This window comes from Chryseobacterium sp., from assembly GCF_022712095.1.
Lineage (GTDB): Bacteria > Bacteroidota > Bacteroidia > Flavobacteriales > Weeksellaceae > Chryseobacterium.
Window position 1 is genome coordinate 1 of the sequence record NZ_JALAHD010000208.1, and the last position, 45,085, is coordinate 45,085.

A 45,085-nucleotide genomic window follows, 5' to 3' on the forward strand; every position below is an offset into this window, starting at 1 on the left:
ATCATACTCAAATCCTTTACCAATCATAAATTTTATGGCTCTAGATTTTTTCTGATATTCTTTTAATTCTTTTTGTTTAGAAAAATAATCATCATATATCTTTCTTATTACTTTCCGATAATCCTCCTCATCAATTTCATCAAAACATCTGGCAATTAATTTTTCAGCAACCTGCTTTTGCTTAAGATTTCCTTTTATTTTATTTCTTCCCCAGTTTTTAATATAGAACTTTCCTCTTATATAACTTCTGACAAAGCGTTCTTCATTTAAAAAATTCTCTTTTAAAAGGTACAAAATGATTTCTTCCTTAGCCTCCGGAATTAACATGAATTCTCTCATCTTTTGTTCTACTTCCGCATGACAACGGTCCTGATAAACACAATAGCTGACAAGTTTCTGTTTGATTTCATCAAAAGTGAAAGATTTTTTTTCCATAATCCTATAATGAAAAAAGAATGGACAGGTCTGTCCATTCTTTATATTTTCAATTTAAATTGTTATTAATAATTAAACAAAGCCTTACCCTCCATTAATTCATTTACCTTTTTTCTAACTCCTGTAAGGATATCTTCATTTTTAATATTATCTACCACCTCAGAGATCAATTCTGCTATAGAATCCATGTCCTGCTCTTTTAATCCACGTGTTGTAATCGCTGCTGTCCCCAATCTGATTCCAGAAGTGGTAAATGGAGATTTATCATCAAAAGGAACCATATTCTTATTACAGGTAATATCTGCCTTTACCAAAGCTTTTTCTGTTTCCTTTCCGTTTACCCCTTTATTTCTAAGATCTACAAGCATTAAATGGTTATCTGTTCCTCCACTTACAATATCAAAACCTCTGTCGATCATCGCCTTTGATAATGCCTGTGCATTGGATTTAACTTGTTTAGCATAAGTTTCAAATTTCCCATCTAAAGCTTCCCCAAACGCTACAGCTTTACCTGCTATAACATGTTCAAGAGGACCTCCCTGAATTCCCGGGAAAACAGCACCATCCAAAACCTGACTCATCATTTTGATTTCTCCTTTTGGAGTTTTATGCCCATAGGTATTTTCAAAGTCTTTCCCCATCATAATCATTCCTCCTCTTGGGCCTCTCAATGTTTTATGAGTAGTGGTAGTTACTACATGACAATGTTCAAATGGAGAGTTCAATAAACCTTTAGCTACTAATCCTGCAGGATGAGCAATATCTGCCCAAAGGGTAGCTCCTATTTCATCAGCAATTTCTCTGAATTTAGCATAGTCAAGATCCCTTGAGTACGCAGAAAATCCAGCAATCAGCATCTTAGGCTTTTCTCTAAGTGCAACTTCTCTCATCTGATTATAATCGATAAGTCCTGATTCTTTTTCTACGCCATAAGAAACCACTTCATACTGAATTCCTGAAAAGTTTACGGCTGAACCATGAGTCAAGTGACCTCCCATTGAAAGATCCATTCCCATGATTTTATCACCAGGCTTTAAAACTGCAAGATAAATAGCTGCATTAGCCTGAGAGCCTGAGTGTGGCTGAACATTTACATAATCAACACCAAAAAGCTCTTTTGCTCTGTCAATTGCTAACGTTTCGACCTCATCTACTATTTCACAACCTCCATAGTATCTTTTACCCGGATATCCTTCAGCATACTTATTGGTCAACACACTTCCCATTGCCTTCATTACATTTTCAGAAACAAAATTTTCTGAAGCAATAAGTTCTACCCCATGGGTTTGTCTTTGTCTTTCTTTTTCAATCAGGTCGAAAATTATATCCATTTTTCTTTTAGTTTTTCAAATTTATCCCCCCAAATGTACGGAATTTCCCTATAGTTTTAAATATGGATAATCAGGATTTTTTGAATTCAGAATATGTAAACCGTTGAGATTTTAAAACTTTTCCTCTACAAGTTCTTTATTCACTACAGCTCCTGTAAAATTTCCCTGAGCGACAGCATTGGCAACAGATCTCATCATAGTTGTATTATCACCACAAGCAAATACTCCCGGAATATTGGTTTTCTGCATTCCATCAATTTTAAGATGACCATAATCCGTCAATTCACAGCCTAAATCTTCTGTATTTACATTTTGCTCAAAAGGAATTTTTGCATAAAGTACTTTAAGAGAAACTTCTTTTCCGTTTTTAAAAATCAATTTTTGAATCTGCCCGTTTTTATGTTCCATCTTTTCAATTTCATCTTCAATAATCTTAATGCTTCTTTTATTTAATTTTTCAAACTGTTCTCTGCTTAAGGTGGATTTACCATTAGTAAATAAAGTCAAATCTTCGGTTAAATTGAAAACCAATTTTGAAAAATCAAAAGCCATATCACCATTGGATAGAATTCCCGTCACTTCATTTTTCACTTCATAGCCATGACAATATGGACAGTGTAAAACAGAAATACCCCAACATTCGGCAAATCCATGAATATCAGGCATAATATCTTTAATTCCAGATGCCAATATTAATTTTCCAGCAAAAAACTTCCTGCCAGCTTTTGTCTCTACTTCAAAATCTTCAGAAGTTTTTTTCATTTTGAGCACTTCCTCATTGATAATTTTTATTGTAGGATACTTTTCCACTTGTTCTCTTGCCAAGTCTGAAATTTCTTTCGGAGTTTTTCCGTCGTGTGTAATAAAATTGTGAGAATGTGGAGTCTGTCTGTTACAAGGCTTTTCACCATCAATGATCAACACTTCCCTTAATGATCTCCCTAAGGACATTCCAGCAGATAATCCTGCATAACTTCCTCCTATAATGATAACTTCAAAATTACTTTCCATTACACGTTATTTTAATAATGGGTAAAGTTAATATAAATATTCATTAATGCAATAATGTTGCAATAATATCATTAAGTTTTATTGGCTCTCCTTTGGAAAATTTCGCCTGTCCTATTTCGTCTTTCAATTTTCCCAGCCTTTCACTCCTGTTCAATCTTTATCGAGACCATTGTTTTGATCCTAAAATATATTTTTATTATACTGATCATTCTATATAATATCTCTTACTTTGAGTTCAACAGTTGATTAATAGTATTTCTGAGCATACTCTTTACTACTATGAAATGAAACGGCATAATAGTATAAAAATATACATACCCAAGCCAATTATGAAAATGAACAACTGTCGTTAATGTAATTCGTTTCAGATTATTTTCTTCATTTGAAATTCTCATAGATAAATAGGCTTTCAAATGACTATCATTTAATAATAATACTGTTTCATTGGGTGTTTTATCTACTACAGAGACTATATTATAGCTTCCACCTTGCTTTATACACTCTATAAAACCATAGATACTTTCGTTATCAGCAGACTTTAGACCAAACGGACTTACAAGTATATTACGGATTTTAAACAGATTTCTAACCCATCCGTTTTCCATTCCCCAAAATGCAATTTGTAAATCATCTGGTGTGATGGTATCCATAAGAGGAACCTTACACTCAAACACATCTGAATAGTTAGCCGGAAGATATTTACTAACTACAGATTCTTTATCTATAATTGTCTTTCTTATTTTCATTGATCAATAGAATGATGTTTATAAAAAGTTTCTAAATCTTCCTTTGGAAGAGTAGGTAATAAATATTGTAAACCTATCAATGTTCCATACCTTAGCAGAGCACTGTGTTTACTTTCTTCCACTCCACAACCTAATTGAATATTTAAATTGAAAAGATATTCCAGACGCATTGCATCTACCTTGGCTAAATAGTGCTTAACAGTCAAATTAGAAAAACTCCATGCACGGATGACAGATTCCATTCCATATGAAGCAGAATATGCCAAGTAATTTAATAGATTTTGTTTCTCATTAGCATCGGCTAATTGTTCTGTCTTTTTGATGAAATCAGTAGTATTTATTTCTTGCCAGTATTTCATCAGGGCATCAATATACATTTCTATATTTTTGAAATGATGATAAAATGAGCCTTTGGTAATTTTCAATAAAGAACAAAGATGATCAATAGTAATCCGCTGATACCCGTCGTTTATTAATACTTCCAATCCTTTTTCCAGCCAATCTGTTTTTTCCGTTTTTTTCATTTTTTATTTTTCTTTTACATACCATACAATATGGTATGTAAATATAAGTATATTTATTGAAATGAATTTAATCAAAAAAATCCCGGAATTTCTTCCGGGATTACACTGAATTTATAGTGTTAGTTTATTATTTCTGTTTTGCTTTAAGCTCTTCTTTATCTTTATCCGAAGGATTCCAAACTTTCACTTCCGAATCTTTTGTAATCCCGGAAAGAATCTGAACGTTGATCCCGTCACTAGCACCCAGCTTTACATAAACCTTTTTAAATTTTCCATCAGGCTGTTTTACCTCAACAAATGGAACATCTTTTCCTTTATTTTTCTCATACTGTACCAATGATTCATCCAATAACAGGGCATTTTTCTGAGAACTTAAAACAATTTCTCCATTCGCAGAGAAACCTGCTCTGATATATTCGTTGTTTGGATTATAAACATCTCCTTCTACCGGGAACTTAATCGTTCCATTGTTATCTTTTCCTTTTGGCGCAATCATAGTCAATCTTCCGGAGAACTTCTTGTTCTGTAAGGCTCCGATAACGATATTCATATCCATTCCCTGCTGTAGCTTTCCTGCCTGAGCTTCATCAATTTCTCCTTCAAAGATCAATGAATTAAGATCTGCAATAGAACAAATTGTAGTTCCGGCATTAAAAGAATTAGCTTCAATCACCTGACTTCCTACCTTTACAGGTACTTCTAAAACAGTTCCGGCAGCTTTAGAACGAATCTGTGTTGTAGCCAGATTCTGTAATTCAGGAATCACACCCGTTTTCACAATCTGCAAGTTCTTCTGGGCAGTTGCCAATTGCTGATATGCATTTTTAAGAGCCTGATCCATTGAATATAGCTGTTGTTGAGAGTTAAGATACTCCTGCTTAGAGATTACTCCTTGATTATATAATTTCTGCTGCATAGCAAACTGCTTCTGCATATTATCCACATTCATTTTTGCATTATTAATCTGCAACTGGGAATTCTGAACATTTTGCTGGGCATTATTCACTTCTGCTACATTGGGAATGATCCTCACAGTAGCAATAAGTTGTCCTGCCGCCACCTTATCTCCTTCATCCACTAAAATCTTATCGATAATTCCGGCGATATTAGGTTTGATTTCAATTTCTTCTTTGGGAACAATTTTTCCTGTGGCCATCACTTTATCATCCATATTCTGAACGGTAGGTTTTCTGGTTAGGAAAGCTTCACTTTCTTTAGAATTGGATTTGATAAGATAACTTATACCGGAAAACAATGCCAGTAACAACAAAAGTCCTAAAAATATATAAATGACTTTTTTCCAGCTAAACTTCTTTTTCATGTATCTAGTTTATTTATTTTAATATTGATTATTTTAAATAATTATTCTGTTCTCAGCGCTTCAATCGGACGGATCTTAACGGCTCTCTGTGCCGGGATCATTCCTATGATTAATCCAAGAATTACCATTACAGCCATTGCTCCAAATACGTTTCCATAATTAACGGTAGGATTATAAAAAGGAAAGGCATCCTGATTCTGAGTTACCGTATTCAGAATCATAAGAAGGAAGATTCCGGAAATAAATCCAATTAATCCAGATGAAAGCGTAATAACAACACTTTCCAACAGTATCTGATTCCTCACTTCGGAGGGCTTGGCTCCTAATGCTCTTCGGATCCCTATTTCTTTCGTTCTTTCTTTTACAGTAATTAATAAGATATTGGAAATAGCAATTACTCCCGCAAGAATGGTTAAAGTTCCTACAACAATGGTAAGAAGCTGCATTCCGCTTAAGAACCCTGTTAGCTTTCCAAATTCTTTTCCAAGATTGAAACTTCCGAAGGCATTCGTATCTTCAGGAGAAACCTTATTTTTAAGCTTAAGAGTCTGTTTTATTTTCTCTTCTACGACATTCAGATCAGCATTAGGTTTACTTACAATAGCAAACATATCGATCTCATCTCCGGCATTATACATTTTAGTATAAGTAGAAAGTGGAATAAACACTGTACGGTCATTCTCAAAACCACCCCCTTTCTTTACCCTGAAAACTCCGACAATATTGAAGAAAATACCTTTTATATTAATGGATTTCCCTACCGGGTTTTCTTTCTTTTTAGCATCAAAAAAGTTGTTATATACCTCTTCCCCTATTACTGCTACATTTTTATTTCCCGAAACATCAGCATCATTGATATAGCGTCCGAAAATAAGTTTCTTTTCTGATATCTTATTTCCCACAGGATAATCTCCCGTAAGAGAATAGGTAGCATTTTTACCATTTCTTGACATAGATTCTCCTGCTGTCCCTGTAAAACTCCCTCTCGCATTTTGTGGAGATATATAATCTATTTCCGGAATTTTATTCTTCAGCATTTCAATATCCGGCAGATTAAGGTGCAGATTTCTTCCTTTTGGAAAACCATCATAGGGAATAGAAGTATTCTGTGCCCATAAAAAAATAGAATTGGTAGCAAATCCTGAAAATAATTTATTAAAACCATTTTCCATTCCTTTTGCGGCGCCTAACAATGTCACATATAAAAACATTCCCCATCCTACTCCAATCATGGTAAGGAAAGTACGGAGTTTATTATTTTTCAGTGAATAATAAATTTCCTGCCAGGTATCTTTTTTAAATAAGATGTTCACTTCTAGTTTGGGTTATAAGTTATTTAATCAATTTTATCTCACCTCAGGTTAATCCTGTTATTCTGTTCTTAAAGCTTCGATAGGTTTAATTTTGGAAGCTCTGTATGCAGGTACGAATCCGGCTATAAGACCTGAAAATACCAAAGCGATAAATGCCATAAAAATTTCGCCTCCACCTACACTCGGGTTGACAATAAAGAACTCTTCGAGCCTGTTTCCTATCAGGTTTAAGGCAAGTACACCCAATCCTACTCCTATCAATCCGGAAACTACTGTAATCACAACACTTTCCTGAACAATCAGTGCTACAATACTCTTAGGTTTAGCCCCGATTGCTTTTCGGACTCCTATTTCTTTGGTTCTTTCTTTTACAATATACACCATGATATTACTGATACCAATAATTCCTGCTAATAGAGTTCCCAACCCAATGAAAGTAACAATCCCTGTAAGAACTGCCATAAACACGAAAGTATCATTCATATTCTGGGCATTATTCCATATACGAACAGCATTTTCATCATCGGGAGATACATTCTTTCTTGCCTTTAATTGATCTTTAAGCTCATCCCCATATTTAATAGCCTCCTGAGGACTAAGGTTTTCATTATAAGCAATATATACTGTACTTACTGTATCAGATCCCTTTTTCATTTGTTGCAAAGTGGTGATAGGAACAGTAATATGCCTTTCGTCCCAGTCTCCTCCATCATCAGAAAAGACTCCGACCACTTTAAACATGGTTCCGTTTATATCAAGATCTTTTCCTACAGGACTCCCGTTTTTAATAAGGTCCCTCTGTACCATTCTCCCGATCACTGCAACATTTTGCTTACGTTCAAGATCATTGGGAGTAAGATATCTTCCTTCCAATATTTTACGGTTTTCTATATATTGTTCTCCCGTATCTGCTCCGTTAATTTGATAACTTCCACTTTCTTTCCCATATTTAACCATTAAATTGGAAGTGTATCTTGGAGTAGAATATCCTACTTTTTCTTTATCTGAGCCAATGAGGAAATCATAATCGTCATTATTCATGGTAACCGTTCTGTCAGATTGAAGTCCGTTATAAGCAACAGTTGTCTTCCCTGTAAAAATTGAAATAAGATTTTGGGCATCTCTTGCAAAACCTTGTGTAAATGCATTTTGAAGACCTTTTCCAATTCCAAATAAAACGATAAAAATAAATAACCCTAAAGCCACTGTAAAACCTGACAGGACAGTCCGCAATACATTACTGCGAATAGAACTGAATATTTCCTGCCAACGATCTAAGTCAAACATGTTATTAATTTAAGTATTAAAATCTGGCTTCTATAAAACAATTTGCTTTATGAATTCATCACTTTCTATAATTCCGTCTTTAAGCACCACATTTCTTTTAGTCTGGGCAGCAACATCAGGTTCATGAGTAACTACTATAATGGTTTTTCCATCATTATTAATCTCCTGAAGTAGTTTCATAATATCAAACGTTGTTTTGGAATCCAATGCTCCGGTAGGTTCATCGGCAAGAATTACTTTAGGATCTGTAATAAGAGCACGGGCAATAGCAACCCTCTGCTTCTGTCCTCCTGATAATTCATTCGGAAGGTGATTCGCCCATTGTCCTAAACCTACTTTTTCAAGATATTCCAGTGCTTTCTGATTTCTTTCTTTCCGGGGAACGTTCTGATAGTACAAAGGTAATGCTACATTATCCAATGCCGTTTTATATCCTATAAGATTAAAAGACTGGAAAATAAAACCTAAAAACTTACTTCTGTATTCAGCAGCTTTCACCTCTGATAAATGCTCAATAGGAACATTATCCAGTTCGTAAGTTCCTGAATCCTTTTCATCAAGTATTCCTATGATATTAAGCAACGTAGACTTCCCTGATCCCGAACTTCCCATAATGGAGACAAATTCCCCTTCGGAAATATTTAGGTTTATACCTTTGAGAACATGCAACTTACTTTTGCCTGTATCATATGATTTATGTAAATTCTGAATTACTAACATTAAGTGATTTCGATTTTAATACTCAATAAGTAGTAGATAATTCCAATTTGTTACAAGAATAATAATTTCTGTCAGTAAATCATTGTTTAACATAAAACTAACTAATTAACAGAATTTTACAAAATATTGTTTAATCTACAACCTTGAATTTTGAGTATTTATTTTCTTAAGTACCGTCTATCTCCATATCAGAGCAAGATTCGTGTAAATGTGGAAAACTTTTAGACTTAAAACTCAGTTAATTAGTATTTCTCCCTTTCAGAATCAGATCTAGTTTTCTAACTTTGTGGTTCACGTATGATAAAAAATACATTAGTATTCTGTTAATAAATCTAAAGCCTAAACAGCTAAAAACCAGAAAATTAGAATTGTATAAACCTTTATCCACAGTGATCTGATTTTTAATAATAAAAAGACATTTAATATGGGAATTTTTGATAAAAGAATAAGCTATAAGCCGTTTGAATACCCTGAAGTTCTTCAATTCATTGAAGCAATTAATAAAGCATACTGGGTACATTCGGAAGTGGATTTTACTGCAGATGTTCAGGATTTTCATTCGCAGCTGGAGCCTCATGAGAAAAATGCTGTTAAAAATGCACTTTTAGCCATTGCTCAGATTGAAGTATCGGTGAAATCGTTTTGGGGAAATTTATATCACCATCTTCCTAAACCGGAACTAAACGGATTGGGAGCGACTTTTGCAGAATGTGAATTCCGTCACTCTGAAGCTTATTCGCGTTTATTGGAAGTCCTGGGTTATAATGAAGAGTTCACCCGCGTGATTGAAGTTCCTGCAGTTAAAAAAAGAATTGAATTCCTTTCCAATGTTCTTAAACATGCGAATTCTACGACTCCAAAAGAATATGTCTCTTCTTTATTATTATTCAGTATTCTTATTGAAAATGTATCTTTATTCTCTCAGTTTGCTATTATTCTGTCCTTTACACGATTCAAAGGGTTTATGAAGAATGTTTCCAACATTATTGCATGGACATCAGTAGATGAGCAGATTCATGCAAACGGGGGCATTTACTTAATCAATAAAATCCGCGAGGAGCAACCTAACCTATTAACAGATTCTGATATTGAAGATATTTATACTTTAGTTGATCAGTCTGTAGAGCTAGAAGGTGAAATTTTAGACTGGATCTTTGAATTAGGAGAATTAAGCAACTTCTCAAAAGAAGATCTTATTAACTTCATGAAGTATCGAGTGGATGACAGTTTGAAAAAGATCAATATGGGAACACGTTACAATATTTCTCCGGAACAATACCGCCCTTTAATGTGGTTTGAGGAAGAAGTATTCGCTAACAGTTTAGATGATTTCTTTGCAAAAAGACCGGTAGACTATACTAAGCATGATAAAAGTATTACTGCAAACGATTTATTCTAAAAGTTATGGATTTTAAAGTAGGTGATGTTGTACAATTGAAATCAGGTAGTCCTTCTATGACTATCGTGGAGATTTTCAACAACCACAGTATGGCAAGCTGTACATGGTATGATTTTGCAACCAATAGCTGGAACAGAGAAAATGCTTTTCCCTTAATCGCTTTACAATTGGTAAATCCTAAGGATTAAAAACTTATTCACTAAGCTGAATTCAATGAAGAAGGATATGAAGTTTTGACAATTATCTCTCCATTACAGAAGTGATAATGGGTGGATTGTAATCATTCCCTTGACTATTTAAATTAAAAAAATACACAAAATTCCTGAACATTTTTCTACAATAAAATATGTTTGGGAATTTGAAAATATAGAAACTATGGAAGAACAAGAGACAAATATATGGTGGCTTAATGAAGAGTCCGAGCAAATGCTCAACAGAGGATATCTACTGAAGGGAGAAACAGTAGAAGGAGCAATCGACAGAATTACTTCAGCCGCTGCCAAAAAACTATATAAGCCGGAATTACAACCTGCTTTTAAAGAGATGATCACAAAGGGATGGATCAGCTTTTCTTCTCCGGTTTGGGCTAATATGGGAACCCAGAGAGGGTTACCTATTTCCTGTTTTAACGTTCACATTCCGGACAGCATTGAAGGCATTACCCACAAAATGGGTGAAGTGATCATGCAGACCAAAATCGGAGGGGGTACATCCGGATATTTCGGAGAACTTCGTAACAGAGGTACTGCCGTCACAGACAATGGTAAGTCTTCAGGAGCTGTATCTTTTATGAAACTATTCGATACTGCAATGGATGTGGTTTCCCAAGGTGGTGTAAGAAGAGGAGCATTTGCAGCTTATCTGGATATTGATCACGGAGATATTGAAGAGTTCTTATCCATTAAAGATATCGGAAGTCCTATTCAGAACCTATTCTCTGGAGTATGCGTACCAGACTACTGGATGCAGGATATGGTGAATGGAGATATGGAAAAGCGTAAAATCTGGGCAAGAGTATTGGAAAGCCGCCAGCAAAAAGGGCTTCCATATATTTTCTTTACCGATAACGTTAACAGAAATAAGCCTCAAGTATATAAGGATCTTGGACTGCCTATTAACGCAAGTAATCTTTGTTCTGAAATTATGCTTCCTTCTTCAAGGGAAGAATCATTTATCTGTTGCTTATCTTCTATGAATTTAGAATTATATGATGAGTGGAAAGATACCGATGCAGTGAAACTAGCCGTTTATTTCCTTGATGCAGTATTATCAGAATTTATTGAAAAAACTGAAGGAAACTATTATCTTCACGGGGCAAGAAATTTCGCAATGCGTCACCGTGCTCTTGGATTAGGTGCATTGGGTTACCATTCTTACTTACAAAAAAATATGATCCCGTTTGAAAGTTTCGAGGCGACACAGTTTAACGCAAGAGCTTTCAGACATATTAAAGAGCAGGCAGAACAGGCATCAAGAGAATTAGCCAACATATATGGTGAACCTGAATTATTAAAAGGATACGGGATGAGAAATGCCACTTTATTGGCAATTGCTCCTACTACATCCAGTTCAGCCATTTTAGGACAAACTTCCCCGGGAATCGAACCTTTCTCTTCTAATTACTATAAGGCCGGATTAGCAAAAGGGAATTTTATGCGTAAAAATAAATACCTTGCCAAACTTCTTGAAGAAAAAGGAATTGATAATGAGGAAACATGGAGAACTATCATGTTGAATCACGGATCTGTACAGCACCTTAATGAATTTACCGACGAGGAAAAAGCAGTATTCAAGACCTTTAAAGAAATTTCTCCTATGGAAATTATTTCTCAGGCTGCTCAGAGGCAGCAGTATATTGATCAGGCTCAATCATTAAATCTGCAAATTCCTTCCACAATGCCGGTAAAAGATGTTAACTATCTTTATATTGAAGCATGGAAAAAAGGAGTGAAAACACTATACTACCAGAGAAGTTCTTCTGTATCAAAAGAAATGATGGTTAATTTCGTTTCATGTACCAGTTGTGAAGCTTAATTCAATTTGAATTTATCAATAATTAAAATAAATAAAAGCACGTTTGAAACGTGCTTTTATTTTATCCAGCCTGTTCTCATCTCAACATTTACATAACTTTATAGTATATTTGTTAGTATTAACTCCTAAAAACGTCAAATATGAAATTCGGACAAGTAGAAGATCCTTCGAAAATAGATTTCACATTACCTCCGGACCATCCCAGGACTATAGAAATATTAAAGCAGAATAAAAAAGGTTTGGAAAACATCTCTATCGGATGTGCCAAATGGAATAAAACAGATCTTAAGGGGTTTTATCCTCGGGGAACAAAAGATGAATTAACTTATTATGCTACCCAGTTTAATGCTATAGAGCTTAATGCCACATTCTATGGGATGCCTACACCAGACCAGGTTATAACCTGGAAAGATAAAACTCCGGATAATTTCAAATTTTTCCCTAAAATTACAAATACGGTTTCTCATTTCAGAAGGCTAATTGATGTAACAGAACCTGTCACGCAATTTGCTACTTCCATTTTAAATTTTGATCAAAAGCTGGGAATGGTATTTTTACAACTGCATGATAATTTTAAACCTAAAGATTATGACCGGTTAGAAAAGTTTGTTAAAGATTGGCCCAAAGAAGTTCCTTTAGCAATTGAACTCAGGAATACGGAATGGTTTACGGACCAGAATGTTTTCGATACAACATGCGAACTTTTTGAAGACCATAATATCACTAATATCATAGTAGATACTGCAGGAAGAAGAGATATGCTGCATATGCGCCTTACAACACCTAATGTATTTATCCGCTATGTAGGAGCTAATGCCGAAAGCGATTATGAAAGACTGGATGACTGGTTAGAGCGTTTAACTACGTGGAAAAAAGAAGGGCTTCAGAACCTTTATTTCTTTGTTCACCAGAATATTGAAAAGGCCTCACCACTTCTATCAGCCTATTTCATTAAAAAGATGAATGAAAAATGGAAAACAGATCTACAGATTCCTCAAATGGCTGCTGAAAGCACAGGAACATTATTTTAATATAAAAACAAAAAAGCTCTTAATAATTAAGAGCTTTTTATTATTTATTTCTTCTGAATAATAATACAAGATTAAGAAAAACCAGGAGCAAGTCTAAAGCCACCCAGATTCCCAGCTTTACATTTTCATAATTATAGGTCTCGACCTGTTTCTTTGCTCTGTCTGATAAGTTAACACTCTGGTTGATGTAATTCTGGACCTCAATAATCTGATCAATATTTTTATTCGGCACCGAATGTTGTGAAAAATAAACCAGGTTTTTCTTTCCCAGATACCCCACAATCCAGTATTCATTGGACTTATCCATTTTCAGGTGTTCAGTTCTGTAATATTCCGGGCGGATCTTTCCGATGTGTTTAGTTTCCAAATGTCCGTTTTTATCCGGATTATTGATATTAATTACATAAAAATCCAGAGTTTGGGGAAGTTTATTGATCACCTGTAAAGCAACAGAGTCTTCTACAATTCCCACTGAGCTTTTCTTAATGAACCAATAAGTAAAAATGGAAATGGAAAACACCACCGTTATAATACGGAACAATTTAGCCCACTCCGCACCTTTTCCTGATTTAACCTTATATAGAAAAAGAGAAATTACAGATGTCAGAAATATAATAAAGATGATAAGTCCCATGCTGCAAATATACTGATTTAAGAAGTTTTACAGAAAACTCTCCTTAATCAACATTCCATTCTTTGTAAAACTGATCCAGAAACTGAAGCATATAGTCATGTCTTCCCTGAGCCATCTGCTTTCCCTTTTCCGTATTCATAAGGTCTTTTAGCAATAAAAGTTTTTCATAAAAATGGTTCACCGTAGTCCCATTAGACTTTTTATATTCATCTTTAGTCATATTAAGTTTGGGCTCAATATCCGGATGATACATCAGGTTATTTTTAAATCCTCCGAAATTAAATGTTCTTGCAATTCCTATGGCCCCGATTGCATCTAAACGATCTGCATCCTGAACAATTCTGAGTTCGATAGAAAGATTTTCAGGCGTTTCCGCTCTGTTTTTAAATGAGATATTCTGAATAACAAATAAAACCTGCTTTATGATATTCTCATCCACATTCTGACTTTCCAGAAAATCACGGGAAATGGTTAATGCTTTAGTTTCATCACCATTATGAAATTTAGGATCGGCAATATCATGTAATAAAGCTGCAAGTTCCACTACTTCATGGTTACAGTTTTCCTGATCAGCTATTTTTTTTGATAATTTCCATACTCTTTCAATATGGAACCAATCATGCCCTGCTTCTGCTCCTTCTAATTGTATTTTTACAAAATCTATTGTATTATCAATTACCGTTTTCATTTTTTATAATTCATTTAAAATAATGTCCCAAAGCTTTTTATTATAGCTTCTAAAAAAATTAACATGACCGATTTCTCCTTTTTCAGACTCATTTGTTTTTACCAGCCTATAAGTGGGCTTAAGATTAGGATAAGTATCTCCCAATAGACTTTTAACACCTTTATCTGTCAGCCATCCATCATCCTCTGCTCTTATCACAAAAACTTTCTGATTCAAGTCTTTAGAATAATCATCTATTTTCTCTAATAAACGGTTGGTTGATTTTTTATTCAAAATTAAAGTTCTCCAGTCATACGCACAATTTTTTGGCAGACTTTCTCCCAATCCAAACCAATGTGCCGGAAAATATCCTAATAACTGAGTCGTTAAGGGCTGTGCCACTCCAAATCCAAGGTAGGCTTCCACTTTAGTTCTCCATTTCAAATGCCCTACAAAAGCATTCTGAGTACCTACAAAAACAAATTCCTCAAATATATCCGAATCAGGATTCATTCCCAGTATTAAGGCACCTACTGAGTGTCCTAGACAATATTTATGATAGTCCGGAAACTTCCTTTTAATATAATCAGTCAATGTTTTATAATCTTCACTTCCCCATATCCTCATTGAAGCTTTGAAATTCTTCATTTTAGAAGGCTTGGAAAGACCTATTCCCCTGTAATCATAGGTAATCACTGTATATCCTTTTTCTGAAAGGTATTGGGCAAAAGAAAAATAGATTTGCTGTTTGACACCTGTTGCCGAATTAATAAGTAATAATTTATGATTACTTCGCTCAGGTAGAAACAAATGAGTAGCTATTTCGGTTTGATCTTGAGTGTAAAGTGTAATGCTTTCCATGGTTAAAAGAAAATTTCCACCCCTAAAGTGGAAATTTTACTTTTATGTTTACGTTAATCTTTTAATTTTCTATATGCAGCAAATAGTTTAAACAAAATCTGATTTTATCGGAAGCCCTGTTTGAGATCCTCTTTCTAGTGAAACCCTCGCAGAAACTTCATTACCAAATTTCACACATTCTTCAATAGAATTTCCATGGCATAATGCAATGGCAAAACCTGATGTGAAGGCATCTCCCATCCCCATCTTATGAATAGTATTATCGGTATTATTTCTGAAATATTTCATCTCTGTCCCATCAAAATAAATAGTAGAATTGGTATCATCTCTTACAAAAACTTTATTGAAATATTTTTTTAGAACCTCTTCCCTCTGATCTTCACCAAAAATAATATAAAGCTCACTGCTTTTAGCTACGATAAAATCTACCATATCCAAAATCTCTTCACTCAAGGGAATTGCAGGAGAAGCATATAGTCCTACTTTTTTGCCATATTTTTTTGCCTTTTGAATAGCATATTCCACTGTTTTACGGGAAACTTCAAGCTGGACAAGGACTAGATCCGTAGTATGGAAATACTTATCTGCAGCATCAATATGCTCCGGGCTTAAAAAATTATTAGCAGCAGGAATCACTACAATAGCAGCATTTCCGTTAGACGTAGTCACATAAGCAGTACCTGTCGCATCCTTATCTGTTTCTGCAACAAATCCCACATTCACACCTTCATTCACGAGATTTCTCATAATCTGCTGTCCCAGAGGATCCATTCCTACACACCCTATAAAATATACACTAGCCCCTAATCTTGCTGCACCCACAGCCTGATTTGCACCTTTTCCTCCGAAATAGTTACCTGATTTACGAGCCATAATTGTTTCATTGGGAGCCGGAAGTTTATCCGTCTCTAAAACGAGATCGATGGAAGAGCTTCCTACAACAATAATTCTGGGTTGTTCTGAAGAAAAGTTCATTGTGCTTTTAATATTATATTAGTTTTAACAAATTTAAAAAAAACTGAAGAGCTAAAAAACTTTAATTTAACTAATTTCAATAAATTCAGTTACTATTTTCACAGGCTGTCCTTCCTTGTCATAAGCAATATAACTTGCATAAAATCCCTCTCCATATCCTGCTTCAAACGCAAATATGGTTCCTGGCTGATTTTCTGAAGGTTTTAAAAAAGCATATTGGTCAATTGCTCCATTTTCATCAAAAAAATATTCATGGAAAAATTCTTCATAAATCCCCATAAAATCAACTCCTTTGCTATGGTATAATCTTTTTTCCAGCTGATTAAGACTTTCCTGAGTCTCTATATCCATAAAACAACCCATTCCACTGTCCACGGGATATCCGAAAACCTCACCTTCCTGCAGTTCATTAGTATCCTGACCGGGAACAGTCGCCAGTTTCCATTCTGCAATTGGTGAATGACTGAAAATAATTTCTGTATAAGCCACACAATTACTTTCTCTTTCTTTATGTAATAGAACAGAAAAATCACCTACGGGAAATACCGTTTCAAATGCCTGCATATCATTAGTAATTAAAGGATCACAAGCTATAAGCTTTCCACTGGTTAAATATATTTTTCCCACTTCAAAACTTTCTATAAGCGGGCTCTCCACAAAACTCCGGGAGAATAACTGCTCTATATTTTCTATGTGTTTCATTGAATTTAATAGATGGGTATTTTAAAAATTGTCAGACTTAGATTACTGAGCCTGACAATTCCAACTAAACTTATATATAAAAATTATAAACTTTTTAATTTTTCTTCTAAAATAGTGATTTTATCCTGAGCATCTTTTTGTTTCTTACGCTCCACTTCTACTACTTCAGGTTTTGCATTAGCCACAAACTTCTCATTGGAAAGCTTCTTTTCTACAGAAATCAGAAAACCTTTCAGGTATTTCAATTCTTCTTCGGTCTTCTTTTTTTCTTCGCCAAGATCTAAATTTTCACTTAACGGAATCGAAACCTCTACAGAACCTACCAGGAATGTAAAACTCGGCTTATCTGTTTTTTCTCCGAAGTGGATTTCAGAAACATTTGCCAGCTTTCTGATAACAGCTTCATTCATAAATGCTGAAGCATTAGTATAAATTTCCACTGCCTCTCTTGGCGAGATTCCTTTTGTCTGGCGGTAATTTCTAACTCCTGTAATCAGTTCTTCAGCAGTCTCAAAATTTTTAATAATTTCTTCACTGAAGTCACCTCCTTTTTTCTGTTGGGTGATCACCAAAGCTTCCTCCGCTTTTCTCTCTGAAATTAAATGCCATAACTCTTCTGTCTGGAATGGCATAAACGGATGTAAAAGTTTCATCAGTTCTTCAAAGAAAATAATTGTCTGCTGATATACTTCTTCTGAAATTCCCTCCCCATAATTAGGTTTAATCGCTTCAAGATAAGACCCGCAAAAATCATCCCAAATTAATTTATAAATCAAATGCAGCGCATCAGAGATTCTGAATTTCTCGAACTGCTGATCAATTTCATTAATCGTTTTATCAAGTTTATTCCCAAACCATTCAATTGCCTGCTGATCAGCTGAATTAGCTGATTTCCCTTCTTTTTTAAATCCTTGGATCAAACGGAAAGCATTCCAGATTTTCGTCATGAAATTTCTTCCCTGCAACATCAGGTCTTCATCAAAAAGAAGATCATTCCCAGCCGCTGAACTTAACAGAATTCCTACACGAACACCATCCGCACCATATTTATCCATTAATTCCAAAGGATCCGGAGAATTCCCTAAAGACTTGGACATTTTCCGACGTTGCTTATCTCTTACAATTCCCGTAAAATAAACATTCTTAAACGGAATTTCTTTTCTGTATTCCAATCCGGACATAATCATTCTGGCCACCCAGAAGAAAATAATATCAGGACCTGTTACCAAGTCTGAAGTAGGATAATAATACTGAATATCTTTATTTTCAGGATCTAATAATCCGTTAAATACGGAGATTGGCCACAACCAAGATGAGAACCATGTATCCAATACATCATCATCCTGTCTCAGATCAGAAGCAGTAAGCCCGGAATTATCAGATTTTTCCTTTGCCAGAGCTAAGGCTTCTTCCGGTGTTTCCGCTACAACGAAATCATCATCCCCGTTTCCGAAATAATAAGCAGGAATCTGCTGTCCCCACCATAGCTGACGCGAGATATTCCAGTCACGGATATTTTCCATCCAGTGTTTATAAGTATTTTTAAACTTTTCAGGATAGAACTTAACCTCATCATCCATTACTACGTCCAGAGCAGGCTTTCCAATTTCAGACATTTTTAAAAACCACTGAACTGAAATCTTAGGTTCAATTACAGCTCCCGTTCTTTCGGATGTTCCTACTTTATTTACATAATCTTCGGCTTTTAACAATAGATCTTTTTCTTCAAGTTCCTTAGCAATCTGCTTTCTCACTTCAAATCTATTTTTACCTGCATAATGTAACCCATACTCATTAAGATTACCATCATCATCCAATGCGTCAATAATTTTCAATTGATGCTTCTGTCCTATTTCATAGTCATTAGTATCATGTGCCGGTGTAATTTTCAAAGCCCCTGTTCCGAACTCAATATCCACATATTCATCTTCAATAATTGGAATGATGCGGTCTACAATCGGTACAATTACATTTTTACCTTTAAGATGGGCATATCTTTCATCACTAGGATTAATACATACTGCAGTATCTCCAAAAATTGTTTCAGGACGTGTCGTAGCTACTGAAAGATAATCTTCTGATCCTTCAATTTTATATTTAAGGAAATACAGTTTTCCGTTCTGCTCTTTGAAGATTACTTCTTCGTCAGAAATATTGGTCTTGGCTTCAGGATCCCAGTTGATCATTCTGTATCCTCTGTAGATCAGTCCTTTATTATATAGATCAACAAAACTTTTAATAACCTGCTGGGACATCTCGTCTTCCATGGTAAATCTTGTTCTGTCCCAATCACATGAACAACCCAGTTTTTTCAGCTGTTCAAGAATGGTTCCTCCATATTTGTGAGTCCAGTCCCAGGCATGTTTCAAAAATTCATCTCTGGTAATATCTGTTTTATTGACTCCTTCTGATTTCAGTTTAGCAACAACTTTAGCTTCAGTAGCAATTGAAGCATGATCTGTTCCTGGAATCCAGCAGGCATTAAAGCCCTGCATTCTTGCACGACGGACCAAAACATCCTGGATAGTATTATTCAACATATGTCCCATGTGTAATATCCCCGTAACATTTGGCGGAGGAATTACCAAAGTATATGGAGGTTTATTATTAGGCTCTGAGTGAAAATATTTATTTTCTAGCCAGTAACTATACCATTTTTGCTCTGTCTCCTGTGGATTATACTTTTCTGAAATCTGCATAAATTCTATTTCTTTAGCTTACAATTTGCAAAAATAGTTTAAACAAAAAAAATTTTAAGCATTAATTAAAATAATTTTTAACTTTGTTTCTTAATAATTATCTAACAAACATATTAACTCTCAAGAATATGAAAAAATTATTTGCAGGAATTGCACTATTCGGAACATTTGCTATAGCGGCTGCACAAACTATTACATTTGATAAAACGACTTACGATTATGGTACTGTTAAGCCTAGCTCTGACGGTACAAGATATTTTACGGTAACTAATACTGGGGACAAGCCTTTGGTATTATCAAACGTAAAAGCTTCTTGCGGATGTACAACTCCGGAATTCAGTACTGATCCTATTATGCCTGGAAAATCTGCTAAAATAAAAGTAGGATATAATACAGCAATCAATGGTGGATTCAACAAAATGATTGAAGTATTTTCTAATGACCCAGCAAACAGCAGAAGCGTAATCTATATCAAAGGTACAGTAGATGCAAACGCTCCTGAAGCAACTGCTGCTCAAACAAAAGCTGAACCTGTGGCTGATGCTAAAAAGGTTGCTAAAAAGACTAAAAAAGTAGCTTCTAAATAAGAAGCTACTTAAAAAAATAAAAAAACCGCCTTGATCAAGGCGGTTTTTTTATTACATTTATTCTATAATTAGATCATATGGACATAAATTTCTCAGACAATTTCTTAATCAAAGATAAATTCTCAATAAAAAAAGTTTCTACAGAATATAAAGGCGGGCTTACCAAGGAAGATGGAGTAAAAATGCTTCTTCAGGAAAAAGAAAAGCTTCATCAGCTTCAAGAAAAACTTTACGCTGACGGAAGTAAATCTCTTCTTGTTGTTCTTCAAGCTATGGATGCTGCCGGTAAGGACAGTCTTGTGGAACACGTTTTCGGAGGAGTAAACCCTCAGGGATGCAATGTTACCAGTTTTAAAACTCCAAGTTCCCAAGAATACTCCCATGATTTCCTATGGCGGCACTATCTGGCCTTACCTCAAAAAGGAATGATAGGTATATTCAATCGCTCTCATTATGAAAATGTACTTGTCTGTAAGGTTCATCCTGAATATAATCTTAATGAAAAAACATGGAAATCCGTAAAAGATTTTGACAAAAATTTCTGGGAAAACAGGTATGAAAGTATCCGAAATTTTGAAAAACATTTAGCTCAAAACGGAACCACTATCGTCAAGATATTTTTAAATGTTTCTAAAAAAGAACAGAAGAAGAGACTTCTAGACAGAATTAATGAAACAGATAAAAACTGGAAATTTTCTAGTGGAGATTTACCTGAACGTGCTTTATTTGATCAATACATGGAAGCTTACGAAACAGCAATCAATGAAACTTCTAAAGATTACGCTCCATGGTATGTACTGCCTGCTGATGACAAATGGTTTGCAAGAGTCGCTGCTATACAAATTATTATTGATACATTAGAGAAAATGAATTTACAATTCCCCCAACTTTCCGAAAAGGATCAACAGGGATTACTGGATGCCAAAAGACAATTGGAAAACGAATAATAAAAATCACGAGAAAATCTATAAGCCGGATTCTGTTCTTCTGAACGAAGTGCCTGTTATTTATCTACGTCTTACATTGCTGCAAAACTTGAGCTGATTACCCCTCGGCTTTTGGAGCGAGCAACTCCTATTCTCATTGCTGAAAAGAACCGATATACTTATCATTGCACCACAAAGAGTTTACCTGGTTTCACTACAGCCGAACTGTACTTGCTTTCTGTTGCACTGGTCCTACCCTCTCGGGTGACGGATGTTATCCGCTTTGCTGCTCTACGGTGTCCGGACTTTCCTACCCCTGTAAAACAGGAATCAACAAGCCAACTTTCTCGTGGCTGCAAAGATACGGCATAATTTGGAAATGAGTGTAAGACTGCATACTAATTAGCGATACAATCACATTCACTTTATTTAATATTCCTGATAAATAATATCTTATTACCTGTTCGTCAATTAATGCATTATTATTATCTTCGTGCCACATATATAAGTTAATTTGGATTTCAGGGAAAAAGAATTTGCTCAGCTTATCAAGGATAATCAAGGTTTGATTATCAAAGTATCCCGGCTGTACACTAATTCTCTTGAGGATGAAGAAGATCTGTTTCAGGAGATTGTTTTACAGCTCTGGAAAAGCTATGATTCTTTCAAAGGAAATTCAAAAATTACCACCTGGATGTATCGGGTAGCACTCAACACTGCTATTACACTTTTCAGAAAAAAAAGTAAAAGTCTTCCTACTAACGAATTGGATGTTAACCTCCGGGATTTCGTAGAAGATGATGATGATAAACAGCAACAAATCTCTCTTTTATATACAGTGATTAAAACCCTTCCTAATGTAGAAAGAGCTGTTGTAATGATGTACCTAGATGATTTACCTTACAAGGATATTGCTGAAAACCTCGGAATTACTGAGGTAAATGCGCGCGTAAAAATGAACAGATTAAAGAAAACTCTTAAAGAACAGATGGAAAAATATGCCTGATTTTGATTTAGACAGTTTTAAGAAAACATGGCAGGAACAGCCTGTTCAAAATAAATATGACAATAATGAGATCCTTCAAATGTTGAATAAAAAATCACGTAATTACGTGAAATACATTTTTTGGATCAGTGTAATTGAATTTTTATTCTTCACTATTATTGGATCATTTTACGTTCTTCAGGGAAAAGAATCGAATAGCTTTCTCAATGTTCTGGAAAAATTGGGGGCTCAGAAAACTCCTGAATTGGAGAGTTCCTTTGACCATATCTTTCTGGCTTTAAAAATCATCAGCCTATCTGTCACAGCTTACTTTATTTATCAGTTCTATCAAAACTACCGTAAAATAAAAATCGAAGAGAATTTAAAAGCTTTTATCACTAAAATCATACGCTTTAAGAAAACAGTCAATGCTTTCATTCTGATCAATATTGCCTTATTGATTGCTTTTACAGGTATTTTTACAGTATTTATTTTTTATATCTTAAACACTCAGCATATAGAAGTGACCAATTCCAGCCTTATAGGATTTCTGATAGGTATTGTTGTAGCGACAGGTTTAAATGTTTTATTGGTATGGCTTTATTATAAGCTGGTTTATGGAATTATTATGAGAAAGCTGGATAAAAACCTGAAACAGTTAAAAAATATTGATATTCAGGAAAATTAATTCAATAGAGGGTGACTCCTAAAGATTTATTTGCTAATTTTAATTATCCAAATAAAATCAATCTTTCATTATGGCATTAGCTTATGTGTCTGGAGCTTCAGATATTCCCCTACTAGGACAAACTATTGGAAATAATTTAAAAAATACAGCAGAAAAATATCCCGATCAGGATGCATTAATTTGCGTACATCAAAATTACAGGGCAACTTATAAAGAATTTTACGATCAGACCACAGCAGTTGCCAAAGCATTAATTTACCTCGGAGCAGAAGCCGGTGACAGGATCGGGATCTGGGCATCCAACCGGTATGAATGGGTTTTACTACAATATGCCACAGCGAGGATTGGCACTATTCTCGTAAATATCAATCCGGCATCCCGGACCCATGAACTGACTTATGTTCTTAACCAATCGGAAGTAAGATTTATCTTTTCTTCTTTACAATTTAAGACCAGTAACTATAAAGAAATGGTAGAATATGCCAAAGAGGTCTGCCCTTCTCTTGAAGAAGAATTTTTTTTCGATTATAACTGGGATTCTTTTTTAAAAGATGGAGAAGAGATTTCTGACCAAATATTGAATGAATTTGAAGAAAAAGTACAGTTCGATGACGCAGTTAACATACAATATACATCCGGAACTACAGGCTTTCCGAAAGGAGTTACGCTATCCCATCATAATATATTGAATAATGGATATTTCATCGGTATACGCCTGAAATACACTGAAAAGGACAGGGTATGCATTCCAGTGCCTTTCTACCATTGTTTCGGAATGGTCATCGGAAATATGGCCTGTACTTCTCATGGTGCCTGCATGGTCATTCCTAATGATAATTTCGATCCCGATATCACCCTGAAAGTAGTTTCAGAAGAAAAATGTACTTCCTTATACGGAGTGCCCACTATGTTTATTGCAGAGTTAGCATCTAAAAATTTCGATTCTTATGATTTTTCAACGTTAAGGACAGGTGTAATGGCAGGATCTGTATGTCCACCGGAAATCATGAAAAAGGTAGAAAACCTTATGAATATCAAAGAAATGAGTATTTGTTACGGAATGACAGAAACATCTCCGGTTTCCACTCAGACTTTGATCGGGACTCCACTTGAAAAACAGGTAAGCACAGTAGGAACTGTTCAGGATCATCTGGAAATAAAAATTATTGATGAAAATGGAAAAATTATTGAAAGAGGAGAACATGGAGAACTCTGTACCCGAGGATATTCTGTTATGCTAAAATATTGGAATGATCCGGAAAACACCAAAAAGGTACTGGACAGTGCCCGATGGATGCATACCGGAGACATGGCAGTCATGGATGAGGATGGTTATATTACAATTTCAGGAAGAATAAAGGACCTTATTATCCGTGGAGGGGAAAATATTTCTCCAAAAGAAATCGAAGACTTTTTATACGCATATCCTAATATCCTTGATGTTCAAATCATCGGTGTTCCAAGTGAAAAATTTGGTGAAGAAGTAATGGCGTGGATCAAAGTAAGAAAAGGCTTTAATGTTTCTGAAGAAGAATTATTAGAATATTGCAAAGGAAAAATTGCCCATTATAAAGTTCCTAAATTCTGGAAATTTGTCGATGAATTTCCTATGACCATTTCAGGAAAAATAAGAAAGGTTGAAATGCGGGAAATTTCTATTCAGGAATTGGGTTTAGAAAGTTTTAAGCACCGTTCAGGACAATAAATAAAAAAGCATTTCGTTTTGAAATGCTTTTTTATTTTTATAATTCTTATAACTCTTTTCTCAGCCTTGCAACCGGAATATTCAGTTGTTCTCTGTATTTTGCGATAGTTCTTCTGGCGATATTGTATCCCTGCTCTTTTAAGATAACAACCAGGGCATCATCCGTTAGAGGTTTTCTCTTATTCTCTTTATCAATTACTTCCTGAAGATGGGTTTTAATCTCCTTAGTCGAAACTTCTTCTCCATCATCATTGGTAAGGCTGTCCGAGAACAGATCTTTAAGGTAAACAATTCCATTAGGCGTATCAGCATATTTACTTTTTACTACTCTGGAAATAGTTGAAATATCAAAACCTGTGATGTCAGCAACATCCTTCAGAATCATTGGTTTTAATGATTTTTCATCTCCGGTAAGGAAATAATCTTTCTGAAATTTTACAATAGCGGTAATAGTCTGCAATAATGTATTCTGACGTTGATTAATGGCATCAATATACCATTTTGCCGCATCCAGCTTTTGTTTAATAAATAATGCTGCCTGCTTATGTTCTGCAGAATTTTTATCATGTGAATAGGTCGATAAAATATCTTTATATTCTTCAGAAACTCTTAAAGTGGGAGCATTTTTACTATTCAATAGAGGAACAACCTGTCCGTCTTTTACCTGAATAACAAAATCCGGAATAATCTCCTGATTAATGGTGATCGTCTGTGTATCAAAATTACCCCCTACTTTCGGAGATAATTTGGAGATTTCTTCCAATGCATCTTTCAGGTCTTCTTCCTCAATATCATACTTCTGTATGATTTTATTATAATACTTATTTGTTAAAGCATCAAATTGGTGTCTCAGAATATTGGCAGCCAATGAAACTGCTTTATCTGAACTCACCTTTTTTTCAATCTGTAAAAGAAGACATTCCTGTAACCCTCTGGCACCAACCCCTGACGGATCTAACTTTTGTATATAGTTTTCGAGAATATCTTCAACTTTCTCTTTGGTGGTATAAATCCCCTGTGAAAAAGCAAGATCATCTACAATAGATTTAATTTCCCTTCTCAGATATCCATCTGTATCTAAATTCCCGATAATATATTCTGCAATTTTTACATCTTCTTCACTGATGTTAATAAGGTGTATCTGCTCCAAAAGATAATCATACAGTGACTGGCCTTCCGTTAAGAGGCTTTCATTATCGAACTCTTCGTCATCCGGCGAATAATTACTCGATGCTGTCTTATAGCTGGGCTCATCATCATAAAGGTATTCATTAACATCAAAGTCTGTTTCAATACTTTCTGTTCCCTCACTTTCATAAGCATCTTCCAAAGAGGAATACTCATCATCTTTGGACTCTTCCTTTACAATTTCCAAAGCAGGGTTCTCTTCCAGCTCTCTCTCCAGTTCCTCTTCAAATTCCAATGTATGAAGCTGAATCAGCTTCATTAACTGAATCTGTTGAGGAGCTAACTTCTGTCCTAATTTGAGTTGTAAGTGTTGTTTAAGCATATTATAATATACATCTATCCCACGAATTTAATAAAATTCTCCGAGAAAAATAACATTTAGCACGATTTTTGCTTTAGTTAACATAATGTAATAAACTATTGAAAAATAAAAAAAGCCTTCAACCATTGTCGAAGGCTTTTTTTTATATTATTAAAACTCTGCGCTTTTGGGTGTTCTTGGGAAAGGAATTACATCTCTGATATTGGTCATTCCTGTAACAAAAAGTACCAATCTTTCCAATCCTAATCCAAATCCTGCATGTGGAACTGAGCCGAATTTACGGGTATCCAGATACCACCATAACTCATGCTCATCGACATGCATATCTGCCATTTTCTGTTTCAAAACATCTAATCTGGCCTCTCTCTCTGAACCTCCGATAATCTCACCGATTCCAGGGAATAACACATCCATTGCTGCAACCGTTTTATTATCTTCATTCAGCTTCATATAGAATGCTTTGATCTCTTTCGGATAATCAAATAAAACTACCGGGCATTCAAAATGTTTTTCAACTAAATATCTTTCATGCTCAGACTGTAGGTCTGTTCCCCATTTTTCAACAGGATAAACAAATTTTCCTTTTTTATTCTCTTTTGAATTCAGAAGAATTTCAATAGCTTCCGTATAGCTTACTCTTTTAAAGCGTTTAGTAATTACATTCTGAAGTTTTTCCAACAATCCTTCTTTTGCTCTTTCTTTCTCAGGTTTTGTCTTCTGTTCTTCTGCAAAACGTTTATCTAAGAATTCGAGATCATCTTTACAGTTATCCAGAACGTATTGGATCACGTATTTAAGAAAATCTTCTGCTAAATCGATATTATCTTCCAAGTTGTTAAATGCCACTTCCGGCTCAACCATCCAGAATTCTGCAAGGTGACGTGTCGTATTGGAGTTTTCCGCACGGAAAGTAGGTCCGAATGTATAAATCCTCCCTAATCCCATAGCAGCAGTTTCCCCTTCCAGCTGCCCTGAAACGGTAAGGTTAGTCTTTCTTCCGAAGAAGTCCTGTGCAAAATCAATCTCTCCTTCTTCTGTCCTTGGAATATTATTCAAATCAAAGTTGGTAACCCCAAACATCTCTCCTGCTCCTTCTGCATCCGCTCCTGTAATGACAGGTGTATTGATATAGAAAAACTGGTTTTTGTTAAAAAATGAATGTATGGCAAAACTGATGGCATGACGCACTCTGAAAACAGCTCCAAATAAATTGGTTCTGAATCTTAAATGAGCCTGTTCACGAAGTTTCTCCAAACTATGTTTCTTTGGCTGAAGAATGGTATTCTGAAGATCCTCCGTAAAGTTATCTCCCAAAATAATAATCTTTTTAGCAATAATTTCGACAGTTTGTCCGGCCCCCTGGCTTTCAACCACCTCTCCCATTACTTTAAGAGATGAAGCCGTACTTATTTTTTTAATAATTTCTTCATCAAAATTTTCGAAATCAACAACTATCTGCAAATTATTAATTGTAGAACCATCATTAAGTGCTATAAAGCGATTCGCACGGAAAGTTCTTACCCAACCGTAAACCGTAATGTCATGATGTAATACCTTTTTGTAATCCTGTAGGATTTCTTTAATCGTCTGCTTTTTCATTTGTTGATTATAAATTTTCGTATAAAAATTGATGTGCAAAGTTACAAAAAAACAGTGCAACTTGATGATTACACTGCTTTGAATTAAAAAATCATTTTATATTCTATTTAAATTCTCATATTCTAATTATAAGTTGGTCATCTTAATTAAAGAAAACTGACTTTTTCCATTGTTTGCCTTTCCTGATTTTCCACGCATGATAAAAACTTGGAACATCATACTGCCATTTTGGAAGTAATAAGATAATAAGAATAACATCGATATGAGATAGCAATCCTAATATTACGGCAAGATAAAACGTCCATCCTGCTTCCTGAAAACCGATCAAATAAGTAAAAGCAACCAATAAACTTACTCCCCACATTTTAGATAAAAAGGCATGAGTACAGGTTTCTTTTCTAAATTTCCATATACTGACTATATAACAAAGGGCTTCCATGATAAAAATAATGAGAATACTTTTCCATTCACTTTTGATCAGTTCAGGGTTTAACCAATAGGCAGCAAAACCTAATGAAAGCCAAAAGACTAAATCTGTCTGACTATCCAATCTTCTTACCTTTTCTGAGGAAACGCCTGATTTACGAGCTATAATTCCGTCAAAAATATCCGTTAATAACCCCATATACATTAATAACAGAATTAAAAACTTAGCTTCAATGTCTTTAAAATATGCTAACACAATAATAATGGGAGCCATGCAAAATCTAATTATTATAAGTAAATATGGAATTGTTTTCATAATTTATTATTTTAAAACTACCTCCCAAAATTATCTGTATAAAAAGCAAAAGCAAATGTGAAAAGGAATTAAAATAAATATTACATTTGTGAAAATCACAAAAGATGTATCAAGACTTATTACTGAGACTAATTCGTAAAAAAATTGGAGATAGATCTTTAAATGACGAAATCTCCAACATTTTGAATATTAGCTATGATGCTGCTCATAGAAGAACTTCTCTAAAAGCAAAATTCAGCTTTGAAGAGGCTTTGAAATTAGCTCATTATTATCAGATCTCTTTAGATCAGTTTTTAAATTCAGACCACCAAATAGTCGTACAAAAAACTTCAGCAGTTAATAAAACTGAAGATTTACAGTCTTTTTTCCAAAATAACCTCAGTGTTTTCGAAAATCTGCCCCTTTCCGATGATATGACTATTTATTATTCAGCAAAGGACATCCCCTTCTTCTATACGCTTTCAGATACATTACTTTCCCGTTTCAAAATATACGTCTGGATAAATCTCCTAAATGCAAAACAGGTTTTTGTCCCTTTCCTACGGTTTTCACCTCCCTCTCTTGAAGCAGACACGAAGGAATTAAGAAAAAAATATGAGGAACAAAACGTTATAGAATTATGGAATGAAATGACTGTTTCCAGTATTTTACAGCAGGTTTCATTTTATTATGATACTCAACTTTTATTAAAAAATGAGGCACAAATTATTCTCGATGAATTAAAGGAATTAATCCAATATATAGAAAACAAAATGGAAAATAACCCTAAGTTTCATTTATATGAAAATGAACTTATGCACCTTTCCAACGATATATTTTTTCATCATCCTCAACAGTCTCTTTTTGCGATTCCTATTAATATGTTCGGGTATATTTTGATCAGTGATGAGAAAACCAACATTGAGGCAAAGAATTATTTTGATCACCAAATTAAAAACTCGAAATCCCTGAATACATCAGGAAACCGTGACAGAAAAATATTTTTCAATAAAATGTTTGATCAGATTGACAGGCTTCGATCTCGGCTAGATTCTATATAAGTCATTATTTCCCAACACAATAACCTTATGAAAAACTTTATTTATTTTCTCTTCTCCGTTTTCATAACCCAATCATGCTATTCTCCAAAAACTAAAGTTGAGAAAGACAAACATCCTGAAATTCCGGAATTTCCTGTCTTTTCAGATCAGGCAGTTGCGGTGAAAAAAGTAATGGAACTTCCTATCTCTCAGAAAGTCAATTTATCCTTCCTTATAAAAGATGAGTATTTTTTTATTTATAATTTCCCAAGAATGGATTCTTATAAAAATAATATCTGTCAGGTATTTATTATTAAAGATGGCAAGCCCATTATTTCCGAGAAATGGAATAATCCCCAAAATATGAACCATCTTGCATTCATAGATGATAAAGGGAATCTCTATGCTGACAACCGGAAATATTTATTTCCCGACTACCGTTATAAAAAGATACTCCCTTTTTACGATATCAATGTTATTCACAAAAAATATGAGGATTCTCTTCATTTAGGTGAGCCGGAAAAGGATTCTCTGGTACTGAAAAAAATAAAAAACGAACAAATCACTTTTCAAAAAAATATATTGGGAAAAATCCATCAAATGCTTGTAGTTCCGGATGAGTACTCTCAAGAGAATAAAAATTATGCAGGATACGGATCTGCTTATCTATGTAATCCTGATCAAAACAATCCTTTCATGCTCTCTTATAATATTTTCAAGAAAATTCAGGATACTACCCCAGAAGAAGGATTGAAAAATACCCCTGAAGACATTGATTCTCTGTATGTACAGATCAGTTCGAAAATAAAAATGTCTCTGCCAGAAAATAATTTCACACAGTCACCTAAGAAAAAGAATATTGATTCCACTTTTTTTAGTATTAAAGACCAGATTGTGTCAGGAAATCAATGGTTCAGTCATGGGAATCATTTTGTAGCTTCCTTCGGATATAATCCGGTCCATACGTATTATTATGATGTACAGTGGAAAGGTAAAACTGTTTTCACGAAAGAAAATCAAACGGAAATAATCATTTTAAACACATTAAAAACCAGTACAGGAAAATATTTTTTGACAGAAAATATAAAAGAGCAGAAATTTCAGGTTTACTTTTTGAAAGAATGAAAATTCTTATTCGTCTTTTTTAGAAGGAACTAAAAAGACATCCATCAATCCTTCAGGCAATTGCATTTTGATGAATTTTTCTTCTCTGTTCACCTCCTGAATCCAATCTTTGATAATAGGAACCACGATTTGTTTTCCCTGCAGATCCAGAATAAAGTAGTTCTGGGCCGTTTGGTCATTTACCGACTGGATTATTCCACAAGTATTATTTTCATTATCAAAGACTGTAAAGCCTATCACTTCGTGATAATAAAATTGTTTTCCGGATAGCTTTGGTAAAGAAGCAAGCGGTAAATAGACATTTTTACCCAAAGACTGATCGACTAATGCTTCAGTAGAATTTTTAAAAGAAATATTGAGAGCATCTAGTTTGCTCCATGATGATTTTTCTACAAAAAAAGGAACCAATAATCCGTTGATTTCAACGAATATTGATTCCAGTTTATTATAAAGTTCGGGTTGGTCTGTATCCAATTTTAGGATAACATTTCCCGAAAGACCATGTCTGCGTGTGATTTTACCTAAAAAGTAGCAATCTTCTTTACGCATAATGGTTGATTCTTAAGCTTCTGTATTCTCTTCAGTTTCAGCAGCAGGTGCTTCTCCTTCAGTAGCAGCTTCTGCAACTTCTTCTTCAGCAGCAGGTGCGTTAGCAGCTTCTTCAGCAGCCTTAGCATCAGCTTCAGCTTTTGCAGCAGCAGTAATTCTAGCTTCATTTACTTTAGCTTCAGCTTCTAATGCAGCTTTTTTAGCATCAGCCTGAGCTTTAGATAATCCATCAACTTTACCTTGTACTTTTGCTTCTTTAGCTTCTAACCAAGCATTGAATCTTTTTTCAGCTTCAGCTTCATCAAAAGCTCCTTTAGCAACACCACCTTGTAAGTGTTTTTTGTAAAGGGCACCTTTATAAGAAAGGATAGCTCTTGCAGTATCAGTTGGCTGAGCTCCGTTGTTTAACCATTGTACAGCAGAATCAACATTTAATTCAATTGTAGCAGGGTTAGTAATAGGATTATAAACTCCTAGCTTTTCAATGAATTTACCATCTCTTCTAGCTCTGGAATCTGCAACCACAATGTGATAGAAAGGTTTTCCTTTTTTACCGTGTCTTTGTAATCTGATTTTTACTGACATAATGTTTGAATTTTTAGGGAACTCGTCCCGGTTAAATATTTAAGTGTGCAAAGATAGATAAAAAATTCTATTTAACCATCTAAAAAGTATAACAATTTAACAATAATAATGTCTCGCCTATTCAGATTAATTATCTGGTCGTTTGGAAATATGATTAATTAATCAATTCTCCCCATATAAAACAATCCCAAACATTTTTGATTTTCTTCAATAGTAAGAGATTCTTTCAGGTAATCCACAATCTGAGGTGAACTCCAGTAACAGCCTATATTATTTGCTGTACAGGTAAGGTACATATTCTGAACGCCCATGGAAACGGCCGCAATTTCTTCCCATTCCGGAACCATTCCGCTAAAATTAACCACTATGGAAATTACAGCATCTGCGTTATTAATCTTAAATCCGATATCCTGATATTTTTTTTCAAGAAAAACCGATTCAGGCTGTGTTGATTTATAGATAGCCTGCATTTCCAAAGCCAACTTGTTCTTCTCTTCACCTTTAAATATTTTAAAACGCCATGGTTTTGTACGTTTATGGTTAGGAGCCAGGACCGCTGAATGTAAAACCTCATCAATGATACGCTGAGGAATCTCATGATCTGTATAATCTTTTGGAAAGATACTTCTCCTTTTTTCTATAATTTCTTTTAAATTTTCTGCTTGATTCATGAAAGCAAAATTACAATATGTAAATTAATACATTGTAAGAAAGATTATTTTTTTATTAAAGCCATTATTTATAAAACCTCAACAATCTGCTGATGGATATTATTGAGAGTAAAGTCATCCCCGGTTTTCATTCCCATCATCTTTTTAGCCATTGGGCTTTCAGAAGAAATAGCATAGAAACGGTCTCCTTCATAGAAAAATTCCCCCAGAGAAACTGAAATATAAAACCTAGCCTTATTGGTTATTACCAAAGACCCTAACTGAACATTCTGTGTAGAAACAGGCAATACTTTCGCCATATTCCGGTGGAGATCATTCAAAGAACCCAGCTGTCTCTGCATCTGGTAGATCTCTTCCTGCATTTCTTCACGCATACTGTCATATTTAGGTGTCTTTTTAATATCTCTGCTTGCTTCCAACGTAAATTCGATAAAGTTTTTAAGCTTTCCGATTTTTTCAGCAATAACGGTTTTTACATAATTTCTTATGTCGTTTTTTACATATGCTGTCTTCTCCATACATCTAATCTTTATATAAAGGTAATATTTTTAAAACAAAAATCTTGCAAAACTCTACCGTTGACAGCCAAATCCTGCCACAATAACTATAAAATAAACTATATCGCATTATTATTTATTTAAAAACAACAATTCATGAAAAAAGAAATCATGGAGAGAATAAAAGAACTGGGAGGTGGCTATAGAAAATTCAAAAGGAGATTCTTTACAGGATACTCTACTGTCCATTACATTTCCTACTGTCCTTTATCCTAAAATGGAAGAAGATGTTTTTTGGGAACATGAAGATGATGACGAACCCATTTATGGGATAGAGGATTTTATCCAAGAAAATAAGGATCTTGCTACAACCGATCAACAGACATTATTTAATAAAATAGAAGAAAAATATTTCCAGATAACAGAAGAAGGATATGGTCAAATGTTTTGGATAGCTGAACCTTTCACTCCATTTAAAGAAGGCTCTACTGATTTCGAAGACATGGAATTCTATCTTTATGGATGACGATGTGGATTTAACAGAAGTTATAAAGCTTACCAATGATAAGAAACCTGATTTCATTTTGTTATTTCACAGCTATGGATTTCCGGATCATTATTTCATATGCCTGAGTGATCCGAATCAGGAAAATCCGACAATTTTTGGTACAGATCATGAAGTATATTTCAGAGAAATTACCCATGAGGTAAATCTAGAAGATTTTTTCAATAATTTCATGACTAAAGATGAACTTTTTGAATTGATAAAAAAAAGAATTCAAACATTATAAAATGAAAGAGCATTATTAATTAATGCTCTTTTCATCAAGATTATTATTCACTTACTTTCTTTAAATCCGCCAGACCCTGATCAAACATTTTTCCCATCTGGCCGTCCATCATAGGCTTCATTAGCTTCATCATGGTATTAAGTTCGTTATCCATACTCCACGTAACTTTTGTACCGTTTCCTTCCGGAGTTAGCATCATATTGATCGTTGCCTCTCCTTCGTAAGGTTTAATAAAATGAATTTCACTTGTGACTTTTTCACCGGGAACAATAGCTGTAATTTTTTGCTCACCCTCTCCTACCTCCTTATTTCCAATCCAATGATAAGAATCTCCTACCTGATCTCCCGCACCCTTATAAGTAATGACGATATTTTTATCAGCTTTTGAAAAGGGATTCCATACATTAAATGCCTGTAAAGAACCCACATTCTGCCAGACTTTTTCTTTGGGTCCATTAATCACTACAGATCTTTCAAAATGATATTTTTTACTAAAAAAGAGTATAGCTACAACAGCATACGCAACGATAAGAAGGATAACGATTCCTATAATTTTCAAAAATGTTTTCATAGTTTTTTGTTTTGAATGTTGAAATCAAAAATAATAATTTCATCAACACCATTACTTCCCTTATGACAAGATTATTTTAACAATAGGGCATTTTTGTCATAAAAGCCCATATAGGCACCATTTTTGAATGGTAAATACTTTCTAAATATTTAAATTTCACATTATAAAAGTTCAATATGACTAGCTTAACAGAAAATTTCAATACCCCATATCATTCAGCGCCATTCAGCAGTATAAAAAATGAAGATTATCTTCCTGCTTTTAAAAAACTGATCCAGGAATCCGAGGAAGAGATCAATACGATTATCAACAATACGGAAGATCCTAATTTTGAAAATGTAATTGAAGCTTTAGCTTACTCAGGAGAAAAGCTTGATGTAGTTTCCAATATATTTTTCAATCTTAATTCTGCAGAAACGAGTGACGAACTTCAAAAGATTGCTCAGGAGGTTTCTCCTATACTGACAGAATATTCTTCAAAAATTTCTCAAAATGAAGCTTTATTTGACAAAATCAAAAAAGTGTATGATAAAAGGGAAGAATATCATCTGAATGAAGAGCAAAAAATGTTACTGGAAGAAACATACAAAGGTTTCGTAAGAAGCGGTGCCCTACTGAATGAAAATGATAAAGAGAAGCTAAAGAAAATCAATATGGATCTTTCTTTAAAGTCTTTGCAGTTCGGACAGAACGCTTTGGCATCCACTAACGCTTACTTTAAGCATATTACCAATAAAACGGATCTGGCAGGAATTCCCGAGCCTATTATTGAACAATATGCAGAAGAAGCCAAGGAAAGAGATCTTAACGGATGGGTAATCACATTGCAATATCCAAGCTATGTTCCTTTTATGACGTATGCTGAAAACCGTGAATTGAGAAAAGAACTGGCTTTAGCCAACGGGAAAAAATCTTTTGACGGAGGGGAATACGACAACCAAGATTTGATTAAAGAGATTATCCTGCTAAAACAACAAAAAGCTGAACTTTTAGGATATAAAAACTATGCAGATTATGTTCTTGAGGAAAGAATGGCAAAATCCCCTTCTAAAGTCCTTGATTTCCTGAATGAACTTCTTACAAAAGCCAAACCTTATGCCGATAAGGAAATCGAAGAATTAAAAGCATTGGCAAAAGCTGACGGTATTGATGAGATGCAAAGCTATGACCATGCTTTTTATGCTGAAAAACTTCGTAAAGAGAAATTTGATCTGAATGATGAAGAATTAAAACCTTATTTCCCGCTTAATCAGGTACAGGATGCCGTTTTCGGATTAGCACAAAAGCTTTTCGGGTTAACATTTGAAGAAAGAAATGACATCCCGAAATACCATGAAGAGGTAAAAACATATGAAGTAAAAGAAAACGGTGAGTATAAAGCTTTGCTGTATGTGGATTATTTCCCGAGAAAAGGGAAAAGAGCCGGAGCATGGATGACCAGCTATAAAAGCCAATATAAAAAAGGGGATGAAAATTCAAGACCTCATATTTCTATTGTCTGTAATTTCAACAAGCCCACTAAAGATACTCCAAGTCTGTTAACTTTCCAGGAAGTGACTACACTATTCCACGAATTCGGACATGCATTACACGGAATGTTAGCCAACACACAATATCCTAACCTGTCCGGAACTTCTGTGAAATGGGATTTTGTTGAGCTACCTTCTCAATTCCTTGAAAACTTCTGCTACGAACCTGAATTCTTGAAAACCTTTGCAAAACATTATCAGACCGGTGAAGTTCTTCCTGATGATAAAATCAAAAAAATTGAGCAATCTAAAAATTTCATGGAAGGATATCAGACATTGAGACAATTAGGTTTTGGATTACTGGATATGAAATATCACACTCAGGTAAGTGATGTAAAAGACATCAAAACTTTTGAAGATGAACAGACTAAAGCGACACAGCTTTATCCTGTAAATCCAGAAACAGCCATGAGCCCTAGTTTCTCCCATATTTTTCAGGGTGGGTATTCTGCAGGATATTATTCTTATAAATGGGCAGAAGTATTGGATGCAGATGCTTTCCAGTATTTTAAAGAAAATGGTATTTTCAATCCTGAAATTGCAGCCAAATACAAAGTTCTTCTTTCTTCCGGCGGTACAAAAGATCCTATGGAATTATATAAAAATTTCAGAGGAAGTGAACCTAAAGTAGAAAGCTTACTAAAAAGAGCTTTTGGATAAAACTTATAAAAAGGAGCTTTTGAAAATTCGGGGCTTCTTTTTTTATAAAGATTTAATTCATGGATAAAGTAATGAATGCCGAATTACTGATTACAAAAGAAGGAAATTTTAATTTCAATAATAATTCTATCATAGTTGATCCAAAAACAATCACTCCGGAAGAATGTGAAAAACTATTATCGGACTGGAAAAGGGGAAAAAGTCAGGGTTTAAATAATGGTTATATCTGGCAAGATTATACAATCTGTTTCGAGAATGAAAATGGTATTTTATCTTTTTGCTTCTATGAAAAAAAACTGGAATGTGTTTCTATCAATGTTTCTTTAAAGGATATAAAACTCATTGACGGATGGCCAACAGAAGAAAGCTCCAGAAAAGAAATATCTTTTATAAAAAAAGCCTTTAAGAAACAATTTAACGGGCAATTACAATACGGGAAACCTTTCCATATTTTTGATAAAAAGGGATTCTCTGCTTCCTGTGGTATTTCCTATAATGAATATATTCAAAAACCATTTTTCACTGTTGAACTTAAAAAGAAAGTAGATTCCAAAACCCATTTTATCAATATTACTGCCAATGGCAGGTCTTTCTATACAAGTCAGGGCATTTTAAATCATCATAATTTATTAATCAGTGATCTTACAGGAGAAAATATTACTTATGACACTCATGAATCTGCCAGAAATAAGGCAGATGAAATTATCTCAGAATATACATTAAAAGGTTTTGACATCCTGAATTAAAAAGAAACAAATACAATTATTTTTTATTGTTTATTTTTATAAAAAATATCTCTATATGAACACCGAACTGAAAAACAAAATCTTAAAATTATATGAAGGATTTAAAGAAGAAGACAATATCAAAGAAAACAGATTAGATCGCTGGAGAAACCTAGAGCCCGAATCTGCAGAATTCATCTCTATCCTCATCCGGAGCCAGCAAAGTAAAAATGTTCTTGAAATCGGAACTTCTAATGGCTTCTCCACTTTATGGCTTTCCGATGCTGTTAAAAGTACAGGCGGCAAACTTATTTCTGTAGAAATTGAGGAATCCAGAACTTTATTGGCTAAAAACAACCTTACCGAATTCGGTCTTATGAATAATGTGGAACTCATTACGGCAGATGCTAAAGATTATCTGGCAAAAACAGCTCCTGTTTTTGATACTATTTTCTTAGATGCTGAGAGAAAATACTATACAGAATACTGGCCGGAACTTAAAAGGTTATTAAGTAAAGACGGTGCTCTGCTCATAGTTGACAATGTCATTTCCCATCAACATCAGGTGGAAGATTTCCAAAATTTAATCATTGAAGATACTGGTTTTACTTCTACTGTAGTAAATGTAGGAAAAGGAATTTTATTGGTAACCAAAAATTAATTTTTTGCTCTTTAAAAATTCACAATCATGTTATTAGCCATATTAGTCCCCTTTCTCTCGTTTATCATACGGGGGAAAATCCTGACCGGAATTATTTGTTTTATTTTACAAATTACATTAATCGGCTGGCTTCCTGCTGCAATATGGGCTGCCCTATCCTTAAACAATGAAAGAGCCAATAAACGGAATGATAAGTTAATAAAAGCGATCAGGGAAAATAAAAATTAAGATTTTAGAGGTTATTTATTTGCATGTTTTATTTATCCTTATTACATTTGCATAACCAGTTATATAATTAATTTTATAATAATGAATATATTTGACAAAACCGGAAAAATGGCGTTAGGAAGCCGCCTTAGAGTTTTAACCACTAAAATGACTGAAGATGCAGCACAAATATATGATCTGTATGATAATTTTAATTTTTCTCCAAAATGGTTTCTTGCCTTCTTTATTTTAGCCGAGGAAGGAGAAAAAACAATTACAGAATTAGCGGAAGAAATCGGACATTCCCAGCCTTCAGTTACTAAAATTATAAAAGAAATGACTAAAGCAGGGCTTGTTCAGAATCTTGCTTCAGAGGATAAAAGAAGAAACTTGGTTGGGCTCACAGAAAAAGGCAATGAAATCTCAAAGAGGATCAAAGTTCAATGCAAAGATATTGATACAGCTGTAGAAAAACTATTGGAAGAAGCCACTCATAATTTATGGGAAGCCGTAGAAGAATGGGAGCTGTTGTTAGAGCAGAAGTCATTGTTCAAAAGAGTTCAAACCGAAAAAAAACTGAGAGAAAGTAAAGATGTAAAAATCATTGAATATCAGCCTCAATATCAGGAAGCTTTTAAAGAATTGAATAAAGAATGGATTTCCAACTATTTTAAAATGGAAGAAGCCGATTATAAAGCTTTAGATCATCCCAAAGAATATATTCTGGATAAAGGCGGCAAAATCCTCATCGCCCTCTACAACGATGAACCTATAGGCGTTTGCGCCCTCATCAGAATGAATGATCCCGATTATGATTACGAAATGGCAAAAATGGCTGTTTCTCCTAAGGCTCAGGGCAAGAACGTAGGATGGCTTCTTGGGCAGGCGATCATTAATAAAGCAAAAGAATTAGGAGCTTCTAAACTTTTTCTGGAAAGTAACACAATCCTGGAACCGGCTATTAATCTTTATTATAAAATGGGATTCCAAAAGATTTTTGGACGCACTTCCCCATATGAACGCTGTAACATACAAATGGAGTTAGACCTCAATAAATAAAATCACACTATCATGTACGAAAGAATACAACAAAGTTTCGAAAAGCAAGGGTTAATGAAAACCCTGAACGCAAGATTAGAAGAGGTAAAGGAGGGAGAAGTTAAAATCAGTTGTTTATTTTCTGAAGGTCTGACCCAGCAACATGGATTTTTCCATGCAGGTGTAACCACCAGTATTGCAGACAGTGCCTGTGGATATGCTGCATTGACTATGATGCCGGAAGAAACTGAGGTATTAAGTGTAGAATTTAAAATTAATCTATTAAAACCAGCTCATACTGACCGACTGGTTGCTGTAGGAAAAGTTTTACAATCAGGAAAAAGACTAACCATCACCGAAGGGTATGTTTATGATGCTTCAGAAGAAAAGCTGATTGCCAAAATGACCGCTACTATGATTGCCGTGCAGAAATAAAAAGAGGCTTTTAAGCCTCTTATACTAACAATTCTGCATGCTTCATTAAATAATCAAAGGCTTCCTTCAAGGCTTCTTCCGGACTTTTAGGATTAAAACCTAATTCTTTTCTGGATTTAGAAATATCAAAATTCTGCTGTAATCCTGAGAACATCGAGATATCTTTTCTTGTCAATACAGGAGCCTGTCCTTTTAATTTTGCAGAAAATTCCATGATACCGGCAATAGCATATAATATCGGCTTAGGAACTGAGCCTGGAACCTTTAATTTCAATTCAGGATATAACTTACCGGCATAAGCTGTAGTATCGGTAATCGTCATACACTTTTCATTGGCCAAAATATACCGTTCTCCACTACGTCCTTTTTGAGCTGCCAGATAACACCCTTCCGCCACATCTTTTACATCAATCCAGTTCAAAGTGATTTTTGTATCCATGGGAATCTGTTTATTGAGAATCAGTTTTAAAACTCCGTAAGAAACATTCAAAGGAAGAAAAGCTTCACTGCCAATCATTGCTGCCGGCATGATAGAAACGAGTTCAACTCCCAGTTGCTTTGCCAGCTCAAATGCCAATTTCTCTCCGTCATTTTTTGAGTTATAATACATATCTCGTCGGTCCGGATTATAACCGTTACTCTCTTTTGTAGGCAAGTTAGTATAATCTAAAGCCGCAATAGAGCTTACATATACTATTCTTTTGACTCCGGCTTCAGCAGCAGCTTCTATAGTATTACGGGTTCCTTCTATATTAACATCATAAATTTCTTTTTTAGGATCTTTGGCCCATAATTTAAATGAAGCTCCTACTGCATAAAAAGTTTCCACTCCCTGTAATGCTTTCACAAAAGAAGCTTTATCTGTAATATCAGCCTGAACCACTTCACAGTCTAATCCTTCAAAGGGTTTTTTATTATTAATATTTCGTACTGTTGCCCGAACGGAAATGTTTTGCTGAAGTAAAAATCTAACTAAATTATTCCCTAAATGCCCATTGGCTCCTGAAACTAAACTCAAATTTTCCTGTATCATCTTTTTTACATTTTAATGATACAAATTTCCGGCTGTTTGTTCCGGATCCACTTGACTTTTGTTAGTTAATTAGTTTTCTTCGGATCCTACTCAGACTTTCAGGTTTCATTCCCAAAAATGAAGCAATATATTGGACAGGAACATTCTGAATGATATCCGGATAAGTTTTAAGAAATTCGAGATACCTTTGTTCCGCGCTTAAAGTAGAAAGCTCTTTAGCCCTTTCTTCATGATAAATGATAGACTCCTGAAAGACATGTATGCTGAAATTTTTCATAGAGCTACTTAGTTTGGTAAATGCCTCAAGATTTTCTTTAGAAATTCTTAATAATTCACATTCCGTAATACATTCCACATTCTCTTCAGACTTCTTTTGATTGATAAAATTGGAATAGGAAGTAAAAAATCCCGGAGGACAGTTAATATGTGTAGTCACTTGATCACCATTCCTGTTATAATGAAACAAACGCATATATCCTGAAACGATATAATATAAATATTTCGGCACTTCCCCTTCTTCTTCGATAACGGTATTCTTAGGATAACTAACCGGTTCAAAATAATGCCTGATCATTTCAATTTCAGCTGAATTGAAATCATGAATCGACTGTGCAAATTTCAAAAGTTTATCATGCATTGTTGAGGGGTATAAAGATCTTTTTCAAATTTAAGAAAAAAGAAAAAAGTCAGTGGATGTAATATTTTTCTCTTTTGAAATGTCCTAATAAAAAATATAATATATGAACCGAAGAATAGTTATTCTTTTAGCATTGGTTTCCTCTTCTTTTTTATATTCGCAAAGTATCGAAGGAATCATTACAAACCAAACCCACCAGCCCGTCACCGAAACAGAAATAATCCTTACAAAAGACAATAACAAATTCACTGCTATCAGCGATGAAAAAGGAGGATTCAGAATCCCTCTCAAAGAAAACGGAGATTATCTGTTAGAAATTATAAAAGACGGTATCACTACCAAAAGTGAAAAAATATCAGTCAAAGGGAATATTCAAAAAAATATAGAAATTAAAGAAGCCGCTGCTCCTGAAGAACAGAAAATAGAAGGTGTCACCATTACAGCAAAGAAAAAATTATTTGAACGAAAAGTAGACAGGTTGGTTTTTAATGTCGAAAACTCCGTTGCTTCACAAGGAATTGATGTTGTTGAAGCCTTATCAAAAACCCCCATGGTAAGAGCTACCGACGATGCCATTTCTATTGCCGGAAAAAGCAATGTCGCCGTTATGATCAATGACAGACTTCTTAATCTTTCAGGACAGGAATTAATTAATTATTTAAAAACACTCCGTTCTGACGATATTGCCAAAATAGAGGTAATCACTACTCCACCTGCCAAATATGAAGCGGAAGGAAAAAGCGGACTCATCAATATCATCCTTAAGAAAAACACCAATTTAGGATGGAACGGTTCATTACAGACTTCCGGAAGTTATTATTATAACAGACCTACTGTTTCTACAAGAAGCGGTGCCAGCTTTAATTATCAGGGAAACAAATTATCTTTAAGCGCCAACCTTTCCGCAGGAGATAATTATTGGGAAAACAAAAGCTATAACTACATTACCGGGGCAAATAATTACTGGAATACGGATAGTAAAAATTCGAATAACTATAAATACAAAGGGGGAAATCTGAAAAGTGAATATAAAATCAATGACAAGAATCTTGTCGGTATTAACTATAATTACTCATTCAGTAATCCATTGGAAAAGGCTGAAAACACTACTTCTATTATGAATGAAACCGGAACATTGGATTTATCTTCCGATGCAAGTAATAAAAACCGGCGAAACGTACATAATGCAAGTGCATTCTATGATTTAAAACTGGATTCCGCAGGAAGTAAATTAAGTTTGTCGGCTAATCTTATGATTAATAATTCCAATGCCCGTAATTTTTATAATACCATTACTACAGAAACGGTTTCCACTTTTGCCAATCCGATCAGTAAATACAGAATTTATTCCGGGCAGGCTGATTTAGAAAAAAACTTTTCTAAAATAAAAGCAGAAGCGGGCTTAAAATACACCAGAATTAAAAACGACTCAGAGTTCAATTTCTTCAACATAGAAAACGGGCAATACCTTCTCAATACAGACCGTACCAATACTTTCTTTTACAATGAGGAAAATTATGCAGCGTATGCTTCTGCTAATTTTAAAATTAATGATAAATGGGATGCCAAAGTAGGTCTTCGTTACGAATATACCAACCTTGAAGGAATTTCAATGAATGATGATTCTTCAGCAAGAATCAAATACGGAAAGCTGTTTCCTACTGCTTATGTAAGTTATAAAGCTGATGACGACAATACTTTCTCCATAAACTATTCAAGAAGGATTACCAGACCTTATTTCGGAAATTTAAATCCTTTTAAATATTATACCTCAGAATTCGAATACAGTACCGGAAACCCTTATCTTTTACCTTCTTTCTCCGATAATTTTGAGCTTGGATATGTCCTGAAAAGTAATTTCAGTGTTACTTTATATTACAATTACAATAAGGATAACTGGGATAGAATCCAGGTCGTAGAAGACAATTTAAAATATAGCATTGTAAAAAATTTTTATAATGAACATCAGGCCGGAGTTAATGTAAACTATAACTATAACAAATTGAAATGGCTGGAGTCTAATATTTTTGTGAATGGTTTTTATGCGAAATCCAAGTCTTATGATCCTGAAACATTAGCTGCACCAGCGGGATACGGAGCTAACTTTAACATGGATAATAACTTCTTCCTTAATAAAGATAAGACGTTTACTTTTATGCTTGGATTCTGGGGTAATATACCAAACAGAAGCGGAAATACTTATTTCAATGGAAATGCTTCCGTTTACACAGGAATAAAACTGAATTTAATGCAAAAAAATCTGATGATCAACCTTTATATGAATGATGTATTCAATACCAACCGTTCAAAAGGAACAGAATACTACCCTGATTACAATGCAGAATACTATTACAAAGGAATTACAAGAAATGCCTATCTGTCTGTTACCTACAAATTCGGAAACAATAATATAAAAGGAGCTACCAAACAGGTAAAATTTGAAGAATCAAACCGAGCAGGTGGCGGAAATTAATATATAACCTTCATATCAATTAAAACTCTTACCTTTGTAAAGCTAATGAAGCATTTGAACAACATATTACGTCTTCCTTTCTTCAGTGAATATTATTACCCGTTCTATCGTTCGGGAAGACCTTCATAGCTATCATTCAATAAGGAAAATCTTATATAATCATAGAGCCCGGACAATAAATGTCCGGGCTTTTTTGCATTTAAAAAATTTAAACAATGATCAATACATTAAAAGAAAACGTAGAAATTATTCTTCCGGAAAATGGTTTGGAACAGAAGCTCCAGCAAGCCCGGGAAGAAAACAGAAAACTAAGCATTAAACTGGGTTTTGATCCAACAGCTCCCGACCTGCATCTGGGACATGCTGTAGTATTGAAAAAACTAAAACAGTTTCAGGAACTGGGACATCAGATTATTATTGTTGTAGGTAGCTTTACTGCGAGAATCGGAGATCCTACCGGAAAAAATAAAGCCAGGAAACCTTTAAGCATAGATGATGTCCAGCATAATGCTCAAACGTATATCGATCAGCTATCCAAAGTAATTGATATTGAAAAGACTGAAATAGTTTTCAATTCCGAATGGCTGGATACCCTAAACTTTTCAGAAGTGATCAAGCTTTTATCAAAAGTTACAGTAGCCCAATTAATGCACAGGAATGATTTCAATAAAAGATTTACAGAAAACACGCCTATTGCCATGCATGAATTGGTTTATCCTATTTTACAAGGATTCGATTCCGTAAAAATTGAATGTGATATCGAAATGGGTGGAACAGACCAACTTTTCAACTGTACTATGGGAAGACAGTTACAGGAAATCTATTTGATGCCTCCACAAATTGTGATGTGTATGCCTTTACTTAAGGGACTGGACGGAAAAGAGAAAATGAGTAAATCCCTGAACAATATCATCGGATTAACGGATGAACCTAATGAAATGTTCGGAAAAACGATGTCTATCCCTGACAGCCTCATACAAGAGTTTATTAACTTGACAACCAATTTTTCATTTGAAGAAAAGCAGAAGTTACAATTAAAAATAGAAAATGGAGAAAATCCAATGAGTATCAAAAAGCTGATCGCTAAAAATATCATCACCCAATACCATGATAAGGAAGCTGCGGAAGCTGCAGAACAATTCTTCATCAATCAGTTTCAGAATAAAAGTTTTGAGGAAAAAGTATTCGAACCGATTTCCATTGATTCTTTACGGCATAATCAGAATAAAATCATTCTGGTAGAACTGTGCCACCAACTTAAAAATGAACTCAGCAAATCTGCAGTGAGAAGATTAATCGAAAGTGGTGGAGTCCAGATCAATGATCATAAGAAAACTGAAGTGAATGAAGAAATTGAACTGGTCAGACAAACCAAAATAAAGATTGGAAAAAGAGCTTTTTTTGAACTGTTATAAAACTGTTTTATATATAAAAGTCCGATCTATAC

The 45,085-nt window shown here is 34.5% G+C and carries 46 protein-coding genes and 1 other RNA gene; 21 read left to right on the forward strand and 26 right to left on the reverse strand.

From position 1 onward, the window contains the following. From Q0A18_RS10865 to Q0A18_RS10905, 9 genes are all read right to left on the reverse strand, one after another. Positions 1 to 435: regulatory protein RecX (locus tag Q0A18_RS10865; protein ID WP_292010173.1), on the reverse strand; the 435-nt coding region annotated here is incomplete at its 3' end. 65 nt (positions 436 to 500) lie between these two features. Then, complete coding sequence (gene glyA / locus Q0A18_RS10870; RefSeq protein ID WP_292010174.1) at positions 501 to 1,766, reverse strand: serine hydroxymethyltransferase; 1,266 nt, start codon at positions 1,764 to 1,766, stop codon at positions 501 to 503. 111 nt (positions 1,767 to 1,877) lie between these two features. Beyond that, the gene (locus tag Q0A18_RS10875; RefSeq protein ID WP_292010175.1) at positions 1,878 to 2,777 is read right to left on the reverse strand and encodes an NAD(P)/FAD-dependent oxidoreductase; all 900 of its coding nucleotides are present in this window, start codon (positions 2,775 to 2,777) and stop codon (positions 1,878 to 1,880) included. 224 nt (positions 2,778 to 3,001) lie between these two features. Further along, entirely contained in the window at positions 3,002 to 3,523 is a 522-nt protein-coding gene (locus Q0A18_RS10880) for a DUF2867 domain-containing protein (protein ID WP_292010176.1), read from the reverse strand. Then, positions 3,520 to 4,047, reverse strand: coding sequence for a TetR/AcrR family transcriptional regulator (locus Q0A18_RS10885; protein ID WP_292010177.1), 528 nt, complete (start codon positions 4,045 to 4,047; stop codon positions 3,520 to 3,522). Before Q0A18_RS10885 ends, Q0A18_RS10880 begins: the two co-directional genes overlap by 4 nt. Before the next feature lie 127 nt (positions 4,048 to 4,174). Beyond that, positions 4,175 to 5,368, reverse strand: coding sequence for an efflux RND transporter periplasmic adaptor subunit (locus Q0A18_RS10890; RefSeq protein WP_292010178.1), 1,194 nt, complete (start codon positions 5,366 to 5,368; stop codon positions 4,175 to 4,177). 41 nt (positions 5,369 to 5,409) lie between these two features. After that, complete coding sequence (locus Q0A18_RS10895; RefSeq protein WP_292010179.1) at positions 5,410 to 6,681, reverse strand: ABC transporter permease; 1,272 nt, start codon at positions 6,679 to 6,681, stop codon at positions 5,410 to 5,412. A gap of 57 nt (positions 6,682 to 6,738) precedes the next feature. Then, positions 6,739 to 7,968 carry an ABC transporter permease gene (locus Q0A18_RS10900; protein WP_292010180.1) on the reverse strand — a complete coding sequence of 410 codons (1,230 nt, stop codon included), beginning with the start codon at positions 7,966 to 7,968 and terminating at the stop codon, positions 6,739 to 6,741. A gap of 30 nt (positions 7,969 to 7,998) precedes the next feature. Next, the gene (locus Q0A18_RS10905) at positions 7,999 to 8,688 is read right to left on the reverse strand and encodes an ABC transporter ATP-binding protein (RefSeq protein WP_292010181.1); all 690 of its coding nucleotides are present in this window, start codon (positions 8,686 to 8,688) and stop codon (positions 7,999 to 8,001) included. A gap of 424 nt (positions 8,689 to 9,112) precedes the next feature. Between Q0A18_RS10905 and Q0A18_RS10910 the strand changes: the two genes are divergently transcribed. The 4 genes from Q0A18_RS10910 to Q0A18_RS10925 all read left to right on the forward strand — a co-directional run bounded on the left by Q0A18_RS10910 (position 9,113) and on the right by Q0A18_RS10925 (position 13,152). Beyond that, the gene (locus Q0A18_RS10910; RefSeq protein ID WP_292010182.1) at positions 9,113 to 10,087 is read left to right on the forward strand and encodes a ribonucleotide-diphosphate reductase subunit beta; all 975 of its coding nucleotides are present in this window, start codon (positions 9,113 to 9,115) and stop codon (positions 10,085 to 10,087) included. A 5-nt stretch (positions 10,088 to 10,092) separates the two neighbouring features. Beyond that, positions 10,093 to 10,275, forward strand: coding sequence for a DUF2158 domain-containing protein (locus Q0A18_RS10915; protein WP_292010183.1), 183 nt, complete (start codon positions 10,093 to 10,095; stop codon positions 10,273 to 10,275). 178 nt (positions 10,276 to 10,453) lie between these two features. Further along, the gene (locus Q0A18_RS10920; protein WP_292010218.1) at positions 10,454 to 12,121 is read left to right on the forward strand and encodes a ribonucleoside-diphosphate reductase subunit alpha; all 1,668 of its coding nucleotides are present in this window, start codon (positions 10,454 to 10,456) and stop codon (positions 12,119 to 12,121) included. Between the two features lie 140 nt (positions 12,122 to 12,261). After that, positions 12,262 to 13,152, forward strand: a complete 891-nt coding sequence (locus Q0A18_RS10925) for a DUF72 domain-containing protein (RefSeq protein ID WP_292010184.1) — start codon at positions 12,262 to 12,264, stop codon at positions 13,150 to 13,152. A 40-nt stretch (positions 13,153 to 13,192) separates the two neighbouring features. Here the strand turns inward: Q0A18_RS10925 and Q0A18_RS10930 are convergent, their stop codons facing one another. The 6 genes from Q0A18_RS10930 to Q0A18_RS10955 form a co-directional block, all read right to left on the reverse strand. Continuing rightward, a complete protein-coding gene (locus Q0A18_RS10930) occupies positions 13,193 to 13,786 on the reverse strand; it encodes a hypothetical protein (RefSeq protein WP_292010185.1) in 594 nt (197 codons plus the stop codon). 43 nt (positions 13,787 to 13,829) lie between these two features. Further along, on the reverse strand, positions 13,830 to 14,474 hold the full coding sequence (locus Q0A18_RS10935) for an HD domain-containing protein (RefSeq protein WP_292010186.1): 645 nt from the start codon (positions 14,472 to 14,474) through the stop codon (positions 13,830 to 13,832). Between the two features lie 3 nt (positions 14,475 to 14,477). After that, complete coding sequence (locus tag Q0A18_RS10940) at positions 14,478 to 15,314, reverse strand: alpha/beta fold hydrolase (protein WP_292010187.1); 837 nt, start codon at positions 15,312 to 15,314, stop codon at positions 14,478 to 14,480. Between the two features lie 87 nt (positions 15,315 to 15,401). Continuing rightward, positions 15,402 to 16,289, reverse strand: a complete 888-nt coding sequence (locus tag Q0A18_RS10945; protein WP_292010188.1) for a ribokinase — start codon at positions 16,287 to 16,289, stop codon at positions 15,402 to 15,404. A gap of 66 nt (positions 16,290 to 16,355) precedes the next feature. Next, on the reverse strand, positions 16,356 to 16,991 hold the full coding sequence (locus Q0A18_RS10950) for a DUF4241 domain-containing protein (RefSeq protein ID WP_292010189.1): 636 nt from the start codon (positions 16,989 to 16,991) through the stop codon (positions 16,356 to 16,358). Positions 16,992 to 17,074: 83 nt separating this feature from the next. Then, on the reverse strand, positions 17,075 to 19,690 hold the full coding sequence (locus Q0A18_RS10955; protein ID WP_292010190.1) for a valine--tRNA ligase: 2,616 nt from the start codon (positions 19,688 to 19,690) through the stop codon (positions 17,075 to 17,077). 128 nt (positions 19,691 to 19,818) lie between these two features. Between Q0A18_RS10955 and Q0A18_RS10960 the strand changes: the two genes are divergently transcribed. Both Q0A18_RS10960 and Q0A18_RS10965 read left to right on the forward strand, forming a co-directional pair. Beyond that, positions 19,819 to 20,277 carry a DUF1573 domain-containing protein gene (locus Q0A18_RS10960; RefSeq protein ID WP_292010191.1) on the forward strand — a complete coding sequence of 153 codons (459 nt, stop codon included), beginning with the start codon at positions 19,819 to 19,821 and terminating at the stop codon, positions 20,275 to 20,277. A 77-nt stretch (positions 20,278 to 20,354) separates the two neighbouring features. Next, complete coding sequence (locus Q0A18_RS10965) at positions 20,355 to 21,224, forward strand: polyphosphate kinase 2 family protein (protein ID WP_292010192.1); 870 nt, start codon at positions 20,355 to 20,357, stop codon at positions 21,222 to 21,224. 5 nt (positions 21,225 to 21,229) lie between these two features. Here Q0A18_RS10965 and rnpB read toward each other — a convergent pair. Beyond that, an RNA gene (gene rnpB, locus Q0A18_RS10970) (RNase P RNA component class A) lies at positions 21,230 to 21,553 on the reverse strand. A 164-nt stretch (positions 21,554 to 21,717) separates the two neighbouring features. Between rnpB and Q0A18_RS10975 the strand changes: the two genes are divergently transcribed. From Q0A18_RS10975 to Q0A18_RS10985, 3 genes are all read left to right on the forward strand, one after another. Further along, entirely contained in the window at positions 21,718 to 22,209 is a 492-nt protein-coding gene (locus Q0A18_RS10975; RefSeq protein WP_292010193.1) for a sigma-70 family RNA polymerase sigma factor, read from the forward strand. Further along, positions 22,202 to 22,876, forward strand: coding sequence for a beta-carotene 15,15'-monooxygenase (locus tag Q0A18_RS10980; RefSeq protein ID WP_292010194.1), 675 nt, complete (start codon positions 22,202 to 22,204; stop codon positions 22,874 to 22,876). The genes Q0A18_RS10975 and Q0A18_RS10980 overlap by 8 nt, the downstream gene beginning before the upstream one ends. A 70-nt stretch (positions 22,877 to 22,946) precedes the next feature. Continuing rightward, on the forward strand, positions 22,947 to 24,581 hold the full coding sequence (locus Q0A18_RS10985) for an AMP-binding protein (protein ID WP_292010195.1): 1,635 nt from the start codon (positions 22,947 to 22,949) through the stop codon (positions 24,579 to 24,581). A gap of 46 nt (positions 24,582 to 24,627) precedes the next feature. Here the strand turns inward: Q0A18_RS10985 and rpoN are convergent, their stop codons facing one another. The 3 genes from rpoN to Q0A18_RS11000 all read right to left on the reverse strand — a co-directional run bounded on the left by rpoN (position 24,628) and on the right by Q0A18_RS11000 (position 28,432). After that, positions 24,628 to 26,091, reverse strand: coding sequence for an RNA polymerase factor sigma-54 (gene rpoN, locus Q0A18_RS10990; RefSeq protein ID WP_292010196.1), 1,464 nt, complete (start codon positions 26,089 to 26,091; stop codon positions 24,628 to 24,630). 150 nt (positions 26,092 to 26,241) lie between these two features. Beyond that, positions 26,242 to 27,690 carry an asparagine--tRNA ligase gene (gene asnS, locus Q0A18_RS10995; protein ID WP_292010197.1) on the reverse strand — a complete coding sequence of 483 codons (1,449 nt, stop codon included), beginning with the start codon at positions 27,688 to 27,690 and terminating at the stop codon, positions 26,242 to 26,244. Positions 27,691 to 27,832: 142 nt separating this feature from the next. Next, positions 27,833 to 28,432, reverse strand: coding sequence for a CDP-alcohol phosphatidyltransferase family protein (locus Q0A18_RS11000; protein ID WP_292010198.1), 600 nt, complete (start codon positions 28,430 to 28,432; stop codon positions 27,833 to 27,835). Positions 28,433 to 28,536: 104 nt separating this feature from the next. On the opposite strand from Q0A18_RS11000, the gene Q0A18_RS11005 reads away from it, so the two are divergent. Both Q0A18_RS11005 and Q0A18_RS11010 read left to right on the forward strand, forming a co-directional pair. Further along, positions 28,537 to 29,472 carry a helix-turn-helix domain-containing protein gene (locus Q0A18_RS11005; RefSeq protein WP_292010199.1) on the forward strand — a complete coding sequence of 312 codons (936 nt, stop codon included), beginning with the start codon at positions 28,537 to 28,539 and terminating at the stop codon, positions 29,470 to 29,472. Between the two features lie 27 nt (positions 29,473 to 29,499). Beyond that, positions 29,500 to 30,576, forward strand: coding sequence for a hypothetical protein (locus Q0A18_RS11010; protein WP_292010200.1), 1,077 nt, complete (start codon positions 29,500 to 29,502; stop codon positions 30,574 to 30,576). A 6-nt stretch (positions 30,577 to 30,582) separates the two neighbouring features. Here the strand turns inward: Q0A18_RS11010 and rimM are convergent, their stop codons facing one another. The 4 genes from rimM to Q0A18_RS11030 form a co-directional block, all read right to left on the reverse strand. Then, positions 30,583 to 31,125, reverse strand: a complete 543-nt coding sequence (gene rimM, locus Q0A18_RS11015) for a ribosome maturation factor RimM (RefSeq protein ID WP_292010201.1) — start codon at positions 31,123 to 31,125, stop codon at positions 30,583 to 30,585. 12 nt (positions 31,126 to 31,137) lie between these two features. Further along, positions 31,138 to 31,710: a 30S ribosomal protein S16 gene (locus Q0A18_RS11020; protein ID WP_292010202.1), complete on the reverse strand. Its 573-nt coding sequence runs from the start codon at positions 31,708 to 31,710 to the stop codon at positions 31,138 to 31,140. Between the two features lie 158 nt (positions 31,711 to 31,868). After that, positions 31,869 to 32,381, reverse strand: a complete 513-nt coding sequence (locus Q0A18_RS11025; RefSeq protein WP_292010203.1) for a nitroreductase — start codon at positions 32,379 to 32,381, stop codon at positions 31,869 to 31,871. A 68-nt stretch (positions 32,382 to 32,449) separates the two neighbouring features. Continuing rightward, a complete protein-coding gene (locus tag Q0A18_RS11030; RefSeq protein WP_292010204.1) occupies positions 32,450 to 32,899 on the reverse strand; it encodes a hypothetical protein in 450 nt (149 codons plus the stop codon). 175 nt (positions 32,900 to 33,074) lie between these two features. Between Q0A18_RS11030 and Q0A18_RS11035 the strand changes: the two genes are divergently transcribed. Together Q0A18_RS11035 and Q0A18_RS11040 are read left to right on the forward strand one after the other, a co-directional pair. Further along, positions 33,075 to 33,404: a hypothetical protein gene (locus Q0A18_RS11035; RefSeq protein ID WP_292010205.1), complete on the forward strand. Its 330-nt coding sequence runs from the start codon at positions 33,075 to 33,077 to the stop codon at positions 33,402 to 33,404. Continuing rightward, the gene (locus Q0A18_RS11040) at positions 33,397 to 33,669 is read left to right on the forward strand and encodes a hypothetical protein (RefSeq protein ID WP_292010206.1); all 273 of its coding nucleotides are present in this window, start codon (positions 33,397 to 33,399) and stop codon (positions 33,667 to 33,669) included. The genes Q0A18_RS11035 and Q0A18_RS11040 overlap by 8 nt, the downstream gene beginning before the upstream one ends. A gap of 43 nt (positions 33,670 to 33,712) precedes the next feature. Here Q0A18_RS11040 and Q0A18_RS11045 read toward each other — a convergent pair whose 3' ends face one another. Beyond that, a complete protein-coding gene (locus Q0A18_RS11045; RefSeq protein WP_292010207.1) occupies positions 33,713 to 34,240 on the reverse strand; it encodes an SRPBCC family protein in 528 nt (175 codons plus the stop codon). A 176-nt stretch (positions 34,241 to 34,416) separates the two neighbouring features. Here Q0A18_RS11045 and Q0A18_RS11050 point away from each other — a divergent pair, with 176 nt between their 5' ends. From Q0A18_RS11050 to Q0A18_RS11075, 6 genes are all read left to right on the forward strand, one after another. After that, the gene (locus Q0A18_RS11050) at positions 34,417 to 36,429 is read left to right on the forward strand and encodes a M3 family metallopeptidase (RefSeq protein WP_292010208.1); all 2,013 of its coding nucleotides are present in this window, start codon (positions 34,417 to 34,419) and stop codon (positions 36,427 to 36,429) included. 59 nt (positions 36,430 to 36,488) lie between these two features. Beyond that, positions 36,489 to 37,175 (forward strand): hypothetical protein, encoded by a 687-nt coding sequence (locus Q0A18_RS11055; RefSeq protein WP_292010209.1) that lies wholly within the window; start codon positions 36,489 to 36,491, stop codon positions 37,173 to 37,175. A gap of 55 nt (positions 37,176 to 37,230) precedes the next feature. After that, positions 37,231 to 37,815, forward strand: a complete 585-nt coding sequence (locus Q0A18_RS11060; protein ID WP_292010210.1) for an O-methyltransferase — start codon at positions 37,231 to 37,233, stop codon at positions 37,813 to 37,815. A gap of 27 nt (positions 37,816 to 37,842) precedes the next feature. Next, entirely contained in the window at positions 37,843 to 38,043 is a 201-nt protein-coding gene (locus Q0A18_RS11065; protein WP_292010211.1) for a YqaE/Pmp3 family membrane protein, read from the forward strand. An 81-nt stretch (positions 38,044 to 38,124) separates the two neighbouring features. Then, entirely contained in the window at positions 38,125 to 39,081 is a 957-nt protein-coding gene (locus Q0A18_RS11070) for a bifunctional helix-turn-helix transcriptional regulator/GNAT family N-acetyltransferase (protein ID WP_292010212.1), read from the forward strand. Positions 39,082 to 39,093: 12 nt separating this feature from the next. Further along, entirely contained in the window at positions 39,094 to 39,495 is a 402-nt protein-coding gene (locus tag Q0A18_RS11075) for a PaaI family thioesterase (protein WP_292010213.1), read from the forward strand. A gap of 19 nt (positions 39,496 to 39,514) precedes the next feature. Here the strand turns inward: Q0A18_RS11075 and Q0A18_RS11080 are convergent, their stop codons facing one another. Further along, on the reverse strand, positions 39,515 to 40,528 hold the full coding sequence (locus tag Q0A18_RS11080; RefSeq protein WP_292010214.1) for an NAD-dependent epimerase/dehydratase family protein: 1,014 nt from the start codon (positions 40,526 to 40,528) through the stop codon (positions 39,515 to 39,517). A 61-nt stretch (positions 40,529 to 40,589) separates the two neighbouring features. Then, positions 40,590 to 41,165, reverse strand: a complete 576-nt coding sequence (locus Q0A18_RS11085; protein ID WP_292010215.1) for a Crp/Fnr family transcriptional regulator — start codon at positions 41,163 to 41,165, stop codon at positions 40,590 to 40,592. A gap of 103 nt (positions 41,166 to 41,268) precedes the next feature. Here Q0A18_RS11085 and Q0A18_RS11090 point away from each other — a divergent pair, with 103 nt between their 5' ends. Next, on the forward strand, positions 41,269 to 43,638 hold the full coding sequence (locus Q0A18_RS11090) for a TonB-dependent receptor (RefSeq protein ID WP_292010216.1): 2,370 nt from the start codon (positions 41,269 to 41,271) through the stop codon (positions 43,636 to 43,638). Between the two features lie 215 nt (positions 43,639 to 43,853). Continuing rightward, positions 43,854 to 45,053: a tyrosine--tRNA ligase gene (gene tyrS, locus Q0A18_RS11095; protein ID WP_292010217.1), complete on the forward strand. Its 1,200-nt coding sequence runs from the start codon at positions 43,854 to 43,856 to the stop codon at positions 45,051 to 45,053. The last annotated feature ends 32 nt before the right edge of the window (positions 45,054 to 45,085 follow it).

Coding starts and splice junctions, on each gene's coding strand:
- glyA (WP_292010174.1), bottom strand. CDS start 1,766: ATGGATATAATTTTCGACCTGATTGAAAAAGAAAGACAAAGACAAACC.
- Q0A18_RS10875 (WP_292010175.1), bottom strand. CDS start 2,777: ATGGAAAGTAATTTTGAAGTTATCATTATAGGAGGAAGTTATGCAGGA.
- Q0A18_RS10880 (WP_292010176.1), bottom strand. CDS start 3,523: ATGAAAATAAGAAAGACAATTATAGATAAAGAATCTGTAGTTAGTAAA.
- Q0A18_RS10885 (WP_292010177.1), bottom strand. CDS start 4,047: ATGAAAAAAACGGAAAAAACAGATTGGCTGGAAAAAGGATTGGAAGTA.
- Q0A18_RS10890 (WP_292010178.1), bottom strand. CDS start 5,368: ATGAAAAAGAAGTTTAGCTGGAAAAAAGTCATTTATATATTTTTAGGA.
- Q0A18_RS10900 (WP_292010180.1), bottom strand. CDS start 7,968: ATGTTTGACTTAGATCGTTGGCAGGAAATATTCAGTTCTATTCGCAGT.
- Q0A18_RS10905 (WP_292010181.1), bottom strand. CDS start 8,688: ATGTTAGTAATTCAGAATTTACATAAATCATATGATACAGGCAAAAGT.
- Q0A18_RS10910 (WP_292010182.1), top strand. CDS start 9,113: ATGGGAATTTTTGATAAAAGAATAAGCTATAAGCCGTTTGAATACCCT.
- Q0A18_RS10915 (WP_292010183.1), top strand. CDS start 10,093: ATGGATTTTAAAGTAGGTGATGTTGTACAATTGAAATCAGGTAGTCCT.
- Q0A18_RS10925 (WP_292010184.1), top strand. CDS start 12,262: ATGAAATTCGGACAAGTAGAAGATCCTTCGAAAATAGATTTCACATTA.
- Q0A18_RS10930 (WP_292010185.1), bottom strand. CDS start 13,786: ATGGGACTTATCATCTTTATTATATTTCTGACATCTGTAATTTCTCTT.
- Q0A18_RS10935 (WP_292010186.1), bottom strand. CDS start 14,474: ATGAAAACGGTAATTGATAATACAATAGATTTTGTAAAAATACAATTA.
- Q0A18_RS10940 (WP_292010187.1), bottom strand. CDS start 15,314: ATGGAAAGCATTACACTTTACACTCAAGATCAAACCGAAATAGCTACT.
- Q0A18_RS10945 (WP_292010188.1), bottom strand. CDS start 16,289: ATGAACTTTTCTTCAGAACAACCCAGAATTATTGTTGTAGGAAGCTCT.
- Q0A18_RS10950 (WP_292010189.1), bottom strand. CDS start 16,991: ATGAAACACATAGAAAATATAGAGCAGTTATTCTCCCGGAGTTTTGTG.
- Q0A18_RS10955 (WP_292010190.1), bottom strand. CDS start 19,690: ATGCAGATTTCAGAAAAGTATAATCCACAGGAGACAGAGCAAAAATGG.
- Q0A18_RS10960 (WP_292010191.1), top strand. CDS start 19,819: ATGAAAAAATTATTTGCAGGAATTGCACTATTCGGAACATTTGCTATA.
- Q0A18_RS10965 (WP_292010192.1), top strand. CDS start 20,355: ATGGACATAAATTTCTCAGACAATTTCTTAATCAAAGATAAATTCTCA.
- Q0A18_RS10980 (WP_292010194.1), top strand. CDS start 22,202: ATGCCTGATTTTGATTTAGACAGTTTTAAGAAAACATGGCAGGAACAG.
- Q0A18_RS10985 (WP_292010195.1), top strand. CDS start 22,947: ATGGCATTAGCTTATGTGTCTGGAGCTTCAGATATTCCCCTACTAGGA.
- rpoN (WP_292010196.1), bottom strand. CDS start 26,091: ATGCTTAAACAACACTTACAACTCAAATTAGGACAGAAGTTAGCTCCT.
- asnS (WP_292010197.1), bottom strand. CDS start 27,690: ATGAAAAAGCAGACGATTAAAGAAATCCTACAGGATTACAAAAAGGTA.
- Q0A18_RS11000 (WP_292010198.1), bottom strand. CDS start 28,432: ATGAAAACAATTCCATATTTACTTATAATAATTAGATTTTGCATGGCT.
- Q0A18_RS11005 (WP_292010199.1), top strand. CDS start 28,537: ATGTATCAAGACTTATTACTGAGACTAATTCGTAAAAAAATTGGAGAT.
- Q0A18_RS11010 (WP_292010200.1), top strand. CDS start 29,500: ATGAAAAACTTTATTTATTTTCTCTTCTCCGTTTTCATAACCCAATCA.
- rimM (WP_292010201.1), bottom strand. CDS start 31,125: ATGCGTAAAGAAGATTGCTACTTTTTAGGTAAAATCACACGCAGACAT.
- Q0A18_RS11020 (WP_292010202.1), bottom strand. CDS start 31,710: ATGTCAGTAAAAATCAGATTACAAAGACACGGTAAAAAAGGAAAACCT.
- Q0A18_RS11025 (WP_292010203.1), bottom strand. CDS start 32,381: ATGAATCAAGCAGAAAATTTAAAAGAAATTATAGAAAAAAGGAGAAGT.
- Q0A18_RS11030 (WP_292010204.1), bottom strand. CDS start 32,899: ATGGAGAAGACAGCATATGTAAAAAACGACATAAGAAATTATGTAAAA.
- Q0A18_RS11040 (WP_292010206.1), top strand. CDS start 33,397: ATGGATGACGATGTGGATTTAACAGAAGTTATAAAGCTTACCAATGAT.
- Q0A18_RS11045 (WP_292010207.1), bottom strand. CDS start 34,240: ATGAAAACATTTTTGAAAATTATAGGAATCGTTATCCTTCTTATCGTT.
- Q0A18_RS11050 (WP_292010208.1), top strand. CDS start 34,417: ATGACTAGCTTAACAGAAAATTTCAATACCCCATATCATTCAGCGCCA.
- Q0A18_RS11055 (WP_292010209.1), top strand. CDS start 36,489: ATGGATAAAGTAATGAATGCCGAATTACTGATTACAAAAGAAGGAAAT.
- Q0A18_RS11060 (WP_292010210.1), top strand. CDS start 37,231: ATGAACACCGAACTGAAAAACAAAATCTTAAAATTATATGAAGGATTT.
- Q0A18_RS11065 (WP_292010211.1), top strand. CDS start 37,843: ATGTTATTAGCCATATTAGTCCCCTTTCTCTCGTTTATCATACGGGGG.
- Q0A18_RS11070 (WP_292010212.1), top strand. CDS start 38,125: ATGAATATATTTGACAAAACCGGAAAAATGGCGTTAGGAAGCCGCCTT.
- Q0A18_RS11075 (WP_292010213.1), top strand. CDS start 39,094: ATGTACGAAAGAATACAACAAAGTTTCGAAAAGCAAGGGTTAATGAAA.
- Q0A18_RS11080 (WP_292010214.1), bottom strand. CDS start 40,528: ATGATACAGGAAAATTTGAGTTTAGTTTCAGGAGCCAATGGGCATTTA.
- Q0A18_RS11085 (WP_292010215.1), bottom strand. CDS start 41,165: ATGCATGATAAACTTTTGAAATTTGCACAGTCGATTCATGATTTCAAT.
- Q0A18_RS11090 (WP_292010216.1), top strand. CDS start 41,269: ATGAACCGAAGAATAGTTATTCTTTTAGCATTGGTTTCCTCTTCTTTT.
- tyrS (WP_292010217.1), top strand. CDS start 43,854: ATGATCAATACATTAAAAGAAAACGTAGAAATTATTCTTCCGGAAAAT.